The sequence below is a fragment of the Streptomyces sp. NPDC058576 genome, from assembly GCF_042718715.1.
In the GTDB taxonomy this organism is placed as follows: Bacteria; Actinomycetota; Actinomycetes; order Streptomycetales; family Streptomycetaceae; genus Streptomyces.
Genome location: NZ_JBHXPF010000005.1, coordinates 57672 through 99750 on the forward strand (window position 1 = coordinate 57672; position 42079 = coordinate 99750).

The window sequence follows — 42079 nt, forward strand, 5'->3', positions numbered from 1 at the left end:
CAGCGACCGGGAGTCGGTGCCCTTCTTCAGATACGGGCCGTAGCGGCCGTTCTGCGCGGTGATCTCGATGCCCTCGGCGTCCTCACCGACGACACGCGGCAGCGACATCAGCTTGAGGGCGTCGGCGAGGGTCACCGTGTCCAGGGACATGGTCTTGAAGAGGGAGGCGGTCCGCGGCTTCACCGCGTTCTTGCCGGTCTTCGGCGTCCCCTCGGGCAGCACCTCGGTGACGTACGGGCCGTAGCGCCCGTCCTTGGCGATGATCTGGTTGCCGGTCACCGGGTCGGCGCCCAGCTCGAAGTCGCCGCTGGGCTTGGCCAGCAGCTCCTCGGCCAGCTCGACGGTCAGCTCGTCGGGTGCGAGGTCCTCGGGCACGTCGGCGCGCTGGTGGCCCTCGGCGTCCTTCTCGCCCCGCTCGATGTAGGGGCCGTAGCGGCCGACGCGGAGCTTGATGTCGTTGCCGACGGGGAAGGACGAGATCTCCCGGGCGTCGATCGCGCCGAGGTCGGTGACCAGTGCCTTCAGGCCGCCGAGGTGGTCGCCGTCGCCGTTGCCCGCGTCGGAGGCCGATCCGGCTCCGGCGGTGTCGTCGCCGGACTGGGCGCCGAAGTAGAAGCGCTTGAGCCACGGCACGGACTGGGCCTCGCCCCGCGAGATGCGGTCGAGGTCGTCCTCCATGCGGGCGGTGAAGTCGTAGTCGACGAGCCGGCCGAAGTGCTTCTCCAGCAGGTTGACCACGGCGAAGGACAGGAACGACGGGACGAGCGCCGTGCCCTTCTTGAAGACGTAACCGCGGTCCAGGATGGTCCCGATGATCGAGGCGTACGTGGAGGGGCGCCCGATCTCGCGCTCTTCCAGCTCCTTGACCAGCGAGGCCTCGGTGTAGCGGGCCGGGGGCTTGGTGGCGTGCCCGTCGACCGTGACCTCGTCGGCGGACAGCGCGTCGCCCTCGGCGACCTGCGGCAGCCGGCGCTCGCGGTCGTCCAGCTCGGCGTTCGGGTCGTCGGCGCCCTCGACGTACGCCTTCATGAAGCCGTGGAAGGTGATCGTCTTGCCGGACGCGGAGAACTCGGCGTCGCGGCCGTCGCTCGCCCGGCCGCCGATCTTGACGGTGACGGAGTTACCGGTCGCGTCCTTCATCTGGGAGGCGACGGTCCGCTTCCAGATCAGCTCGTAGAGCCGGAACTGGTCACCGGTGAGCCCGGTCTCGGCAGGGGTGCGGAAGCGGTCGCCGGAGGGGCGGATCGCCTCGTGCGCCTCCTGCGCGTTCTTGACCTTGCCGGCGTACGTACGCGGCTTGTCGGGGAGGTAGCTCGCCCCGTAGAGCTGCGTGACCTGGGCCCGGGCCGCGGAGACCGCGGTGTCGGAGAGGGTCGTGGAGTCCGTACGCATATAGGTGATGAAGCCGTTCTCGTACAGCTTCTGCGCCACCTGCATGGTCGCCTTGGCCCCGAAGCCCAGCTTGCGGCTCGCCTCCTGCTGGAGGGTCGTGGTCCGGAAGGGGGCGTACGGGGAGCGGCGGTACGGCTTCGACTCGACGGACCGGACCGCGAAGGAGGAGTCGGCGAGCGCGGCGGCGAGCGCCCGGGCGTTCGTCTCGTCCAGGTGGAGGGTCTGGGCGGAGCCGGCCTTGAGCTGCCCGTCGGGGCCGAAGTCGCGGCCCTGGGCGATGCGGCGGCCGTCGACCGCGCTGAGGCGGGCGGTCAGCGTCGAGGGGTCGGAGGCGTCACCGGTGCGGCCGGTGGCGAACTTTCCGGTCAGGTCCCAGTACTCGGCGGAGCGGAAGGCGATGCGCTCGCGCTCCCGCTCGACGACGAGGCGGGTGGCGACGGACTGGACGCGGCCCGCCGAGAGCTTCGGCATGACCTTCTTCCACAGGACCGGCGAGACCTCGTAGCCGTAGAGGCGGTCGAGGATGCGGCGGGTCTCCTGGGCGTCGACCATGCGCTGGTTGAGCTCGCGCGGGTTGGCGACGGCGGCCCGGATCGCGTCCTTGGTGATCTCGTGGAAGACCATCCGGTGGACCGGGACCTTGGGCCGCAGGACTTCCTGGAGGTGCCACGCGATGGCTTCGCCCTCGCGGTCCTCATCGGTGGCGAGGAAGAGTTCGTCGGACTCGGCCAGCAGCTGCTTGAGCTTCCTGACCTGGGCCTTCTTGTCGGCGTTGACGACATAGATGGGCTGGAAGTCGTGTTCGACGTCCACGCCGAGGCGGCGTACCTCGCCGGTGTACTCGTCCGGGACCTCGGCCGCGCCGTTCGGGAGGTCGCGGATGTGCCCGACGCTCGCCTCGACGACGTATCCGGGGCCGAGATAGCCCTTGATCGTCTTCGCCTTGGCAGGCGACTCGACGATGACGAGTCGGCGGCCGCCCTGTGCGGTCTCGCTGGTCGGGGACAACTTCGCTCTTCTCTCCGGTCGACACTCGATGGGCATCCGGGGCAGCGTGATGACGCTGCCCGCGGTGCTGTCGCTGCGGAGTGTGACGGTACAACCCGCCCCCGTGTCAAACGGCAAAAGCCCGCAACGGCCACTCGAACGGTAACCCGACTTCCGCCATTCCTGCCGCCCGGACCGCCGGGTCCGCGCTGCGCGGGGCTTCGGCCTGCGGCTTTTCGGAGGCGGTCGCGGTGTCGGCCGCGGGAGCCGTCGACCCGGGCGTCGCCCGGCCGGGGGCGGGGATCAGACGAGCGTGAAGCACCACACGCCGAGGCCGAGGAAAACTACGCCGAAGAGCGTCGTGAGTGCGGTGGAGGCGACGGGGCTCACACCGTGCGCCACCGGCGCGCGGTGCAGGGCTCGCGCCCCTGTCCAGATCAGGAGGGCGGCGCCGAACAGGGACAGGGCCGTACCGGCGAAGACTGCAGAGACGCTCTCCATGTCGTACCCCTAGACCGTCGTGTGACCCGTCGTGGCGGACCGCCCGGGACGGGCCGGCCGGCCCGTCGGATCCGGACCTCGGCGGTCCGGCACGGGGAGGTTGTCACCCCGGGGCGTCACCCACACCAACCCCGGGTGAACAGCACTCCCCCGCCGACCGGCAAAACACCATCGGCGGCACGCACCGCCCCGGAACGGGGCAGGAGCCGGGGGCGGGGGCGGGGCACGAGCGGACGACGAGCGGGGCGGGGAAGGGGCCGGGGTCTCGGCGCCTCGTGACCGGAATGTGCGGACCGGGCGCGTCGCAGGGAGCGGTGGACACGAACGCGCTGGTCGGCAAGGACACCGCACCCCGGACTGCGATCAGCGCTCAGCGATACCGGAAGGCGCCGGCAGCGCCGTGCGATGCCGGACGCCCACAGCCCCGAATCCGGCCGACTGGCCGGCCTACTCGCCCCTCGGTACGACGCCGGGCGCCGGCTCCAGGAAGCCCTCCTCGACCAGCAGTCGAATGGCCTGCGGGGTGCGGTCGCGCAGGAGCACCGGGTCCTCCGCCATCAACTGCGCGATGGCGTCCAGGATCCTCCCGGCGGGCAGCGAGCCGTCGCACACGCCCGCGAACCCGGCGGCCACCGCGTCGACCTTGGTCGCCCGCATCATGCCGCGGTGCTGACGCAGCACCACATGCTCGGGGTCCTCCGCGCCCGGCAGGCCGACCTGCTCCTGCACGATCTCGGCGGCGAGGGTGAAGTGCCCGGCGAGCAGCGCCGCGTCGTCCTGGTCCCGGAGGTAGTCCTGGCGGGCGAAGTGCTCCTGGACGGCCTGTCCGAGCGGCTGCTGCACCGCGTGCGGCCATTCCTCGACGACGATCGAGGGGTTGCCGGCCGCCGCCGCGGCGGACTTGCGCAGGGTGATCCAGCCGAATCCGACGGACGTGGTACCCCGGGCCTCGAACTCGTCGAGCCACGCCTCGTACCGCTCGTCGTACTCGGCGGGGTCGCTGCGGTGGTCGCCGCTGTCCCGCAGCCACAGCTCGGCGTACTGCGTGACGTCCTGGACCTCGCGCTGGACGATCCAGGCGTCGCAGCCGTACGGCACCCAGGAGCGCAGCCGGTCCTGCCACTCCTCGCCCTCCACGTGCTGCCAGTTGGCGAGGAACTGCGCGTAGCCCCCCTCGTTCAGGTGGTCGCCCGCCTGCTGCACCAGCGTGCGGCACAGGTCGTCGCCGCCCATGCCGCCGTCCCGGTAGGTGAGGCGGGCGCCGGGGGAGATGACGAAGGGCGGGTTGGAGACGATCAGGTCGAACGTGTCGGAGCCCACCGGCTCGAACAGGGAACCCTCGCGCAGGTCGGCGGGGGCGGCGCCGGACAGGGCGAGGGTGAGCCGGGTGAAGTCCAGGGCCCGGGGATTGAGGTCGGTGGCGGTGACCCGGGTCGCGTACGGGGCGGCGTGCAGGGCCTGGATGCCGGAGCCCGTACCGAGGTCGAGCGCCGAGGCGACCGGCGTACGCACGGTGATCCCGGCGAGGGTGGTGGAGGCCCCGCCGACCCCGAGGACGACGCCCTCCTCGCGCGAGCCGATCCCGCCCGCACCACCGACCGCGCACCCGAGGTCGGACACGATGAACCAGTCCTCGCCGTCCGGGCCCCCGTACGGCCGTACGTCGACGCACGCGCGGACCTCCCCGTCCGCACCGCTCTCGCGGGTCACCCAGCCGTCCGCGACGCACTCGTCCAGCGGCAGGGCCGCACGGACCCGCTCCTCGGCGACGGGGCGCTGCAGAAGGAACAGCCGCACCAGCGTGTCGAGCGGGGTGTCGCCCCGGGTGGCCCGCAGGGCGGGGACGGTCTCGCTGCGGGCGAGGGCGGCGTAGGCGGGCGCGCCGAGGCGGTCGAGGAGCCCGTCCGCGGTGAAGTCCGCGGCGAGCAGGGCCTCACGGAGGGCGGCGGCGTGGTCGGGTGCGGGAAGGCTGCTCTTACTCACCCACCCATTGTGTCCGCTCCCACCGACAACGGCAGCGGCCCGGACACCCACCGGGTGTCCGGGCCGGGAGAAGAGGGCTCAGGCCCTCTTCTCCGAGACGTACTGCTCGCCCGATTCCTTGCCCTAGGAGCCCTTGTCCGAGGAGTCCTTGTCCGTGGACTCCTTGTCCGTGGACTCCTTGTCCGTGGACTCCTTGTCGGCGGACTCCTTCTTGTCGGGGGCCGAGCCCTCCGCGGGCGCGTCGGCGTCGGCCGCACCGGAGCCGGAGGGGCCGGTGGAAGCGGTCTGCTTCTGGCAGCCCTCCTGCTTCGACATCGCGACACCGACCTTGCCGGACTGGAGCTTCCTCAGCGCCTGGTCACCGCCGGTGCTGATCTTGTTCAGCTCGTCGGCGATGGTGTTCAGTCCGTCGGCGAACTTGCTCTGCTCCTTGGTGTCGAGTGCGTCGACCTTGGTCTTGAGGTCGGCGTATGCCTTGGAGGAGGCGTTGAGCTCCTTCACCGCAGCCTTCTGCGTGGCCTCGCCGTCGTCGACGGGCGGCGGGCCGGCCGAGTCCACGGCCGCGCCCAGCGCCTTGTACGCCTGGGCCATCTGCTCGAAGGCGACCGAGTCGGCCTTCTGAACGTCCGCGGGCTTGTTGTTGTCCCCGGTCTTCTCGAGGATGGAGGCGTTGGCATTGTTGATCTTCTGGAGTTGCGGCTGAACCTGGTCGCAGACCTTCTTGGCCCAGTCGTTGACCTTGTCGTCGCTGTCGTCGCTGCAACCCGACAGCGTCAGTACGAGTACCGCACCGCCGGACAGTGCGGCTGCAAGCTTCTTGTTCACCGGATTGGTCCCTTCCAAGGCTCTCGGCCCGGAACCTACACGCCGAGGGGGCGACAGCCGGGCGCCAGCCATCCGGTGTGCACCCTTTTGAAGCCATTTGCACCAAGGGAAATGAGGGAGATACCACTCACGCGGAGAGCAGTACGCATGATCGGTAACTCATCCGAATGACGGAATCCTCTTGGCGGGGTCCGGCGGGACGGGGTCCGCGGACCGGAAGGAGACGCGCGAGGGAGGACGAGGAGGCGAAGGAGAGCGAGAGAGGGCGAGTGGATGGTGATGGGAGGGTGAGGAGGGGCAGACGCAGGCGGACGGCACGTCAGCACGCACCGTCCGCCCACCCCTTGGTCACCCCGTCACCTCCGAACAGGGCACCGCTCCTCCCTCACGTACGAGTCACGGAGCCGCTGCCGGGTCCGGCGCGGGGACCGAGGGACCGCCGTCAGCCGAGGCGTCGTCGTCGCCCACGGCGATGCCCCGCCGCTTGGAGACGTACACCGCGACGACGATGATCCCGATGGAGACGACAGCCACCAGCGCCCGCACCCAGGGATTCGCGTCCGCTCCGTAACTGAACTGCACGATCGCCGGGGCGATGAGCAGCGCGACCAGGTTCATCACCTTGAGGAGCGGGTTGATCGCCGGGCCCGCCGTGTCCTTGAACGGGTCGCCGACCGTGTCGCCGATGACGGTCGCGGCATGGGCCTCGCTGCCCTTGCCGCCGTGGTGGCCGTCCTCGACGAGCTTCTTGGCGTTGTCCCAGGCGCCGCCGGAGTTGGCGAGGAACACCGCCATCAGCGTTCCGGTGCCGATCGCTCCGGCGAGGTACGAGCCGAGCGCGCCGACGCCGAGGCTGAAGCCGACCGCGATCGGCGCCAGCACCGCGAGCAGTCCCGGCGTGGCCAGTTCGCGCAGCGCGTCGCGGGTGCAGATGTCGACGACGCGCCCGTACTCCGGCTTCTCCGAGTAGTCCATGATCCCGGGGTGCTCGCGGAACTGCCGCCTGACCTCGTAGACCACGGCACCGGCGGACCGGGACACCGCGTTGATGGCGAGCCCGGAGAACAGGAAGACGACCGCGGCGCCCAGGATCAGGCCGACGAGGTTGTTGGGCTGCGAGATGTCCAGGCTGAGCCCGAGGTCGCCCACCCCGGCCCCGACGTCGTCGACGGCCGTGGCGATGGCGTCGCGGTAGGACCCGAAGAGCGCGGCCGCCGCCAGGACGGCCGTGGCGATGGCGATGCCCTTGGTGATGGCCTTGGTGGTGTTGCCGACCGCGTCCAGGTCGGTGAGCACTTGGGCGCCGGCCCCTGTGACGTCCCCGGACATCTCGGCGATGCCCTGGGCGTTGTCCGAGACCGGGCCGAAGGTGTCCATGGCCACGATGACGCCCACCGTGGTGAGGAGCCCGGTCCCGGCGAGCGCGACCGCGAAGAGCGCCAGCATGATCGACGTACCGCCCAGCAGGAACGCCCCGTAGACGCCGAGGCCGATCAGCAACGCGGTGTAGACCGCCGATTCCAGGCCGATGGAGATGCCCGCGAGCACCACGGTGGCCGGGCCGGTGAGCGAGGACTTCCCGATGTCCCGGACCGGGCGGCGGTTGGTCTCGGTGAAGTAGCCGGTGAGCTGCTGGATGAGCGCGGCCAGGACGATGCCGATGGCCACCGCGACCAGGGCGAAGATCCGCGGATCGCCGCCGTGCGCGGCGATCGCCTCGTCGGCGACCCCTTCCAGCTCGGCATACGAGGACGGCAGGTAGGTGAAGGCGGCCACGGCCACCAGGGCGAGCGAGATCACCGCGGAGATGAAGAAACCACGGTTGATAGCGGTCATCCCGCTGCGGTCGGAGCGTCGCGGGGCCACCGCGAAGATCCCGATCATCGCTGTGACGACGCCGATCGCCGGAACCATCAGGGGGAAGGCCAGACCGGAGTCGCCGAACGCGGCGGTCCCGAGGATGAGCGCGGCGACGAGCGTCACGGCGTACGACTCGAAGAGGTCGGCGGCCATGCCCGCGCAGTCACCGACGTTGTCGCCCACGTTGTCGGCGATGGTGGCGGCGTTGCGCGGATCGTCCTCCGGGATGCCCTGCTCCACCTTGCCCACCAGGTCGGCGCCCACGTCCGCGGCCTTGGTGAAGATCCCACCGCCGACCCTCATGAACATGGCGATGAGCGCCGCACCGAGACCGAATCCCTCCAGCACCTTGGGCGCGTCGGCGGCATAGACCAGCACCACGCAGGAAGCCCCGAGCAGACCGAGCCCCACCGTGATCATTCCGACCACACCACCGGTGCGGAAAGCGATCTTCATCGCTTTGTGCGAGACGGCGGTGAGATCCTTTTCCGGTTCGCCTTCCGCCGGAGTCGCCTCCCGCGCGGCCGCGGCCACCCGCACATTGCTCCGCACGGCGAGCCGCATGCCGATGTATCCGGTCGCCGCCGAGAAAAGCGCGCCCACCAGGAAGAAGAGGGAACGCCCCGCGCGCTGCGACCAGTTGTCGGCCGGCAACAGGAACAAGAGGAAGAACACGACGACGGAGAAGACACCGACCGTGCGCAGTTGTCGGGCCAGATAGGCGTTCGCACCCTCCTGGACCGCCGCGGCGATCTCCTTCATCCGTTCGGTGCCCTCACCGGCCGCCAGGACCTGGCGTACGAGCAACTGGGCGACGACCAGCGCTGCGATGGCGACGACCGCCACGACGATGACGATCAGCCGGTTGCCGTCGGTGAGTACCGCCGCCGCGAGGGAGACGGGTCGGTCGGAAAGTGCGGATTCTTGCGTCAGTGCTGCCATTGGGGTGGTGAAGAACTCCGCCATACGTCCTCCTTGACGCTCAGCGCTCAAGTCGTGGACGGATTGTAGGGAGCGGAACCTGATCAAAACAGTGGGCGGGAAGAGAATTGATCGCTCTCCCCCCAACGCCGAAAGATCAGTGGAGTGATTCTCCTCGAATGCAGTAAGGGGACAGACGCATTACCCCGCCGGCCTCAAAGAAAAAGGCCCTGCTCAGCAGGGCCTGGAAAAACGAAACATCACCTCACCAGCGCACCTCGGGACCCACGGGCCTCAGCGCCCCGGGAACGCGGGCATGGGCACAGGTACGAGCACGCGGGGGCACAGCTACGAGGACAGAGGTGCGAGCACGGGTCTCAGGGCCGTACCGCGGCGTCGGCCGTCGGCCAGCTCATGCGGATCACTCCGCCGCCCGCACCGGAGCGGACCTCCACGTCGTCGACGAGACCGCTGATGACCGCGAGGCCCATCTCGTCCTCACCGTCGGCCTCGGGGTCGGGCCGGTCCGGCCCCGCTCCGGAGGCATCGGCGCCGCTACGCGCGTCGGACGCGGCCGGATCCTCGCCGGGGCCGGGAACGCTGTCCCCGACCTCGATGGAGAACGCCTTCTCCTCCTCGGTCAACGCGACGCTGACCGGCGCGGTGATGCCGTGACTGCGGTGCAGCCCGACCGCGCGGCTGCACGCCTCGCCGACGGCGAGCCTCACCTCGTCGAGCACCGCCTCGTCCACGCCGGCCCGGCGCGCCACGGCGGCCGCCACCAGGCGGGCCGTCCTGACATGTTCAGGCTGGGCGCTGAAGCGGAGTTCAACGGTGGCCATGCCATCCCCCTCGAACGTTCGGGCGTACGCCTCAGGGGCCCCGGGCGTGTCGCCCGGCACCCCTGCACTCCTCCGGAAGCCGACAGGGCCGACAGCCGACCCGAAGGTCGACCGCCTGCCCGTCGCGGCCCATGCGCTGCCGCTGTCGGCCTGTTCACTGCCTGCCGGCCAGCCCGAGGGCCGGTCGGCTCCGACCTCAGTCGGTGGCGGCGACAGCCTCGTCGACCGTGGTGTGAATCGGGAACACCTTGGTCAGACCTGTGATCCGGAAGATCTTGAGAATGCGCTCCTGGTTGCAGACCAGGCGCAGCGAGCCCTCATGGGCCCGGACACGCTTCAAGCCGCCCACGAGCACGCCGAGGCCGGTGGAGTCGAGGAAGTCGACGCCTTCCATGTCGACAACCAAGTGGTAGCTGCCGTCATTCACCAACTCGACCAACTGCTCGCGCAGCTTGGGCGCGGTATACACATCAATCTCGCCACCGACCTCGACGACCGTACGGTCGCCACCAGGGCCGGACACATTGCGAGTCGACAGGGACAGGTCCACGGATCCTCCAGCACCTTGCTATCGAGCGGTCGCCCCTCGCTCTCCCCGACGGAGGCCAGGGGACGGATCGCCAGCCGCGATGGCATTCAATCACTTACCAGCAGCCATGCACGACGCCTTGGGACCATTGTCCGTCACGCCAGTGACACACTCGGTGTCGATGGCCAAGAATCACCGTCCCGGACGACCACCCGAGAGTGGGGCCTCGCGCCCCTCTCCCGCCATGATCCTCGACCGGCTCGCCGCAGGGGCGGGCCGGGCCGCGCGCATCACTCATACGGAGCACCTGCCCCCGAGATCGGGAACCCATGCCATCTGGCCGGATCGCGTGCGGCCAGAAGTGATCTCGGCGATCGAAAAAGCCGGGATCGACCATCCGTGGGCGCATCAGGCGGCCGCGGCCGAGCACGCTCTGGACGGCGAATCGGTCGTGATCGCCACCGGCACGGCCTCCGGCAAGTCGCTCGCGTACCTCGCGCCCGTCCTCAGCACCCTGCTGGATGGCTCCGAGGCCCCGAACGGCCGCGGGGCCACCGCCCTCTACCTCGCCCCCACCAAGGCCCTGGCAGCCGACCAACGGCGCTCGGTGAAAGCGCTCGCGGCCCCGCTCGGCAACGCCGTCAGGCCCGCGGTCTACGACGGAGACACCCCGGTCGAGGAACGCGAGTGGGTGCGGCAGTACGCGAACTACGTCCTGACCAATCCCGACATGCTGCACCGCGGAATACTGCCCTCGCACCCCCGCTGGTCCTCGTTCCTGCGCGCCCTGCGGTTCGTCGTGATCGACGAATGCCACACCTACCGGGGCGTCTTCGGCTCCCATGTCGCCCAGGTCCTGCGCCGCCTGCGCCGCCTGTGCGCCCGCTACGGGGCCGATCCGGTCTTCCTGCTGGCCTCGGCCACGGCGGCGGATCCCGCGGTCGCAGCCGGGCGTCTGACGGGTCTGCCGGTCGTCGAGGTGTCCGACGACGCCTCCCCGCGCGGCGAGCTGGTCTTCGCCCTGTGGGAGCCGCCGCTGACCGACCTGCACGGCGAGAAGGGCGCCCCCGTACGCCGTACCGCGACGGCCGAGACCGCCGACCTGCTCACCGACCTGACCCTCCAGGGCGTCCGCTCGGTCGCCTTCGTACGCTCCCGGCGCGGCGCGGAACTCATCTCGGTGATCGCCAAGGAGCGCCTCGCGGAGGTCGACCGATCGCTGCCGAAGCGGGTCGCCGCCTATCGCGGGGGTTACCTCCCCGAGGAGCGCCGGGCCCTGGAACGGGCACTCCACTCCGGCGAACTGCTCGGCCTGGCGGCCACCACCGCCCTGGAACTCGGCATCGACGTCTCCGGCCTCGACTCGGTCGTCATCTGCGGCTACCCGGGCACGCGGGCGTCCCTCTGGCAGCAGGCGGGGCGCGCCGGCCGCTCGGGGCAGGGCGCCCTGGCCGTCCTCGTGGCCCGGGACGACCCGCTGGACACGTACCTGGTGCACCACCCGGAGGCGCTGTTCCGGCAGCCCGTCGAGTCGACGGTGCTGGACCCGGACAACCCCTACGTCCTCGCCCCCCACCTCTGCGCCGCCGCCGCCGAGCTGCCCCTCACCGAACCCGACATCGCGCTCTTCGGCCCCGCCGTGCCCGAGCTGCTCCCGCAACTGGAGGCGGCGAGACTGCTGCGCAGACGGGCGTCGGGCTGGCACTGGACCCGCCGCGAACGGGCCGCCGACCTCGCCGACATCCGGGGCGGGGGCGGCCGTCCGATCCAGATCGTCGAGGAGGGCACCGGCCGCCTGCTGGGCACGGTCGACGCGGCCGCCGCACACACGGCCGTCCACGAGGGGGCCGTCCACCTCCACCAGGGCCGCACCCACCTGGTCCGGAAACTTGACCTGGAGGACTCCGTGGCCCTGGTCGAGCAGGCCGAACCGCCGTACTCGACGGTCGCCCGCGACACCACCGCCATCACCGTCCTGGAGACCGACACCGAGATCCCCTGGGGTCAAGGGCGGCTCTGCTACGGCTCCGTCGAGGTCACCAACCAGGTCGTCTCCTTCCTCCGCCGAAAGCTGATCACCGGGGAAGTCCTGGGCGAGACGAAACTCGACCTGCCGCCCCGCACCCTGCGCACCCGCGCCGTCTGGTGGACGGTCACCGAGGACCAACTCGACGCTGCCCGCATCAATCCGGAGATCCTCGGCGGCGCGCTCCACGCCGCCGAACACGCCTCGATCGGCCTCCTCCCCCTCTTCGCCACCTGCGACCGCTGGGACATCGGCGGCGTATCCGTACCGCTGCACCCGGACACCCTCCTGCCGACGGTCTTCGTGTACGACGGCCACCCGGGCGGCGCCGGATTCGCCGAGCGGGCCTTCCACACCGCCCGGACCTGGCTGACGGCGACCCGGGAGGCCATCGCGTCCTGCGAGTGCGAGGCGGGCTGCCCCTCATGTATCCAGTCCCCCAAGTGCGGCAACGGCAACGAGCCGCTGCACAAACGCGGAGCCGTACGCCTGCTCACCGAACTCCTCAAGGCCGCGCCCCCGGACCCGGTCGAATCAACCACGCCGGAGGACTGATCCGGCCGGCGGTCCGGCGCGGGCCCTGACGGTGGGGAGGTAGGGGCCGAAACCCGAGCGAGCGGTCACATCGGCGATCTCCCCGTGCACCGCGCAGCGAACGACCACGGCGCCCTGTGCCTGGGCTACTCTCCGGGCCGCCCCACACGCGGTGACCGCTCCCTCCAACGCCCGGTCCGCAGCCGCGAGAGCCGCCAGATCCGCGGCCCCGCCCGCCCGGTGACGGGCAGCCACGGCCTGTCCCAGCGCGAGCACCACGGCGAACACGGTGCACAGGCCGGCAGCGGTGACAGCCACCCACACCGTCGCGACACCCCGATCCGCACCTCGGCCCATATCCCGGGCCATGTCCTGGTCCGCGCCACGGCGCACGTCCCGGCCCACGTCCCGATCCGCACCACGGCCCATGCGCCGCCTCACGCCCTCGTCCGCGCCTTCGCCCATGCCATTGCCCGCACCCCGGCCCCGAAGCCGACCCCGACACAGGCCTCGGCCCCAGCGCCGGAACACGTCCCGACGACCAGCGTCCCGACGACACCCGTCCAACCCCTGGCCCCCGGGTCCCCTCGCCCTCACGGCCCGGCACCTCCCACCGTGTCCTCCGCGAGGGCAGCCGCCTCGGCGCTCAACGTCAGGGCCAGCGCGCCCGGCCCCTGGGTCGGCGCCTCCACCCGGACGCTCCAGAGGTCTCCCGCCCGCCCCAACTCGACCCGGGCACCTTGGGGCGCCGCTTCACGCGCGGCGTCCAGCACCGCAGCCTCCGGTTCCGAGCGGGCCGCCGCCCGGGCCCCCGCCCGCGCCGCGTCCACGCACCGGATCTGGTCCGCGGCGGCCATCAACGCCCAGAGCAGCGCCATGGCGAAGGCCACCAGCACCGGGATCACCACCGCCGCCTCCGCCGTCACCGCGCCCCGGTCGCGGCGCCCTCCGCCCCTGGGGACCCGGCCCCGGTGCCGCCCCCGGGGGAGCCCCCCGGAGAGGCACCGGAAGAGGCACCGGAAGAGGCACCGGAAGAGGCGCCGACACGATGCCGTGAACCAGGCCCCCGGAAAGGGCCCCGACCGAATCTCAGAACTTCGCATCGAGCGCGTCCTCGACCAGTGACTGCAGCGCCGACAGCACCGGCCCGCTGTTCACCACCTTGTAGAGCACCGCCGCGAAGGCGCACGCCGCGATCGTTCCCACCGCGTACTCGGAGGTGGTCATCCCCCGATCGGACCGGCCGAGCCGCCCCGCCCACCGTGCGGACCACTTCGCCGGCCGGTCCGGCGCCCCGGTGAACAGCCGGCTCCCACGCAGAGCGTCGACGGCCCGGTCCCAGAACTTCGTTTCCATTTCATCCCCCGATGAGCATCGATGACGAGCGGGCGTCCGAACGGAACACCCGTGAATGACAGCGAAAATGAATGACCGGAAGGTCGTCGCCGGCCGTGAACCGCGCGCGGCGTCACCGGCCCGGACCACCGGTCGCGAGCAGGCCGCCGGCCAGGCCGATGATCACGGGCGCCACCCCGACCGCCAGGAAGGCGGGGAGGAAGCAGAGGCCGACCGGCGCGGTGATCAGCACCCCGGCCCGTTGCGCCCGCGCCACCGCCGCAGCGGCTCGTTCGGCGCGCATCGACTCGGCCAGGCGGGCAACCGGCTCCGCCGCCGGGGCCCCCGTCGCCCCTGCCCGGTGCAGACAGCGGGCCAGCGGGCCTGCGCCCGGTATCTCCCCGAACCGGCCCCACGCCTCGGCCGGTTCGCCGCCGAGGCGGATCTCGGCCGCGGTCCGGGCAAGCCGCTCTCCGACCGGGCCGCCGATCGACTGGCCCACCTCCTCGGCCGCCTGCCGGGGGCCGGCCCCCACCGCGATACAGGCGGCCAGCAGATCCGCGGCCAGCGGAAGCTGCCCGGCGATCACGGAACGCTCCGGATGGCTACCATCGGCACGGCTCCGGGGGCGGGCTCGCTCCCATCGCCATGTCCCGTACGCCGCCGCCGCACCGACGGCGCACCCCGTCACTCCACCGACCAGAATCCATCCGGCCAGCCAGGCCCCGGCCGGAGCCGCCCACTGCCGACTGGCCTCGGCGAGGCCCGACCCACCGCTCGACCGGAACCGTGCGAGCAGCCGGCTCCGCCTGCCGTGCCGGGGAACCGCGACCATCCCCGACAACAGCGCTCCCCGCCCACGAACGGCTCGCTTCCGGCACCTCGCGGCGGCCACGGCTGTCAGCTGCGCCACCAGGCCCAGCACCGCCGCCGACATCCCCAGGCTGTGGAGAACCTCTCCGCGCGCCGCGTTCACGCCGCCTCCCCTCCGCGCACGATCCGGCAGGCCCAGTACAGCCCGACCGCCTCCAAGAACGCGCCCACCGCCAGACAGGCCAGGCCGCCCGGGGTGTGCAGCAGTACGCGCAAGGGCTCGGCGCCGAGGGCCGCTCCCAGCCCCAGCCCCGCGACCGGGAGCAGCGCCAGGACCACGACCGTCGACCACGCGCCCGCCAGCCGGGCACGCAACTCCTCCCGTCTGCGCCGGTCCTCCCGCAGCGCGGCCTCCAGGCGCTCCAGCCCGGTCGCCAGGCCTGCCCCGCCGTCCACGGCCACTCGCCAGCACGCGGCCATCCCGGACAGGCCGCCCAGCCCCGGGCCCTCCGCCGCCTGCCGTAGCGCGGTCGGCACGTCGCCGCCGAACCGCGCCGCCGCCAGCACCGCGGCGTCCGCCTCCCCCAGCCGACTGCCGGAAGCTGCCGTCGCCGAAGGGCCGTCGTCGACGAGGCCTTCGCGCAGCGCGACCAGCAGCGCCTGTCCCGGCTCGCGGCCGGCCCGCAGCTCTCCGACCACGGCTCCGCACAACGCCGCCACCGCGGTCGCGGCTCTCTCCGCCTCCCGTGCTCCGGCCCGCCTCCGCAGCCACCGGCGTACCCACGGGACCGCGGCGGCTCCCACGACCAGCGGCAGGACCGAACCCCCCAGCACCGCAAGCAGCACCGCGACCGGAACGCAGCACCACTCCCGACGCCCCCGGGCCGCCTCCGTCACGCACCCCTGGGCCCTACGCAGACGTGGCCACCGGCCCCACGCCCGACGCGGCTCGGGCGGGGCGTCCACGAACAGCACCCGCGCCCTCCGCACGCCCGGATCCCGGTCCATCGCGAGCCACACCGCCGAACCCGCGCAGAGAGCCACCGCGTGGGCCGCGTACGCCGATGCCGCACCCGTCACAGCGCACCGCCGATCAGCGACCGCAGCCGCTCCCATCCCCGCTCCGGAACAAAGCCGCCGATGCCCCAGCTCAGGGCCGGAACCGTGAAGACGAGGCCCGCAGCGTCCCGCTCCAGGACATGCACCTCGGCGACCCGACGTTGCCCCGCGCGGTCCCGTACGAGATGCACGACCACCGAGAGCGCGGCCGCCAACTGGCTGTGCAACGCGACCCGGTCGAGGCCCGCCGCGGTGCCCAGCGCCTCCAGCCGGGCGGGGACATGCTCGCCGGCGTTGGCGTGGACGGTGCCGCACCCGCCTTCGTGTCCCGTGTTCAAGGCGGCCAACAACTGCGTGACTTCGGCGCCCCGCACCTCGCCGACCACCAGCCGGTCGGGCCGCATGCGCAGCGCCTGCCGCACCAGATCGCGCAAGGTCACCCGGCCCGCGCCCTCCTGATTGGCCGGACGGGACTCCAGGCGGACCACATGAGGGTGGTCCGGCCGCAGTTCGGCGGAGTCCTCGGCGAGCACGATCCGCTCGTTCACGCCTACCGCGCCCAGCAGACTGGCGAGGAGCGTCGTCTTGCCGGCCCCGGTGCCGCCGCTGATCACGTAGGAGATCCGTGCTTCCACGAGGGCCCGCAGGATCCGGTCACCGCCCGGCGGCACCGTACCCGCGTCGACCAACTCAGCGAGCGAGAAGGCCCGCGGCCGCACCACGCGCAGGGACAGGCAGGTCGAGCCGACGGCCACCGGGGGCAGCACGGCGTGCATCCGTGTCCCGTCGGGCAGTCGTGCGTCCACCCAGGGACGTGCGTCGTCCAGCCTCCTGCCGGCCACCGCGGCGAGACGCTGGGCCAGCCTCCGGACCGCCGCCGCGTCCGGAAAGGTGACACCCGTCAGTTGGAGCCCGCCGCCCCGGTCCACCCACACCCGGTCCGGTGCGGAAACCAGCACATCGGTCACCTCGGGATCCGCGAGCAACGGCTCCAGCACGCCCGTGCCGACGAGTTCGCCGCGCAGCTCCGCCGCCGCTCCGAGCACCTCGGCGTCTCCCAACAGCCGCCCCTGGGCCCGTAAAGCGGCAGCCACTCCTGCCGGGGTAGGAGCCGCACCGCTGCGCGCCAGCCGCTGGCGAACGGCGTCGAGCAGTTCGTCCGTCATGCCGTCCCTCCCCCGGGCGGGCCGGTCACGGGGCGCGTGTCGCCGGCCGCCGCCACCTGTTCCCAGAAGGCCGAACAGAACCGGGCCAGCGGACCCCGGGCACTGCCGCCGGGCGGGGTGCCGTCGTCCTGGGAGTCCAGAAGGCCTGACTCCAACGGGAGTTCGCCGACGAGCGGAAGACCGATGGCCCGGGCGACCCACTCCCCGTCCAGCCCTGACGCATACGGGCCCCGGGGCACCACCCGCAGGTCGTCCAACACCATTCCGGCCATGGACGCGACGCGCTTGGCCGCTGCGACTGCGCGCAGTTCTCCCGGCACCACGAGCAGGCCGAGATCCAGTTGGGCCAGGGCTTCGGCGACGCCCTCGTCGACCCGGCGCGGAAGGTCCACGACCACCACTCCACCGAGCCGGCGCGCGGCGGCGAGCACCGCGCGCATCGCCTGCGGCGGGATCACCACCTCGTCGTCGCGCCCCCAGCTCAGCACCCGCAGCCCGTGGAGCGCGGGCAGCGCGTCCTCCAGGGCTCCGCCGCCGAGGCGGCCCTTCGACTGCGCGAAATCCGGCCACCGCATGCCTTCGGCACGTTCGCCGCCGAGCAGGACGTCGATGCCGCCTCCCAGCGGATCGGCGTCGATCAGCATCGTCCGCCGGCCGGACTTCGCCGCACTCACGGCCAGGGCGCAGGCCAGCGTCGATGCGCCGGAGCCGCCCCGGCCGCCCATCACGCCGACGGTGAGCGCGGGCCGTCCCACGCCTTCCGCCGCGTTGGCGATCTGATCGACGAGCCAGCCCTCGGAATCGGGCAGTCGCAGCACATACTCGGCCCCGATCTCCACCGCCCGCCGCCACACATCCGGGTCGTCCTGGTCCCGGCCGACCAGCATCACCCCCTTCCTGCGGACGGCGCCCCTGCATCGCGCGGCGGCGTCATCGCCCACCAGCACCATCGGAGCCCGCTCCCAGCCGCCACGGCGTCCGGGCGGCCCGTGATGAACTTCCGGCTCGGCCCCGGCCGCCGCGCACAGCCGCAGCAGGTCGTCGAGCAGCTCCACGTCCTCCGTCACGATCAGCGGGCCTCCGCGCCACCCGTCGGCAACTGCCGCCTCTTCTCCTGCGAGGGATCCAGCCACGATCTCCGCCCCCTTCTCACTGCCCCTTCAGTGCGGTTCGCGGTGTTCTCGGAGCGTTTCCGAGATGCGCGATTCCGGCACCCGCGGACTTCGCGGTGGAATCAACGTGCAGCACCGCGGAAAAACATGTGGATCTTGACGGAGAACTGTGGACAACCCCGTGGTTGTGAATAACTTCGTCACCCATACCAGCGACTTCCGGAGTGCAGCCCTCTGGCTACACACTGTGACGAGACGAGTCGCACGACGCCCGGCTCGCACGATCAGGCCGATGACGGCCGGATGGGAGGCTCAGGTGGTTTCCGCCCCTAAAACGCGTCCGGACATGCGACGACCCCCGCCGGGGGGGAGAGCGGGGGTCGTCCCCACGGCCGACTCGGGGGGGGGGAGGAGTCGGACCGGGTTAGCACGGTCGCGAACGATCCGTGACTTCCATGGTGTACCCGAGGGCCTTCTCAGGCAAACCCACGCGCCGGAGTTTACGCCGAATGGTGGGCCCCTATGCTCAGCGTTGTGGAAAACTGCTTCTCGCCGCGCACAGCAGCCTTCTTTGACCTGGACAAGACGGTCATTGCGAAGTCTTCGACGCTGACCTTCAGCAAGTCCTTCTACCAAGGCGGGCTGATCAACCGCCGTGCCGTACTGCGCACCGCGTACACCCAGTTCGTGTTCATGGCAGGGGGCGCCGATCACGAGCAGATGGAGAAGATGCGTGCCTACCTCTCCGCCCTCTGCAAAGGCTGGAACGTCCAGCAGGTCAAGGAGATCGTCGCCGAGACCCTGCACGACCTGATCGACCCGATCATCTACGACGAGGCCGCCACCCTCATCGAGGAACACCACACAGCCGGACGCGATGTGGTCATCGTCTCGACCTCGGGCGCCGAAGTCGTCGAACCCATCGGCGAGCTGCTCGGCGCCGACCGCGTCGTCGCCACGCGCATGGTCGTCGGCGACGACGGCTGCTTCACGGGCGAGATCGAGTACTACGCCTACGGACCGACCAAGGCCGAGGCCGTGAAGGCGCTCGCGGTCTCGGAGGGGTACGACCTCTCGCGCTGCTACGCCTACAGCGACTCGGCGACCGACGTCCCGATGCTGGAGTCGGTCGGCCACCCGCACGCGGTCAACCCCGACCGCGCGCTGCGCCGCGAAGCGACCCTTCGCGAGTGGCCGATTCTCGTCTTCAACCGTCCGGTCCGCCTCAAGCAGCGACTGCCCGCCTTCTCGATGCCGCCACGCCCCGCCCTCGTGGCGGCCGCCGCGGTGGGCGCGGCAGCCGTCACCGCGGGGCTGGTCTGGTACGCCAGTCGTCGACGTACCGCAGGCGCCGCCCTGCCCGGGTGAGGTGGAGCGGGGCGGCTCCGAGCGGGACCGCGCGGAGCGGGACGGCGTGAAGCGCTTCGCCGGGGCGACTCTCGCCCGATTCGCCCTTGATTGAACATAAAAGTAAAGAAGCGGGGCCAGGGGTTTCCGTTCCCCTGGTCCTGGAGTACAAAGGACATAACGGCCCGCGAGACCAAGGACATCCGCGAGGATGACCTGTTACGCAGGACGGCCCCACGGACCGCGCACGAAAGTCGAGCACCCACGCGACGTCGACCCGTCGAATACGGGCCAGCCGCACCAGGTGACGGGCAAAGCACCCGACCTGATGGGCAATTTACGAGGACGCTTGGTAACTGGGCGGACGTGCCAGCGGCGGTACCGCACATCGGTACCGCCGCAACCCTCGTACCGGGCCGCCATCGCGTCAGGCCCCCGGAAGCCGCCCCCGGCCGACCCCCTCCGACGCCTCGCGCTTCGGACCTTCAGGCCGCGCCACGCTGAAGCGCCTCGCACACCGCGGTCGACTCGCGCACACCCAGCTCGATCGAGCGCCCGCAGTGGATGATCCAGGCGGCCATGCCCTCCGGGGTTCCGGCCGTGTAGCCCTCGAACGCCGCGACATAGGCCGCCCGGCCCTGTTCCGCGTGCCCCACCTCGGCCGGGCAGATCGACTTCGGATCCAGCCCACTGCCGATCAGCACGATGCGCTCGGCCGTCCGGGCCACCAGACCGTTGTGCGAGCCGAACGGGCGCAGCGCCAGCAGCTCGCCGTGCACCACGGCAGCAGTGACCAGGGCGGGGGCACTGCCGCCCGCGATGATCAGCCGCGAGAGCCCTTCGAGCCGCCCGGCAACCTCCTCGGCCCCGGGGAGCGGCGCCTCGATCAGTGGCTCGTCGACGCGTTCACCCGCCAGCCGAGGACGCCCCACCGCGTCGTCGGGAGTCGCCCCGCCGGCCGCAACCAGATGCAGCCGAGCCAGCACCCGCAGCGGCGACTGCCGCCAGATGGAAAGGAGTTGTCCCGCTTCCGCCGTGAGTCGCAGCGCCGCACCGACCACGCGCGCCTCGTCCTCACCGCTGAAGTCGGTACGCCGACGCACCTCTTCGAGGTTCCAGTCGGCGCCGGCCAGCGCGGCCGAGCCACGAGAACCCCGCAGTGCGGCTTCGGCCGTGACCTCGTTGCTGCGGCGTCGCATGACGCGATGACCGTAGACCCGGTCGACGGCCTTGCGCACGGAGTCCACGGCATCGGGCACACCGGGCAGGGAACCGAGCGCGGCGAGCGGGTCTGAGGCAGTCGTACTCATAAGTAGCGAGGCTACGCGCCCACCACACCCGAGCCACCCTCAAGTGGCCTTCTTCACGAACGATGACGACGCTGAGCAAGTGAAGCACTACCCTAGGTGAACATGAAGATCGCTTTCGTCGGGAAGGGCGGCAGCGGAAAGACCACGCTGTCCTCGCTCTTCATCCGCCACCTCGCCGCCAACGAAGCCCACGTCATCGCCGTGGACGCCGATATCAACCAGCACCTGGGCGCCGCCCTGGGACTGAACGACGCGGAGGCCTCCGCGCTGCCCGCCATGGGCGCTCACCTCCCCCTCATCAAGGACTATCTGCGGGGCGCCAACCCCCGTATCGCCTCCGCCGAGACGATGATCAAGACGACTCCGCCCGGCGAGGGCTCCCGGCTGCTGCGGGTCCGCGAGGACAACCCGATCTTCGAGGCCTGCGCGCGTACGGTTCGGCTCGACGACGGGGACATCCGGCTGATGGCGACGGGCCCTTTCACGGAGTCCGATCTCGGGGTCGCCTGCTACCACTCCAAGGTCGGCGCCGTGGAGCTCTGCCTCAACCACCTGGTCGACGGCCCCGACGAGTACGTCGTGGTCGACATGACGGCGGGCTCGGACTCGTTCGCGTCGGGCCTGTTCACTCGCTTCGACATGACGTTCCTCGTCGCGGAGCCGACCCGCAAGGGGGTGTCGGTCTACCGCCAGTACAAGGAGTACGCACGTGACTTCGGCGTCGCCCTGAAGGTCGTCGGGAACAAGGTGCAGGGCCCGGACGACCTGGAGTTCCTGCGCGCGGAGGTCGGCGACGACCTGCTGATCGGGGTCGGCCACTCCGACTGGGTACGGTCGATGGAGAAGGGCCGGCCATCCAGGTTCGAGCTGCTGGAAGCCGACAACCGGATGGCCCTGCAGACGCTGCAGGACACCGCCGAGGACTCGTACGGGCTGCGCGACTGGGAGCGCTACACGCGCCAGATGGTGCACTTCCACCTGAAGAACGCCGAGAGCTGGGGCAACGAGAAGACCGGCGCCGACCTGGCCGCCCAGGTCGACCCGGCCTTCGTGCTCGACGAACGACACGCCGGAGCGGGCGTCGCAGCACCCGCCTGACGACATCACCCGAGCGGCCGTTCCCCGGCCGCCTTCGCCAACCGCCGTTCGCCGGCCACCCATCCGGTGGCCGGCGAACGATGCGGTGCGATGGCTGCGTGCGATGCGGTGCGGTCAGTCCGCGTTGCGGTCGGTCGTCTCGTCGGAGTTCAGCCGGTCGCCCCGGCCGGAGCCGAACCGGCTTCACCCTTGCGCGTACCCTCGTCGGCACGCTTCGCCACGGGCTTGTCCGCGCCTTCGTCGACGGGCTCGTCGGCTCGCTTGTCGGCGGGCTTGTCGGCGGGCTTGTCGGCGGGCTTGTCGGCGGGCTGGGCGGCATCCGGCTGGGTGCCGAGGTACGAGGACCAGCCCGTCTTGGGCGCCTCGCCGACGCCGAGCGTGGTGAGCTTGGCCAACGTCTGCGGGTCCTGCGCGTCCAGCCAGTCGACGAGCTGACGGAAGGACACGCAGCGCACGCCTTCCTTGGTGCACACCTTCGCGATGGTCTCCTCGATGGCGCGCATGTAGGTGCCACCGTTCCAGGACTCGAAGTGGTTGCCGATGATCAGGGGCGCCCGGTTGCCGCTGTACGAGCGGTCGAAGGCCTGCAGCAGCCCGTCCCGCATCTGGTTCCCCCAGTACTCGTGCTGGGAGGGGTCTCCCTGGGTGGCCGTGCCGGACTGGTTGACCATGAAGTTGTAGTCCATCGAGAGGGTCTCGAAGGCGCGGCCCGGCATCGGAACGAGCTGGAGCGGGATGTCCCAGACCCCGCCCTTCCGCTGGGGCCAGACCTGGTTGCCGACGCCGCTGGAGTCGTAGCGGAAGCCCATGGTCCGGGAGGCGGCGACCATGTTCTTCTGGCCTTCGAGGCAGGGGGTGCGGGCGCCGATCAGTTCCTTGTCGTAGTCGAAGGGGAGCGGGGCCTCGCCCTTCAGCTCCGGCGTGTTGGTCTTCCAGCCCTTGACGAAAGCTTTCGCCTGGCTGATCTCGCTCTTCCACTCATCGACGGACCAGGTCCCGACGCCACCGTCCTTGCCGCAGAAGTGGCCGTTGAAGTGGGTGCCGATCTCGTTGCCCTCCATCCAGGCGGCACGAACCTCGGCGAGGGTGTTGCGGATGCCCTCCGTGTCGTTGAAGCCGATGTCGGAACGGCCCGGAGCGTGTTGGGGCGGGCTGTAGAGGTCCTTCTTCTCCTCCGGCAGCAGGTACACACCGCTCAGGAAGTACGTCATCTTGGCGTTGTACTTCTTGGCCACGCCACGGAAGTGCGAGAAGAGCTTCTGGCTGTCCTCGCCGGCGCCGTCCCAGGAGAACACCACGAACTGGGGCGGCTTCTCGCCGGGCGCCAGGCGTTCGACGGCGGGCACGTTCGGCTGGACGCCGGTGAAGGCGGTGGACCCGTCCCCGATGAGCTTGACCGCGTTCTTCGGGGCAGCGGCCGGGGGGTTCTCCTTGGCGCCGTGGGCGCCCTTCTCCGCACCCCCGGAGGCCGACCCTCCGGATCCGGCTCCGGAGCAGCCCGCGAGAACGGCGGCCAGGGCCGTGGACACGATGCCCACGGCGATCCTCTTCGTGGCGGCCATCATCCGCCCACCCTCTTCCTTGCAGGTTATTTGCGTCGAAGTGCCGACACGGCGCGGCCAAATTCGCACGCGATCCCGCACAGAAAGAGCGACATACCGAATGAAAAGCTGCTTATTAACCGATATGAGTTATCAACTAGCCCGAACGCCCCCGCCCAGCCGAACGCCTCCGCCCAGGCCCGACACCTCCACCCTGAACCGCACAAGCCCCGGGCCCGTGCAACCAGATGACCCCGTTCCCCATCGCACCCCGGCGCACCTCGCACGGGCCGGAAACGTCGCACGCCACGCGTCGTCAGGCGGCCCTCGACCGCGGAGCGGGATCATGGCTCCATACACGAAGACACAGGTCTAAACCAATTCCCGGCAGACACTTGTCACCCGGCCTCGCGCCTGATGAGCTATGCCCCGGGACACAACGGACACCCTGGGACTGGGAGAAGTCGTGAGCAACGAGAGCCTGGCCAACCTGCTTCGGGAAGAGCGGAAGTTCGCTCCGCCTGCCGAGCTGGCCGCCAACGCCAACGTCACCGCAGAGGCGTACGAGCAGGCCGAGGCGGACCGGCTGGGCTTCTGGGCCGAGCAGGCCCGCCGCCTGACGTGGGCCACCGAGCCGACCGAGACCCTCGACTGGAGCAACCCGCCCTTCGCGAAGTGGTTCGCGGACGGCAAGCTGAACGTCGCGTACAACTGCGTGGACCGCCACGTCGAGGCGGGCAACGGCGACCGGGTCGCCATCCACTTCGAGGGCGAGCCGGGCGACAGCCGGGCCATCACCTACGCGGAGCTGAAGGACGAGGTCTCCCGGGCCGCCAACGCGCTCACCGAGCTGGGCGTCGGCAAGGGCGACCGGGTCGCCGTCTATCTGCCGATGATCCCCGAGGCCGCCGTCGCGATGCTGGCCTGTGCCCGTATCGGCGCCGCGCACTCCGTGGTCTTCGGCGGCTTCTCGGCCGACGCCATCGCGGCCCGTATCAAGGACGCGGACGCCAAGGTCGTCATCACGGCCGACGGCGGCTACCGCCGCGGCAAGCCCTCCGCCCTCAAGCCCGCCGTCGACGACGCCGTCTCCCGCTTCGAGACCGTCGAGCACGTCCTCGTCGTCCGCCGCACCGGTCAGGACACCGCCTGGACCGAGGGCCGCGACGTCTGGTGGCACGAGATCACCGCCCGGCAGTCCGCCGAGCACACCCCCGAGGCCTTCGAGGCGGAGCAGCCGCTCTTCATCCTCTACACCTCGGGCACCACGGGTAAGCCGAAGGGCATCCTGCACACCTCCGGCGGCTACCTCACGCAGGCCTCGTACACGCACAGCGCGGTCTTCGACCTCAAGCCCGAGACCGACGTCTACTGGTGCACCGCCGACATCGGCTGGGTGACCGGGCACTCGTACATCGTCTACGGGCCGCTGGCCAACGGCGCGACGCAGGTCATGTACGAGGGCACGCCCGACACCCCGCACCAGGGCCGGTTCTGGGAGATCGTGCAGAAGTACGGCGTCACGATCCTCTACACGGCGCCCACCGCGATCCGTACGTTCATGAAGTGGGGGGACGACATCCCCGCGAAGTTCGACCTGAGCAGCCTCCGCGTCCTCGGTTCGGTCGGTGAGCCGATCAACCCCGAGGCGTGGATGTGGTACCGGAAGAACATCGGCGCCGACACGTGCCCCATCGTGGACACCTGGTGGCAGACCGAGACCGGCGCGATGATGATCTCGCCGCTGCCCGGTGTGACGGAGACGAAGCCGGGAAGCGCCCAGCGCGCACTGCCGGGCATCTCCGCCACCGTGGTCGACGACGACGCCAACGAGGTGCCGAACGGCGGGGGCGGCTACCTCGTCCTCACCGAGCCGTGGCCCTCCATGCTCCGCACCATCTGGGGCGACGACCAGCGGTTCATCGACACCTACTGGTCGCGGTTCGAGGGCAAGTACTTCGCGGGCGACGGCGCCAAGAAGGACGAGGACGGCGACGTCTGGCTGCTCGGCCGGGTCGACGACGTCATGCTCGTCTCCGGGCACAACATCTCGACCACCGAGGTCGAGTCCGCCCTCGTCTCCCACCCGTCGGTCGCCGAGGCCGCCGTGGTCGGCGCGGCGGACGAGACGACCGGCCAGGCCATCGTGGCGTTCGTGATCCTGCGCTCCACGGCGACCGCGTCCGACGAGCTGGTCGCGGAGCTGCGCAACCACGTCGGCACGACGCTCGGCCCGATCGCCAAGCCCAAGCGGGTCCTGCCGGTCGCCGAGCTGCCGAAGACCCGTTCCGGCAAGATCATGCGCCGGCTGCTGCGCGATGTCGCGGAGAACCGCGAGCTGGGCGACGTCACGACGCTGACCGACTCCTCGGTGATGGACCTGATCACCACCCAGCTGCCGTCCTCCTCGTCCGACGAGGACTGACAGCGCGGAACCACCCTCCGCACGAGTACGGCTCCGATGGGCATCCGGCGACGCGCCGGGTGCCCATCGGGCATTCAGCCCGAGGACCGGCTCGGATCACCTCGCATCACCTCAGATCACCTCGGATCACCTCGGATCACCTCGTACGGTTCCGCTCCGCACGCCCCCGGTAGGGTGGGCGCTCCACCGACAACATCGGACAACTTCAGAGAACATCTCCACAGGGGCGCCGGGAAGTCTGGTCGGCACAGGACCAGTCATGCCCGTACGCCACCCCGACCTGGAGGTCTCTCTCGTGGTACCGCCCGCCCCCGCCCCGCCCCAGCGCTCGCTGCTCGGCAGGCTCTCGCTCCCCGAGCGGACCTACGTGACGGAGGCCCTGCGCACCGAGACGGTCGGCGGTGTGCTGCTGCTGGTGGCGGCGGTCACCGCACTCGTCTGGGCCAACACCTTCGGCGGCTCGTACGAGGCGGTGAGCGGCTTCCACTTCGGTCCCAGTGGCCTCGGCCTGGACCTCTCCGTGGCGCACTGGGCGGCGGACGGACTGCTCGCCGTCTTCTTCTTCGTCGCCGGTGTAGAGCTGAAGCGCGAACTGGTCGCGGGCGAACTCCGCGATCCGAAGGCCGCGGCCCTCCCCGTGGTGGCGGCCCTGTGCGGAATGGCCGTGCCCGCCCTCGTCTACACCCTCACCACGGTCGTCGGAGACGGCTCGATGGACGGCTGGGCGGTCCCGACAGCCACCGACATCGCCTTCGCGCTCGCCGTCCTCGCGGTGATCGGCACCTCGCTGCCGTCCGCGCTGCGCGCCTTCCTGCTCACCCTGGCCGTCGTCGACGACCTCTTCGCGATCCTGATCATCGCGGTGTTCTTCACTTCGGACCTGAACTTCCCGGCGCTCGGCGGGGCCGTCCTCGGCCTGGCCGTCTTCCGCGTCCTCCTCCGCTTCGACGTCCGGGGCTGGTACGTCTACGTTCCGCTCGCCCTGGTCATCTGGGGCCTGATGTACAACAGCGGCATCCACGCCACCATCGCCGGTGTCGCCATGGGCCTGATGCTGCGCTGCACCCGGCGCGAGGGCGAGCGGCACTCCCCCGGCGAGCACATCGAGCACCTGGTCCGCCCGTTGTCGGCCGCGATAGCCGTTCCGCTGTTCGCCCTGTTCTCGGCCGGAGTCGCGCTGAACGGCGAGGCGCTGGCGGGCGTCTTCACCCGGCCGGAGACGCTCGGCGTCGTCCTCGGTCTCGTCGTCGGCAAGACCGTCGGCATCTTCGGCGGCACCTACCTCGCCGCCCGCTTCACCAAGGCGGAGCTGAACAAGGACCTGGCCTGGGCCGATGTCTTCGCGGTCGCCGCACTCGCCGGCATCGGGTTCACCGTCTCGCTGCTCATCGGCGAGCTCGCCTTCGAGGGCGACCCCGATACGGTCAACGAGATCAAGGCCGCCGTACTGCTCGGCTCGCTGATAGCGGCCACGCTCGCCTGTGTGCTCCTCAAGATCCGGGTACGCAAGTACCGTGCGCTGATCGAGGCCGAGGAGCTGGACGAGGACGAATCCGGGGTACCGGATGTCTACGAGCAGGATGATCCCGAATATCACCTGCGGATGGCCGCCATCCACGAGCGCAAGGCGGCCGAACACCGCCGTCTCGCCGAAGAGCGGGCGGGGGCAGCGCGCAACAAGCCGAACAGTCCGGCATGATCTGACATCGGATGTGTCGAAGACGGAGAGGGAGTCAGGGATGAGCGACCCCGGCAACTACGCGGGCAACGCGGACCGCAGCATCGGGCAGTTGGTCGCTTCGGCGACGGCCGAGATGTCCGCGCTGGTGCACGACGAGATCGCCCTGGCCAAGGCGGAGGTGCGGCAGGACGTCAAGCGCGGGGCGATCGGCAGCGGGGCGTTCATCGCCGCGGGCGTGCTGCTGCTGTTCACGATGCCGATGCTGAGCTTCGCGGCCGCGTACGGGATCCACAACCTCGGCCTGGGCCTCGCGTGGTCCTTCCTGATCGTGGCAGGCGCCTTCATTCTCCTGGCCGCCCTGATCGCGTTCATCGGCCTGCGGAAGTTCAAGAAGATCAAGCCGCCGGAGAAGTCCATCGCCTCGGCCAAGCAGACCGCCGCCGTCCTGCAGAACGCCAAGCCGCACCCGCGTCCGTCGATCGAGGCCGCGGCGATCATCGAGCGCTCCGGCAGCAGCCTGACGAAGAAGAGCATCGAAAGCGGCACCGGCAAGGACGAGGCCGCGGCTGTGGCACGCTCGTCCACATGACCGTTCCCGATTCCAGCGCATTCGGCCCGACGCGTCCGGTGGACCCGGAGGGTTCGGCCGCCTCGTCCGCCCCGGCAGACCCGGCCGCCACGAGCCCCGCGGGCCGGACCGCCCCCGCCGGGGGGCCGGTGCGTCTCGACGGCCCCTGGACCCACCGCGATGTGGCGGCCAACGGCGCGCGCTTCCACATCGCGGAGCTGGGCGAGGGTCCGCTGGTACTCCTGCTGCACGGCTTCCCGCAGTTCTGGTGGACCTGGCGCCACCAGATGACCGCGCTAGCCGACGCCGGTTTCCGGGCGGTCGCGATGGACCTGCGCGGGGTGGGCGGCAGCGACCGCACCCCGCGCGGTTACGACCCCGCCAACCTGGCCCTCGACGTCACCGGCGTGATCCGCTCCCTCGGTGAGCCCGACGCGGCCCTGGTCGGCCACGACCTCGGCGGCTACCTCGCCTGGACAGCCGCCGTGATGCGGCCCAAGCTGGTCCGCCGGCTCGTCGTCTCCTCCATGCCGCACCCGCGCCGCTGGCGCTCCTCGATGCTGTCCGACTTCGCCCAGTCGCGGGCCGGTTCGTACGTCTGGGGCTTCCAGCGCCCGTGGCTGCCGGAGCGTCAACTCCTCGCGGAGGACGCCGCGCTGGTGGGGGGTCTCATCCAGGACTGGGCAGGCCCCCGCACCCCGGAGTTCCCCGACGAGGAGACCCTGGACGTCTACCGGCGGGCCATGAGCATCCCCTCCACCGCCCACTGCTCGATCGAGCCGTACCGCTGGCTGGTGCGGTCGATGGCGCGTCCGGACGGGATCCAGTTCAACCGGCGGATGAAGCGTCCGGTCCGGGTGCCCACGCTGCACCTGCACGGGTCGCTCGATCCGGCGGTCCGCACCCGCAGTTCGGCCGGGTCCGGCCAGTACGTCGAGGCGCCCTACCGGTGGCGACTTTTCGACGGTGTCGGACACTTCCCGCACGAGGAGGATCCGATCGGCTTCTCCGCCGAACTCATCAACTGGCTCAAGGACCCCGAGCCGGACCGGTAGCCGCCCGCCCGCCCGGGGAACACGTGTCCGACGAACAGCCAATTGCCTGCCGCATAGGCCAATTGGCTGACTCGCGCACGATTACCGACCTTGGGTCACGGGCAGACGTCGGGGTATGGGCTGGACGCACGACTTCACTGACGAAGCACGCAACCGCCGCTCCACCGCGTCAGCCGGTGTGAGCACTCATGAGGGGGGCGGCCCTCGCGGCCGGGTGCACCACGTGCATGACCTTCACCGTTCCCGTCTCGGGATTTCCCGCATCCTCCGCCGCCGGGCCCGCTGGGTCTCGGCCCGGCTCCGCCATCCCCGTAACTGACCCTCGTCCGTAACTGACCCTCGTGAGGGCCTGCTGTACGGGGGCGGGGGCGGGGACTGCTGTACGGGGGCGGGACCTCGCGATACCCGGGGCCAGGGCGAGGTGCTGTGCCAGGCGTCGTGGACCCGGTCCTGATCCGCCGGACACGCCCTAGAGGGCGCAGCCCTGGCTGTCGACCTGTTGGTTGGCCGTGCGGCCGATCTCGATGTCCTCGCGGATCTCGTCCGCCGTCAGCGCGTACCCGGTGTCCGGGTCGTCGAGCGACTTGGCGAACACCACTCCGTACACCTTGCCGTCCGGAGTGAGCAGCGGGCCGCCCGAGTTGCCCTGGCGCACGGTCGCGAAGAGCGAGTACACATCGCGGCGCACCGTGCCCCGGTGGTAGATGTCCGGGCCGTCGGCGTCGATGCGGGCGCGGACGCGGGCCGAGCGAACGTCGTACGCGCCGTTCTCGGGGAAGCCCGCGACGATCGCGCTGTCGCCGGTCTCCGCGTCGTCGTCCGGGCCGGTGAACTGCAGCGGCCTGGCCCGGAGGTCGGGGACGTCCAGGACCGCGATGTCGCGCTGCCAGTCGTAGAGGACGACCTTCGCGTCGTACAGCCGGCCCTCGCCGCCGATCTGGACGGTGGGCTCGTCCACGCCGCCGACCACGTGGGCGTTGGTCATCACCCGGCGCTCGGAGAAGACGAAGCCGGTCCCTTCGAGGACCTTGCCGCAGCTCGGGGCCGTCCCCACGACCTTGACGATCGACTTCTTGGCGCGGGCGGCGACCGGGCTGCCCACCAGGGCCGGGTCCGGGGCCTTGACCTCGGTGATCGGCTCGTTGGCGAACGGGCTGAAGACCTGCGGGAAGCCGTTCTGCGCGAGGACGGAGGAGAAGTCCTGGAACCAGCTGGGCGCCTGCTTCGGCATCACCCGGTCGACCCCGAGCAGCACCGAGGAGCTGCGGACCTCCTTGCCGAGGGTCGGCAGTGAGGTGCCCGCCAGCAGCAGGCCGATCATCCAGGCCACCAGCAGCATGGCCACCACATTGACCAGGGCGCCGCCGGTGGCGTCCAGGGCGCGCGCGGGCGACCAGGTGATGTACCGGCGGAGTTTGTTGCCCAGGTGGGTGGTGAAGGCCTGGCCGATCGAGGCGCAGATGATCACGATGACGACCGCGCCGATGGCGACCGCCGTGGAGACCTCGGCGTCCTCGGTCACCCGGCCCCAGATGACCGGCAGCAGGTAGACGGCGACGAGGCCGCCCCCGAGAAAGCCGATCACCGACAGGATGCCGACGACGAAACCCTGGCGATAGCCGATGACCGCGAACCACACGGCAGCCAGCAGCAGCAGGATGTCCAGCACGTTCACCGTCTGTAGCCTCGCAGTTTCGTCACCTGGCCCGTCGGTGGTGACGGGGTCCGGGCCGGGCCCGGAACAGCGCAGCAGAACAGCCAGCGTGTCATGCGCGCCAGTCGAGCGGCACCTGTCTGGTCCTGTCCCAGGGGCGTTCCCAGCCCGCGTAGTGCACAATCCGGTCGATCACGCCGGCCGTGAAGCCCCAGACCAGGGCCGATTCGACCAGGAATGCCGGGCCGCTGTGCCCGCTCGGGTGAACGGCCGTGGCCCGGTTCGCGGGATCCGTGAGATCCGCCACGGGAACCGTGAAGACCCGGGCCGTCTCGGCGGGATCGACCACCCCGACGGGGCTGGGCGCCCGCCACCAGCCGAGCACGGGCGTCACGACGAAGCTGCTGACCGGGATGTAGAGCCGGGGCAGCACACCGAAGAGCTGTACGCCCCGGGGGTCGAGCCCGGTCTCCTCCTCGGCCTCGCGCAGTGCCGCCCGCAGGGGCCCGGTGGTGGCCTGGTCGCCGTCCTCGGGATCCAGCGCGCCGCCGGGGAAGGACGGCTGCCCGGCATGGGAGCGCAGGGTCCCGGCGCGCTCCATGAGGAGCAGTTCGGGCCCGCGCTCCCCCTCGCCGAACAGGACCAGGACGGCGGACTGCCGGCCCGCCCCGCTCTCGGGCGGCAGGAAGCGGCTGAGCTGCTGCGGCCGGACGCTGCGGGCGGCGCGGGCGACGGGATCGAGCCACGCGGGCAGGCCGTCGGTGGTGACGGCGACGGCCGTGTCGGGAACACGGCTGACGAGGCCGGGACCGTGCCCCGGATCCGCGGCGGGACCGTGACCCGGCTCGGCGGCGGGGCCGGTCCTGGACTGCGTCGTGCTGTGTGTGTGCGTGTGCGTCATAGGCACCCCCGTCGATTCACAACGCCTGTCGTCGGCCATTTCGTTCCGAGCCGTTCCGTCCTGAGGGGTGAATCCCCTCCGAGAGGTCGGTCCGCTCCCAGGGGGCAGTCCGCTCCGAGAGGTCAGTCCGCTCCGGGGCGCGCGTCCGGGCCCTCACCCGGCCCCCATCGCGGGCGCGGGCTTGCCCGGGTAGTCGGCGGGCGGGCTGAGCCGCTGGCCCGGATGGCCGCCCATCTCGTACTTCAGGAGCTTCCTGGCCTTCTCCGGGTCGGTCTCGCCCTCCCCGTACGACGGGCAGAGCGGGGCGATGGGGCAGGCCCCGCAGGCGGGCTTGCGGGCGTGGCAGATCCGGCGGCCGTGGAACACGACGCGGTGCGAGAGCATCGTCCACTCGCTCTTCGGGAAGATCCCGGCGACGACCGCCTCGACCTTCACCGGGTCCTCCTCGTCCGTCCACTTCCAGCGCCGCACCAGCCGCCCGAAGTGCGTGTCGACGGTGATGCCGGGGACGCCGAAGGCGTTGCCCAGGACCACGTTGGCGGTCTTGCGGCCGACGCCGGGCAGCTTCACGAGGTCCTCCAGACGCCCCGGGACCTCGCCGCCGAACTCGTCCCGGAGGGCGGCCGAGAGGCCGAGCAGCGACTTGGCCTTGGCCCGGAAGAACCCCGTCGGCCGGATGATCTCCTCCATCTCCTCCGGCACGGCCGCCGCCATGTCCTCAGGAGTCGGGTAGGCGGCGAAGAGCGCGGGAGTGGTCTGGTTGACCCTCAGGTCGGTGGTCTGGGCGGAGAGGACCGTGGCCACGAGGAGCTCGAAGGGGTTTCGGAAGTCCAGCTCGGGATGGGCGTAGGGATAGACCTCGGCGAGCTCGCGGTTGATCCGGCGCGCCCGGCGGACCATGGCGAGATGGGACTCGGCCTTCGGCGCCTTGCTTACCGTGGCCGGCCCCTTGGGCGCCGACTTGGCCCCGGCCTTGGTCGCCGTCGGCGTGCGCGCCTCGGCTGCCTTGGCCGCTTTGGATGCTTTGGCCGCCTTGGCGGTTTTGCCGGACTCCCCGGGCTCCCCGGATTTTCCGGTTTTGCCGGGCGTTGACGATGACACTGCGGACCTCCTGGCCGACTTCCCGAGCGGCTTCCCCGGCTCCCCGGGGGAGCCGTGCGCGTCCCCGAGGGAGCCATTCGCGGCAATCTTCGGGCGCGGCCGGGGCTGTTCGCCCACAGCGGAATCGGCGCCCTCCCGCGCCCCGTCAGCCCCGTTGGCCTGCACTCTCCCCGGCGTTCTGGACACCCGGCCAGCCTAGAGCCAGGCACCGACAACCACCCCTGTGACGGCGCATCCGCCCCCGATCGGCCCCCTGCCGTAGGGTCCGGCACGCCCGTGCGTCAAACTGGTTTGTGATTGATCGCACTGTTTTACCGTCCGGCATGATGGGGACCACGGTTCCCTGGACAGGCCGACAAGGAGAGAACTCGTGGACGACGTTCTGCGGCGCGCCCCGCTTTTCGCGGCGCTCGATGATGAGCAGGCCGCGGAGCTCCGCGCCTCGATGAGTGAGGTGACCCTCGCGCGCGGAGACGCGCTGTTCCACGAGGGCGACCAGGGTGACCGCCTGTACGTGGTCACCGAGGGCAAGGTGAAGCTCCACCGCACCTCGCCCGACGGGCGCGAGAACATGCTGGCCGTGCTCGGCCCCGGCGAGCTGATCGGGGAGCTGTCGCTCTTCGACCCGGGCCCGCGTACGGCGACCGCCTCCGCGCTGACCGAGGTCAAGCTCCTCGGCCTCGGCCACGGCGACCTGCAGCCCTGGCTGAACGCCCGGCCCGAGGTGGCCACCGCGCTGCTGCGCGCGGTCGCCCGGCGCCTGCGCAAGACCAACGACCAGATGTCCGACCTGGTCTTCTCCGATGTGCCGGGCCGTGTCGCCCGCGCCCTCCTGGACCTGTCGCGCCGCTTCGGCGTGCAGTCCGAGGAAGGCATCCACGTCGTGCACGACCTCACCCAGGAGGAGCTGGCCCAGCTGGTCGGCGCCTCCCGCGAGACGGTCAACAAGGCCCTCGCGGACTTCGCGGGGCGCGGCTGGCTGCGCCTGGAGGCCCGCGCGGTCATCCTGCTGGACGTGGAGCGGCTGGCGAAGCGTTCGCGCTGACCCCGGATCCCGTACGCGAAGGGCCCCGACGACCTGGGCACGTACCGGAGTACGCACTCCGGTACGTCCGTCGGCGGGGCCCTTCGCCGCGCGTGGGCCCCATCAGCTCTGGATCAGCCCGTGCTCGGTCAGGTACACCAACTGCGCCCGCACCGACAGCTCGGCGGCCGGCCACAGGGAGCGGTCCACGTCGGCGTACACCGTCGCCACCACCTCCGACGGCGTACGGTGCCCGGCCTCCACCGCCGTCTCCACCTGGGCGAGCCGGTGCGCCCGGTGGGCCAGGTAGAACTCCACCGCCCCCTGCGCGTCCTCCAGCACCGGGCCGTGGCCCGGCAGCACCGTGTGGACGCCGTCGTCGACCGTCAGCGACCGCAGCCGCCGCAGCGAGTCCAGGTAGTCGCCGAGCCGCCCGTCCGGGTGCGCGACCATCGTCGTACCGCGGCCGAGGATCGTGTCGCCCGTCAGCACCGCCCGGTCGGCGGGCAGATGGAACGAGAGCGAGTCCGCGGTGTGCCCCGGCGTCGGCACCACGCGCAGCTCCAGGCCGCCGGTGGTGATCACGTCGCCCGCCCCCAGGCCCTCGTCGCCCAGCCGCAACGCCGCGTCCAGGGCCCGTACCTTCGTCCCCGTCAGCTCCGCGAACCGGCCCGCTCCCTCCGCGTGGTCGGGATGCCCATGGGTGAGCAGCGTGAGGCCCACGCGCCGTCCGGACCGCTCCACCGCGTCGATCACGGCCCGCAGGTGTCCGTCGTCGAGCGGCCCGGGATCGATGACGACCGCGAGATCGGAGTCGGGCTCGGCCACGATCCAGGTGTTCGTCCCGTCGAGCGTCATCGCGGACGGGTTGGGCGCGAGGACGTTGACCGCACGGGCGGTCGCGGGCCCGGAGACCACGGTTCCGCGCGGCTGTCCGGGCAGGGCGGCTGCGTCGCTCACGCGGCGCCCCCGGGGTTCGCCGTGGGCACGTGCTTGGTGAACTCGTCGTGTCCCGGCCAGCTCAGCACCAGTTCGTCGCCCTCCAGACGGGCCTGCGCGAGGACCGGGGTCATGTCCTGCGCGTCAGCGGCCTCCAGGGCCTCGGCGGCCGCCCTGAACGGCGCGAGGGCCCGCAGCGTGGTCACGGTGGGCGGCATCATCAGCAGCTCGCCCGCGTCGTAGCGGCGGGCGGCCTCCGCCGGGGCGATCCACACCGTGCGGTCGGCCTCGGTGGAGACGTCCCGGGTGCGCTGCCCCTCGGGGAGCGCGGCGACGAAGAACCAGGTGTCGTAGCGGCGCGGTTCGAACTCCGGGGTGATCCAGCGCGCCCAGGCGCCCAGCAGGTCCGAGCGCAGCACCAGGCCGCGCCGGTCCAGGAACTCCGCGAAGGACAGGTCCCGGGCGACCAGCGCCTCCCGGTCGGCCTCCCAGTCCTCCCCGGTCGTGTCGCCCACCACCGTCGTGGCGGTCTCCCCGGCGAGCAGGACGCCCGCCTCCTCGAACGTCTCGCGCACCGCCGCGCAGACGACGGCCTGCGCCTCGGTGACCGTCGCCACGCCGAGCCGTTCGGCCCAGTACTCCAACGGGGGACCGGCCCACCCGATCAGCCGGTCGTCGTCGCGCGGATCGACTCCGCCACCCGGATAGGCGTACGCGCCGCCGGCGAAAGCCATCGAGGTGCGGCGGCGAAGCATGTGCACGACAGGGCCACGCGCCTCGCTCTGTCCGCCCGCGTCACGGAGCAGCATCACCGTCGCGGCCCTCCGGGGCGTCACGGCCGTCAGCTCACCGGCGGCGAGGGCCCGGATCCGGTCGGGCCATTCCGGGGGGTACCACTGACCTTGGGACATGGCCGGAGGCTATCCGGAACCGCGCCGATGTTCGAGAGGTTCCCTGATCATCGCGGTGACCGACATGCCCCGTACACGCCCGGCATACGCCATACACACCCGATCGCACCCGATCACACGCGATCCCGCCCGGTCGCGGGACCGGACGGGATCGGCGGGACGGGCGAGAAGGGTTCTCAGGCCTCGACGAGCTCCACCTGGACCTCGACCTCGACCGGTGCGTCCAGCGGCAGTACGGCGACGCCCACGGCGCTGCGGGCGTGCACGCCCTTGTCGCCGAGGACCGCGCCCAGCAGCTCGCTGGCGCCGTTGATCACGGCGGGCTGGCCGGTGAAGTCGGAGGCCGAGGCGACGAAGCCCACGACCTTCACGACGCGCTTGATCCGGTCCAGGTCGCCGGCGATCGACTTCACGGCGGCCAGCGCGTTGAGCGCGCAGGTCTTCGCGAGCTCCTTCGCCTCGTCCGGCGTGACCTCGGCGCCGACCTTGCCGGTGACGGCGAGCTTGCCGTCCACCATGGGCAGCTGGCCCGAGGTGTACACGTACACCCCGGACTGCACGGCCGGCTGGTACGAGGCCAGCGGCGGCACGACGGCGGGCAGGGTCAGGCCGAGCTCGGCGAGCCGCGCCTCGACGGCGCCCGCCACTACGCCTTCTCCCGCTTCAGGTAGGCCACGAGCTGCTCGGGGTTGTTCGGGCCGGGAACGACCTGGACCAGCTCCCAGCCGTCCTCGCCCCAGGTGTCCAGAATCTGCTTGGTCGCGTGCACGAGAAGGGGCACGGTCGCGTATTCCCACTTGGTCATGGGCCCGACTGTAACGCCTGGCACGTACGGTCCCGTGCGTAGGCCGGGGCAGGACTGGTTAGGCTCGAATACGTGAGCAGGTTCCAGGTCGTCAGCGGCAAGGGCGGTACCGGTAAGACCACGGTGGCCGCCGCCCTCGCGCTCGCCCTCGCGAGCGAGGGCAGGCGCACCCTCCTCGTCGAGGTCGAGGGCAGGCAGGGCATCGCCCAGCTCTTCGGTTCCGGCGCGCTCCCCTACGAGGAGCGCAAGATCGCCGTCGCGCCGGGCGGCGGCGAGGTGTACGCGCTGGCGATCGACGCCGAACGCGCGCTCCTCGACTACCTCCAGATGTTCTACAAGCTCGGCAGCGCGGGACGGGCACTGAAGAAGCTCGGCGCGATCGACTTCGCCACCACGATCGCGCCCGGCGTCCGGGACGTCCTGCTGACCGGAAAGGCGTGCGAAGCCGTACGCCGCAAGGACAAGCAGGGCCGGTTCGTCTACGACCACGTGATCATGGACGCCCCGCCGACCGGCCGGATCACCCGCTTCCTGAACGTCAACGACGAAGTCGCCGGGCTGGCGAAGATCGGCCCCATACACAACCAGGCGCAGGCGGTGATGCGGGTCCTGAAGTCCCCGCAGACCGCGGTGCACCTGGTGACCCTCCTGGAGGAGATGCCGGTCCAGGAGACCGCGGACGGCATCGCCGAGCTGCGCGCCGCCGAACTGCCCGTGGGCAGCGTCTTCGTGAACATGGTCCGCCCGCATCTGCTGGACGAGGACGCCCTGCGCACCGCCGCGGGCGGCCGCCGGAAGGAGATCGCCAAGACGCTGACCCGGGCCGGAGTGACCGGTTCCGCCGCTCTCGTACGCCCGCTGATCGCGCAGGCGGCGGAGCACGCCGAGCGGGTCGGCCTGGAGCGGGAGCAGCGCGCGGTGCTGGCCGGCCTCGGCCTGCCGACGGCGGAGCTGCCGCTGATCGGCGACGGGGTGGACCTCGCCGCGCTGCACGACCTGGCCACGGAGCTCCGCAAGCAGGGCGCGGGAGAGGAGGGGGACGCATGAGCGCGGACACAGCCGGCACGGATTCGGCCCCGGCGGCGGACGGCGGCCTGGACGCGGCCGGATCGGACGCGGCCGGATCGGACAGGGCCGTGCCCGAGGCAGGCCTCGACACCGATGCTCTGCTGGACGACCCGGGCATCCGGATCATCGTGTGCTGCGGCTCCGGCGGGGTCGGCAAGACCACGACCGCCGCGGCCCTCGGCGTACGGGCCGCCGAGCGCGGCCGGAAGGTCGTCGTCCTCACCATCGACCCGGCCCGCCGGCTCGCCCAGTCCATGGGCATCGACCGGCTGGACAACGTCCCCAGGCGGGTCGACGGCATCGACGGCGACGGCGAACTGCACGCCATGATGCTCGACATGAAGCGGACCTTCGACGAGACCGTCGAGGCGCACGCGGATGCCGAGCGGGCGAAGGCCATCCTGGAGAACCCCTTCTACCAGTCCCTGTCGGCCGGGTTCGCCGGTACGCAGGAGTACATGGCGATGGAGAAGCTCGGGCAGCTGCGGGCGCGCGACGAGTGGGACCTGATCATCGTCGACACCCCGCCCTCGCGCTCCGCGCTGGACTTCCTGGACGCGCCGAAGCGGCTCGGGTCGTTCCTCGACGGAAAGTTCATCCGGCTGCTGATGGCGCCCGCGAAGGTGGGCGGCCGGGCCGGGATGAAGTTCCTCAATGTCGGCATGTCGATGATGAGCGGCACTCTAGGCAAGCTGCTCGGGGGCCAGTTCCTGCGGGACGTCCAGACGTTCGTCGCCGCGATGGACACCATGTTCGGCGGCTTCCGCAGCCGCGCGGACGCCACGTACAAGCTGCTCCAGGCGCCCGGGACGGCCTTTCTCGTGGTCGCGACGCCGGAGCAGGACGCGCTGCGCGAGGCCGCCTACTTCGTCGAACGGCTGGCCGCCGAGAAGATGCCGCTGGCCGGTCTGGTCCTCAACCGCGTGCACGGCAGCGAGGCTTCGCGGCTCTCCGCCGAGCAGGCGCTGATCGCCGCGGAAAATCTTGACGACGCCCGCATTGTGGATCAGACGGCCGGGAAAGCTGGCCTTGGTGACCAGGTGGCCCCCGACCCGGCGGTCACCGCTTCCGGAACGACCGAGCCGCCCCTCTCCCCCGAGGCAGGGCAGGCGTCCGGACCGCAGACCCCGGCCGAGCACCAGGACACGACGGAGAACGAGCCGCCCCACGAGAACATCGCGACCACCGCGACCACCCCCGAGGACGACACCGTCGATGCGACGGACACCGTCGACGCGAGCGACACGACCGACGTCATCGGCGACGTCATCAGCATCGAGGAACTGACGGCGGGTCTCCTGCGCCTGCACGCCGAGCGCATGCAGGTCGTCGCCCGCGAACACCGCACCCACGACCGCTTCACCGCGCTCCACCCGGAGGTGCCGGTGACGGCCGTGGCGGCGCTGCCCGGCGACGTACACGACCTGAACGGTCTCCGGGCCATCGGCGACCGCCTGGCGGACGGCTCCGCCCCGGCCCCTGCCGGAGCGGCGTAGCCACCGCCGCTAGCCCACGGCGGCGTACGTCTCGTGCAGTTCCTCGTCCTCCAGCCCGATGACTCCGGGCAGGATGCCGGTGGACCGCTCGTATTCGCTGCGCGCGGTCTCCAGCAGTCGGCGCCAGGACGTGACGGTCGGCCGGCGGCGCAGCAGTGCGCGGCGCTCCCGCTCCGTCATTCCGCCCCACACGCCGAATTCGACGCGATTGTCCAGCGCATCGGCCAGGCACTCGGTCCGCACCGGGCATCCGGTGCACACCGCCTTGGCCCTGTTCTGCGCTGCCCCTTGTACGAACAGTTCATCCGGATCGGTAGTGCGGCAGGCTGCCTGCGCACTCCAGTCGGTTACCCAGCCCATGCCGGCGCCGTCCTCTCCCGAATCGAGGCTCCCCCACGGCGGTAGCGGCATATTCACCGCTGCCAGTTGAGGACGTTACGGAAGGTGGGGACAGCACAACACCCCCTTCGGGCCCAATCTTGAATGGTCCGAACGGACTATGCGTATGCGGCAGATCACCCAGGGGAGTGAGGCGAGGACATACGCGACCATCCCCGCCAAACAGGGACAGTCCACTCAAGTTGCAAAGGACTTCTCGCGACATACGGGGCGTTTTCGGGAGCGCCTCGGTGGGTGCGTGAAGGGCAATGCGGTTGCACATGGCCGGGTGAAGAATGACCAGAAGATGCGCATGGGGCGGCAGGGGGCTTGATACGGAACCGGACTGCTGTGACAGTTGAGAGCAGCTTAGGCCAAGGCCTGTCCGTCTGTCCGGCGAATGGGAACGCGGCCCCCTCGCGTCCTCGTGCGTCCGCAGCGGAATGCCTGCGCGCGTCCGCGCCGTGATGCCGTGGTCGTGATGTCGTGGTGCCGCCGACCCGCCCGGATGTCACGGTCTGGTACGCGAACGCTCCGAGAGCCCCCTGCTCCTGCGACACCTTCATCACTACGGATTAGGCTGCCCCCTATGCCAAAGAAGCGCTCGGGCGGGGGTCTCACCACGACCCAGCAGGCCGCCAAGTTCCTCGGTGTCGCCGCGCTCTCCGGAGCTGTCCTGGCAGGCATCGCGCTGCCCGCAGCCGGAGCGCTGGGGCTCGCCGCCAAGGGGACGGTCGAAGGATTCGACGAGATCCCCTCCAACCTCAAGACTCCACCGCTCAGTCAGCGGACCACGATCCAGGACCGCGACGGCGGCACCATCGCCACGGTGTACTCCCGCGACCGCACGGTCGTCCCACTGAAGGACATCTCGCCGTACATGCAGGACGCGATCATCGCGATCGAGGACTCCCGCTTCTACGAGCACGGCGCGATCGACCTCAAGGGCATCCTCCGTGCGATGAACCGCAACGTGCAGGCGGGCGGTGCCGCGCAGGGCGCGTCGACCCTCACCCAGCAGTACGTGAAGAACGTCTTCGTCGAGGAGGCGGGCGACGACCCGGAGAAGGTCGCGGAGGCCACGCAGCAGACGCTCGGCCGCAAGGTCCGCGAGCTGAAGTACGCGATCCAGGTCGAGGAAGAGCTCGGCAAGAAGAAGATCCTGGAGAACTACCTCAACATCACGTTCTTCGGGCAGCAGGCGTACGGCATCGAGGCCGCGTCCCAGCGCTACTTCTCCAAGCGCGCCAAGGACCTCAAGGTGGAGGAGGCCGCGCTGCTCGCCGGCATCGTCCAGTCGCCGAGCCGCTACGACCCGGTCAACGACACGGAGGAAGCGACCAAGCGCCGCAACACCGTGCTGGCACGGATGGCCGCGGTCAAGAGCATCACGCGGGCCGAGGCAGACAAGGCCATGGAGACGCCCATCAAGCTGAAGGTGTCGCGGCCGAAGAACGGCTGCATCACCGCCGTCAGCGGCTCCGGCTTCTTCTGCGACTACGTCCGCAAGACGATCCTCACCGACCCCGCGTTCGGCAAGACCGACGAGGACCGGGCCAAGCTCTGGAACCTCGGCGGCCTGACCATCCGGACCACGCTGGACCCGCGCGCCCAGAAGGCCGCCAACGAGGCCGCCACCGCGAAGGTCAACAAGGACGACAAGTTCGCGGCGTCCGTGGTGCAGGTCCAGCCGGGCAGCGGCAAGATCCTCTCCATGGGCCAGTCCCGCCCGTACGGCCTGGACCAGAAGCAGAACGAGACCGTGCTCAACCTCTCCGTCAGCAACAAGATGGGCGGCAGCACGTACGGCTTCCAGGTCGGCTCGACGTTCAAGCCGTTCACCGCGGCGGCGGCGCTGGAGAAGGGCATCAGCCCGGCGACGTCGTTCTCGACGGACTGGAAGATGACACTGAAGGAGCGGGACTTCCGCAACTGCTCCGGCTCCCCGGCCGGTTACGCGGACTGGCCCCTCCAGAACGAGCTGGAGTCCGAAAAGGGCACCTGGGACATGACGAGCGCGCTCGGCAAGTCCATCAACACCTATTTCGCGCTGCTGGAGCAGAAGGCCGGCCTCTGCGAGACCGTCGAGCTGGCCAAGAAGGTCGGCTACGAGCGCGGTGACGGCAAGAAGATCGAGGAGTACCCCTCGATCACCCTCGGCGGTGAGGTGAGCACGCCGCTCTCCATGGCCGGCGCCTACGCCGCGTTCGCCAACCGGGGCACCTACTGCACGCCGATCGCCATCGAGTCCATCAAGGACCCGCAGGAGAAGCAGCTCCCCGTGCCGAAGTCGTCCTGCTCGCGGGCGATGAGCGAGAAGACCGCGGACACGATCAACCAGATGCTCAAGGGCGTGGTGGAGGACGGCACCGGTACGCAGGCCGGACTCAGCGACCGGGACAACGCGGGCAAGACCGGTACGACCAACGACCGCAAGGACGCCTGGTTCGTCGGGTACACGCCGAACCTCTCCACCGCTGTGTGGGTCGGCGACGACATCGGCGACAAGAGCTCGATGTTCGACGTCACCATCGGCGGCCAGTACTACGACAAGGTCTGCGGCGGCTGTCTCCCCGGCCCGATCTGGCGCATCGCGATGACCGGAGCACTGGACGCGGCCGAGACTCCTGGGTTCAACCCCGTCCCCGTGCCTCGCGGCAAGGAGAAGGAGGACAAGGAGAAGCGCGACCGTGACCGTGACCGCGGTGACGAGGACCGCGAGGACGCCAAGCCCGGCGGCGGCGACGGCAACCGGTTCCCCGGCTTCGAGCTTCCGGAAGGCGTGATCGGCGGACCGGGCGGCGGCCGAGGCGGCGGCAACGAAGGCCCCTGACCCCTACGGTCGGTGAAAACGCGAGAAGGGTGGGCGCCCCGGTCGATCGAGGACCGGGG

At 70.9% G+C, this 42079-nt stretch carries 36 protein-coding genes (1 of these 36 running past the window's edge); 12 read left to right on the forward strand and 24 right to left on the reverse strand.

Annotated elements, in window-relative coordinates:
• From topA to ACFWRV_RS05785, 7 genes are all read right to left on the reverse strand, one after another.
• Window positions 1–2400, reverse strand: partial view of a type I DNA topoisomerase gene (gene topA / locus ACFWRV_RS05755; RefSeq protein ID WP_384328721.1) — the 5' portion only. Its footprint begins 516 nt before the window's first position; only the first 2400 of its 2916 coding nucleotides appear in the window; the start codon lies at window positions 2398–2400; its stop codon lies off the left edge, out of view.
• Window positions 2401–2682: 282 nt separating this feature from the next.
• Window positions 2683–2880: a hypothetical protein gene (locus ACFWRV_RS05760; RefSeq protein WP_384328724.1), complete on the reverse strand. Its 198-nt coding sequence runs from the start codon at window positions 2878–2880 to the stop codon at window positions 2683–2685.
• Between the two features lie 447 nt (window positions 2881–3327).
• The gene (locus tag ACFWRV_RS05765; protein ID WP_384328727.1) at window positions 3328–4863 is read right to left on the reverse strand and encodes a methyltransferase; all 1536 of its coding nucleotides are present in this window, start codon (window positions 4861–4863) and stop codon (window positions 3328–3330) included.
• 123 nt (window positions 4864–4986) lie between these two features.
• A complete protein-coding gene (locus ACFWRV_RS05770; protein WP_384328730.1) occupies window positions 4987–5688 on the reverse strand; it encodes a small secreted protein in 702 nt (233 codons plus the stop codon).
• A gap of 396 nt (window positions 5689–6084) precedes the next feature.
• A complete protein-coding gene (locus ACFWRV_RS05775; protein WP_384328733.1) occupies window positions 6085–8514 on the reverse strand; it encodes a sodium-translocating pyrophosphatase in 2430 nt (809 codons plus the stop codon).
• 332 nt (window positions 8515–8846) lie between these two features.
• The gene (locus tag ACFWRV_RS05780; protein ID WP_384328736.1) at window positions 8847–9311 is read right to left on the reverse strand and encodes an ATP-binding protein; all 465 of its coding nucleotides are present in this window, start codon (window positions 9309–9311) and stop codon (window positions 8847–8849) included.
• A 196-nt stretch (window positions 9312–9507) separates the two neighbouring features.
• Window positions 9508–9861 carry an STAS domain-containing protein gene (locus tag ACFWRV_RS05785; protein ID WP_003967428.1) on the reverse strand — a complete coding sequence of 118 codons (354 nt, stop codon included), beginning with the start codon at window positions 9859–9861 and terminating at the stop codon, window positions 9508–9510.
• Between the two features lie 79 nt (window positions 9862–9940).
• On the opposite strand from ACFWRV_RS05785, the gene ACFWRV_RS05790 reads away from it, so the two are divergent.
• Entirely contained in the window at window positions 9941–12421 is a 2481-nt protein-coding gene (locus ACFWRV_RS05790; protein ID WP_384328739.1) for a DEAD/DEAH box helicase, read from the forward strand.
• Here the strand turns inward: ACFWRV_RS05790 and ACFWRV_RS05795 are convergent.
• From ACFWRV_RS05795 to ssd, 7 genes are all read right to left on the reverse strand, one after another.
• Window positions 12401–12865, reverse strand: coding sequence for an Rv3654c family TadE-like protein (locus ACFWRV_RS05795; RefSeq protein WP_384328742.1), 465 nt, complete (start codon window positions 12863–12865; stop codon window positions 12401–12403). The two genes, ACFWRV_RS05790 and ACFWRV_RS05795, sit on opposite strands and share 21 nt — an antisense overlap.
• Before the next feature lie 128 nt (window positions 12866–12993).
• Window positions 12994–13326 carry a TadE family type IV pilus minor pilin gene (locus ACFWRV_RS05800; RefSeq protein WP_384328744.1) on the reverse strand — a complete coding sequence of 111 codons (333 nt, stop codon included), beginning with the start codon at window positions 13324–13326 and terminating at the stop codon, window positions 12994–12996.
• 163 nt (window positions 13327–13489) lie between these two features.
• Window positions 13490–13756 carry a DUF4244 domain-containing protein gene (locus ACFWRV_RS05805; RefSeq protein WP_384328747.1) on the reverse strand — a complete coding sequence of 89 codons (267 nt, stop codon included), beginning with the start codon at window positions 13754–13756 and terminating at the stop codon, window positions 13490–13492.
• Between the two features lie 112 nt (window positions 13757–13868).
• Window positions 13869–14672, reverse strand: a complete 804-nt coding sequence (locus ACFWRV_RS05810; RefSeq protein ID WP_384329177.1) for a type II secretion system F family protein — start codon at window positions 14670–14672, stop codon at window positions 13869–13871.
• 35 nt (window positions 14673–14707) lie between these two features.
• Entirely contained in the window at window positions 14708–15664 is a 957-nt protein-coding gene (locus ACFWRV_RS05815) for a type II secretion system F family protein (protein ID WP_384328750.1), read from the reverse strand.
• Window positions 15625–16773 (reverse strand): TadA family conjugal transfer-associated ATPase, encoded by a 1149-nt coding sequence (locus ACFWRV_RS05820; protein WP_384328753.1) that lies wholly within the window; start codon window positions 16771–16773, stop codon window positions 15625–15627. The genes ACFWRV_RS05815 and ACFWRV_RS05820 overlap by 40 nt, the downstream gene beginning before the upstream one ends.
• Window positions 16770–17906 (reverse strand): septum site-determining protein Ssd, encoded by a 1137-nt coding sequence (ssd, locus tag ACFWRV_RS05825; RefSeq protein ID WP_384328756.1) that lies wholly within the window; start codon window positions 17904–17906, stop codon window positions 16770–16772. The genes ACFWRV_RS05820 and ssd overlap by 4 nt, the downstream gene beginning before the upstream one ends.
• A gap of 501 nt (window positions 17907–18407) precedes the next feature.
• Between ssd and ACFWRV_RS05830 the strand changes: the two genes are divergently transcribed.
• The gene (locus ACFWRV_RS05830; protein ID WP_384328758.1) at window positions 18408–19253 is read left to right on the forward strand and encodes an HAD family hydrolase; all 846 of its coding nucleotides are present in this window, start codon (window positions 18408–18410) and stop codon (window positions 19251–19253) included.
• Between the two features lie 464 nt (window positions 19254–19717).
• Here ACFWRV_RS05830 and ACFWRV_RS05835 read toward each other — a convergent pair whose 3' ends face one another.
• Window positions 19718–20542, reverse strand: a complete 825-nt coding sequence (locus ACFWRV_RS05835; RefSeq protein WP_384328761.1) for an oxidoreductase — start codon at window positions 20540–20542, stop codon at window positions 19718–19720.
• 102 nt (window positions 20543–20644) lie between these two features.
• Here ACFWRV_RS05835 and ACFWRV_RS05840 point away from each other — a divergent pair, with 102 nt between their 5' ends.
• Window positions 20645–21640, forward strand: a complete 996-nt coding sequence (locus tag ACFWRV_RS05840; protein ID WP_384328763.1) for an ATP-binding protein — start codon at window positions 20645–20647, stop codon at window positions 21638–21640.
• Window positions 21641–21789: 149 nt separating this feature from the next.
• Here ACFWRV_RS05840 and ACFWRV_RS05845 read toward each other — a convergent pair whose 3' ends face one another.
• Window positions 21790–23205, reverse strand: a complete 1416-nt coding sequence (locus ACFWRV_RS05845) for a hypothetical protein (RefSeq protein WP_384328766.1) — start codon at window positions 23203–23205, stop codon at window positions 21790–21792.
• Between the two features lie 400 nt (window positions 23206–23605).
• Between ACFWRV_RS05845 and acs the strand changes: the two genes are divergently transcribed.
• From acs to ACFWRV_RS05870, 5 genes are all read left to right on the forward strand, one after another.
• On the forward strand, window positions 23606–25606 hold the full coding sequence (gene acs / locus ACFWRV_RS05850) for an acetate--CoA ligase (RefSeq protein WP_384328769.1): 2001 nt from the start codon (window positions 23606–23608) through the stop codon (window positions 25604–25606).
• Window positions 25607–25865: 259 nt separating this feature from the next.
• Complete coding sequence (gene nhaA / locus ACFWRV_RS05855) at window positions 25866–27305, forward strand: Na+/H+ antiporter NhaA (protein ID WP_384328771.1); 1440 nt, start codon at window positions 25866–25868, stop codon at window positions 27303–27305.
• Window positions 27306–27345: 40 nt separating this feature from the next.
• Complete coding sequence (locus ACFWRV_RS05860; protein ID WP_384328774.1) at window positions 27346–27876, forward strand: phage holin family protein; 531 nt, start codon at window positions 27346–27348, stop codon at window positions 27874–27876.
• Window positions 27873–28910, forward strand: coding sequence for an alpha/beta fold hydrolase (locus tag ACFWRV_RS05865; protein ID WP_384328777.1), 1038 nt, complete (start codon window positions 27873–27875; stop codon window positions 28908–28910). Before ACFWRV_RS05860 ends, ACFWRV_RS05865 begins: the two co-directional genes overlap by 4 nt.
• A gap of 115 nt (window positions 28911–29025) precedes the next feature.
• Window positions 29026–29229 carry a hypothetical protein gene (locus tag ACFWRV_RS05870; RefSeq protein WP_384328780.1) on the forward strand — a complete coding sequence of 68 codons (204 nt, stop codon included), beginning with the start codon at window positions 29026–29028 and terminating at the stop codon, window positions 29227–29229.
• A 150-nt stretch (window positions 29230–29379) separates the two neighbouring features.
• On the opposite strand, the gene ACFWRV_RS05875 is transcribed toward ACFWRV_RS05870, so the two are convergent.
• The 3 genes from ACFWRV_RS05875 to nth all read right to left on the reverse strand — a co-directional run bounded on the left by ACFWRV_RS05875 (window position 29380) and on the right by nth (window position 32566).
• A complete protein-coding gene (locus ACFWRV_RS05875; protein ID WP_384328783.1) occupies window positions 29380–30585 on the reverse strand; it encodes a MarP family serine protease in 1206 nt (401 codons plus the stop codon).
• 91 nt (window positions 30586–30676) lie between these two features.
• Window positions 30677–31465, reverse strand: a complete 789-nt coding sequence (locus tag ACFWRV_RS05880) for an NUDIX hydrolase (protein WP_384328786.1) — start codon at window positions 31463–31465, stop codon at window positions 30677–30679.
• A gap of 153 nt (window positions 31466–31618) precedes the next feature.
• A complete protein-coding gene (gene nth, locus ACFWRV_RS05885) occupies window positions 31619–32566 on the reverse strand; it encodes an endonuclease III (protein WP_384328789.1) in 948 nt (315 codons plus the stop codon).
• A 370-nt stretch (window positions 32567–32936) separates the two neighbouring features.
• Between nth and ACFWRV_RS05890 the strand changes: the two genes are divergently transcribed.
• The gene (locus ACFWRV_RS05890) at window positions 32937–33611 is read left to right on the forward strand and encodes a Crp/Fnr family transcriptional regulator (protein WP_003967450.1); all 675 of its coding nucleotides are present in this window, start codon (window positions 32937–32939) and stop codon (window positions 33609–33611) included.
• Window positions 33612–33713: 102 nt separating this feature from the next.
• Here ACFWRV_RS05890 and ACFWRV_RS05895 read toward each other — a convergent pair whose 3' ends face one another.
• From ACFWRV_RS05895 to ACFWRV_RS05910, 4 genes are all read right to left on the reverse strand, one after another.
• The gene (locus tag ACFWRV_RS05895) at window positions 33714–34550 is read right to left on the reverse strand and encodes an MBL fold metallo-hydrolase (protein ID WP_384328792.1); all 837 of its coding nucleotides are present in this window, start codon (window positions 34548–34550) and stop codon (window positions 33714–33716) included.
• Window positions 34547–35440, reverse strand: a complete 894-nt coding sequence (locus tag ACFWRV_RS05900; protein WP_384328795.1) for an NUDIX hydrolase — start codon at window positions 35438–35440, stop codon at window positions 34547–34549. Before ACFWRV_RS05900 ends, ACFWRV_RS05895 begins: the two co-directional genes overlap by 4 nt.
• A gap of 176 nt (window positions 35441–35616) precedes the next feature.
• Window positions 35617–36087 carry a RidA family protein gene (locus ACFWRV_RS05905; RefSeq protein WP_384328798.1) on the reverse strand — a complete coding sequence of 157 codons (471 nt, stop codon included), beginning with the start codon at window positions 36085–36087 and terminating at the stop codon, window positions 35617–35619.
• Complete coding sequence (locus ACFWRV_RS05910; RefSeq protein ID WP_003967454.1) at window positions 36087–36245, reverse strand: DUF4177 domain-containing protein; 159 nt, start codon at window positions 36243–36245, stop codon at window positions 36087–36089. The genes ACFWRV_RS05905 and ACFWRV_RS05910 overlap by 1 nt, the downstream gene beginning before the upstream one ends.
• Window positions 36246–36317: 72 nt before the next feature.
• Here ACFWRV_RS05910 and ACFWRV_RS05915 point away from each other — a divergent pair, with 72 nt between their 5' ends.
• Together ACFWRV_RS05915 and ACFWRV_RS05920 are read left to right on the forward strand one after the other, a co-directional pair.
• Entirely contained in the window at window positions 36318–37292 is a 975-nt protein-coding gene (locus tag ACFWRV_RS05915; RefSeq protein ID WP_384328801.1) for an ArsA family ATPase, read from the forward strand.
• A complete protein-coding gene (locus tag ACFWRV_RS05920) occupies window positions 37289–38809 on the forward strand; it encodes an ArsA family ATPase (RefSeq protein WP_384328804.1) in 1521 nt (506 codons plus the stop codon). Before ACFWRV_RS05915 ends, ACFWRV_RS05920 begins: the two co-directional genes overlap by 4 nt.
• A gap of 9 nt (window positions 38810–38818) precedes the next feature.
• Here the strand turns inward: ACFWRV_RS05920 and ACFWRV_RS05925 are convergent, their stop codons facing one another.
• Window positions 38819–39169, reverse strand: coding sequence for a WhiB family transcriptional regulator (locus ACFWRV_RS05925; RefSeq protein WP_006126397.1), 351 nt, complete (start codon window positions 39167–39169; stop codon window positions 38819–38821).
• Between the two features lie 607 nt (window positions 39170–39776).
• On the opposite strand from ACFWRV_RS05925, the gene ACFWRV_RS05930 reads away from it, so the two are divergent.
• Window positions 39777–42020: a transglycosylase domain-containing protein gene (locus ACFWRV_RS05930; RefSeq protein WP_384328807.1), complete on the forward strand. Its 2244-nt coding sequence runs from the start codon at window positions 39777–39779 to the stop codon at window positions 42018–42020.
• Window positions 42021–42079: the final 59 nt, after the last annotated feature.

Excerpts from the sequence above, each read along its gene's own strand:
- ACFWRV_RS05760 (WP_384328724.1), bottom strand. The coding sequence starts at position 2,880 with ATGGAGAGCGTCTCTGCAGTCTTCGCCGGTACGGCCCTGTCCCTGTTC.
- ACFWRV_RS05775 (WP_384328733.1), bottom strand. The coding sequence starts at position 8,514 with ATGGCGGAGTTCTTCACCACCCCAATGGCAGCACTGACGCAAGAATCC.
- ACFWRV_RS05780 (WP_384328736.1), bottom strand. The coding sequence starts at position 9,311 with ATGGCCACCGTTGAACTCCGCTTCAGCGCCCAGCCTGAACATGTCAGG.
- ACFWRV_RS05790 (WP_384328739.1), top strand. The coding sequence starts at position 9,941 with ATGGCATTCAATCACTTACCAGCAGCCATGCACGACGCCTTGGGACCA.
- ACFWRV_RS05795 (WP_384328742.1), bottom strand. The coding sequence starts at position 12,865 with ATGGGCGAAGGCGCGGACGAGGGCGTGAGGCGGCGCATGGGCCGTGGT.
- ACFWRV_RS05805 (WP_384328747.1), bottom strand. The coding sequence starts at position 13,756 with ATGGAAACGAAGTTCTGGGACCGGGCCGTCGACGCTCTGCGTGGGAGC.
- ACFWRV_RS05810 (WP_384329177.1), bottom strand. The coding sequence starts at position 14,672 with ATGTCGGCGGCGGTGCTGGGCCTGGTGGCGCAGCTGACAGCCGTGGCC.
- ACFWRV_RS05815 (WP_384328750.1), bottom strand. The coding sequence starts at position 15,664 with ATGGGAGCGGCTGCGGTCGCTGATCGGCGGTGCGCTGTGACGGGTGCG.
- ACFWRV_RS05820 (WP_384328753.1), bottom strand. The coding sequence starts at position 16,773 with ATGACGGACGAACTGCTCGACGCCGTTCGCCAGCGGCTGGCGCGCAGC.
- ACFWRV_RS05830 (WP_384328758.1), top strand. The coding sequence starts at position 18,408 with ATGCTCAGCGTTGTGGAAAACTGCTTCTCGCCGCGCACAGCAGCCTTC.
- ACFWRV_RS05835 (WP_384328761.1), bottom strand. The coding sequence starts at position 20,542 with ATGAGTACGACTGCCTCAGACCCGCTCGCCGCGCTCGGTTCCCTGCCC.
- ACFWRV_RS05840 (WP_384328763.1), top strand. The coding sequence starts at position 20,645 with ATGAAGATCGCTTTCGTCGGGAAGGGCGGCAGCGGAAAGACCACGCTG.
- ACFWRV_RS05845 (WP_384328766.1), bottom strand. The coding sequence starts at position 23,205 with ATGATGGCCGCCACGAAGAGGATCGCCGTGGGCATCGTGTCCACGGCC.
- acs (WP_384328769.1), top strand. The coding sequence starts at position 23,606 with ATGCCCCGGGACACAACGGACACCCTGGGACTGGGAGAAGTCGTGAGC.
- nhaA (WP_384328771.1), top strand. The coding sequence starts at position 25,866 with ATGCCCGTACGCCACCCCGACCTGGAGGTCTCTCTCGTGGTACCGCCC.
- ACFWRV_RS05860 (WP_384328774.1), top strand. The coding sequence starts at position 27,346 with ATGAGCGACCCCGGCAACTACGCGGGCAACGCGGACCGCAGCATCGGG.
- ACFWRV_RS05865 (WP_384328777.1), top strand. The coding sequence starts at position 27,873 with ATGACCGTTCCCGATTCCAGCGCATTCGGCCCGACGCGTCCGGTGGAC.
- ACFWRV_RS05870 (WP_384328780.1), top strand. The coding sequence starts at position 29,026 with ATGGGCTGGACGCACGACTTCACTGACGAAGCACGCAACCGCCGCTCC.
- ACFWRV_RS05880 (WP_384328786.1), bottom strand. The coding sequence starts at position 31,465 with ATGACGCACACGCACACACACAGCACGACGCAGTCCAGGACCGGCCCC.
- ACFWRV_RS05900 (WP_384328795.1), bottom strand. The coding sequence starts at position 35,440 with ATGTCCCAAGGTCAGTGGTACCCCCCGGAATGGCCCGACCGGATCCGG.
- ACFWRV_RS05910 (WP_003967454.1), bottom strand. The coding sequence starts at position 36,245 with ATGACCAAGTGGGAATACGCGACCGTGCCCCTTCTCGTGCACGCGACC.
- ACFWRV_RS05920 (WP_384328804.1), top strand. The coding sequence starts at position 37,289 with ATGAGCGCGGACACAGCCGGCACGGATTCGGCCCCGGCGGCGGACGGC.
- ACFWRV_RS05925 (WP_006126397.1), bottom strand. The coding sequence starts at position 39,169 with ATGGGCTGGGTAACCGACTGGAGTGCGCAGGCAGCCTGCCGCACTACC.
- ACFWRV_RS05930 (WP_384328807.1), top strand. The coding sequence starts at position 39,777 with ATGCCAAAGAAGCGCTCGGGCGGGGGTCTCACCACGACCCAGCAGGCC.